Genomic DNA, 53256 nt, shown 5'->3' on the forward strand with positions numbered 1-53256 from the left:
GATGGTTCTTGACGAAAACAGTCGTTGGGACTACCTCTCTTGGCACTCTCGATGTGGGAGTGCTAACTGCGCTGCAGTCATTGAGCGCGTAACCCGGCCGCGTCGCTTTGTAGAAGGGCACGGCCTAAAATGGAGCAATCCATGACGACTTTTCGTCCCCTGCATGACCGCGTTGTGGTCCGTCGCCTGACTGGTGAAGAGAAGACCGCTGGCGGCATCATCATCCCTGACACCGCTAAGGACAAGCCGACCGAAGGCGAAGTCGTTTCCGTAGGCCCAGGCGCCCGGAACGAGCAGGGCCAGATCGTGGCTCTCGACGTCAAGGCTGGTGACAAGGTGCTGTTCGGCAAGTGGTCCGGCACCGAGGTGAAGATCGACGGCGAAGAGCTGCTGATCATGAAAGAGAGCGACATCATGGGTGTGATCGGCTGAACAGCCGTCCCCATTTCCTCTCATTAAAAGACCTCAACAGGAGATAAGAACATGGCTGCCAAGGACGTAAAGTTTGGTGCCGATGCCCGCGACCGTATGCTGCGTGGCGTTGATATTCTTGCAAATGCCGTCAAGGTAACGCTGGGCCCGAAGGGTCGTAACGTTGTTCTCGACAAGAGCTTTGGCGCACCGCGCATCACCAAGGACGGTGTCTCTGTCGCCAAGGAAATCGAACTGGCTGACAAGTTCGAGAACATGGGCGCTCAGATGGTGCGCGAAGTCGCATCCAAGACGAACGACCTCGCCGGTGACGGCACGACGACCTCCACGGTTCTCGCGCAGGCTATCATCCGTGAAGGTGCCAAGGCTGTTGCCGCTGGCATGAACCCGATGGACCTGAAGCGTGGCATCGACAAGGCTGTTGGCGTTGTTGTTGAAGAGCTGAAGAAGAACAGCAAGAAGATGACCTCCCCTGAGGAAATCGCTCAGGTCGGTACGATCTCTTCCAACGGTGAGCGCGAAATCGGTGAGATGATCTCCTCTGCAATGCAGAAGGTCGGCTCCGAGGGCGTCATCACGGTTGAAGAAGCCAAGGGTCTGCACACGGAACTCGACGTTGTCGAGGGTATGCAGTTCGACCGCGGTTACATCTCCCCGTACTTCGTGACGAACCCGGAGAAGATGACGGCCGATCTCGATGCGCCGTACATCCTGATCCACGAAAAGAAGCTTTCCTCGCTTCAGCCGATGCTGCCGCTGCTTGAGAGCGTTGTGCAGTCCGGTCGTCCGCTGATGATCATTGCTGAAGACGTTGATGGCGAAGCCCTTGCCACGCTGGTCGTGAACAAGCTGCGTGGTGGTCTGAAGATCGCTGCCGTCAAGGCTCCGGGCTTCGGTGACCGTCGCAAGGCCATGCTGGAAGACATCGCGATCCTGACGGGTGGCCAGGTCATTTCCGAAGACATCGGGATCAAGCTGGAATCCGTTACCCTCGACATGTTGGGCCGCGCCAAGAAGGTTCACATCGAGAAGGAAAACACCACGATCGTCGAAGGCGCTGGCAACAGCGAAGACATCAAGGGTCGTTGCAACCAGATCCGTGCGCAGGTCGAAGAAACGACGTCTGACTACGACCGTGAGAAGCTCCAGGAGCGTCTGGCCAAGCTGGCTGGTGGCGTTGCCGTCATCCGCGTCGGTGGCAGCACCGAAGTGGAAGTGAAGGAGCGTAAGGATCGCGTTGACGATGCGCTGCACGCAACCCGCGCTGCTGTTGAAGAAGGTATCGTTCCGGGTGGTGGTACGGCTCTTGCTCGCGCCTCTGTCGCTCTGAAGGGTCTGACCTTCGACAACGACGACCAGCGCATTGGTGGTGAGATCGTTCGCAAGGCACTTCAGACGCCGCTGCGTCAGATCGCTGAGAACGCTGGTGAAGACGGCGCCGTGATCGCTGGCAAGGTGCTCGAGAACGACACTTACAACTTCGGTTTTGATGCTCAGAACGCTGAGTACAAGGACCTTGTTGCTGCTGGCATCATCGATCCGACGAAGGTTGTCCGTACGGCTCTACAGGATGCCGCTTCGGTGGGTGGTCTGCTGATCACGACGGAAGCTATGGTTGCCGAACGCCCAGAGAAGAAGGCTCCGGCCGCTCCGGGTGGAATGGGCGGCATGGGCGACATGGATTTCTAATCCGATCGCACTTGATTTTCGCCCCGTTTCATGGGCGGGAATTGCGTCAGAACATTACAGGAAAGGCCGGTCCACGCAGGTGGGGCGGCCTTTTTTGATATGTGCAGGGCGCATATGTGACCCTTATGCAACGCCTGTCACAGAACTATCATGTTACGCCCGTAACCACGGTAACTTGGGGTGACATTTGCGTAACGACCTGTCTAAAGGACTCCACCGCCTTTAGAAGGATTTCGTTTCACTATGATCGTATCGCGTCGCAATACGTTACTTTGCGCATCGGTGCTGGGGATGGGAGCGCTTTCGAGCGTGGCTCATGCTGCAACCGAAAGCACCCATACGTCCTCACATGTGCGCCACAAGACTGTGACCCATAGTCCGGTGCGTTCTGCTGCGACGCCTGCAACAACAGCTCCGGTATCGGTTCGTCCCGTAGCGGCTCCGCAGTTTAATGCCCCTGTAGCGGTCAACCGGAGCCATGCCGTCCGTTCCATTGATTCAGCAACGCAGGAGAGCGTTGTTGTCACGGGTTCGGCTCTGAGCACGTCCAATAACTCCAATGCCAATCCGGTCCAGATCGTGACCAGCAAGCAGATCGAGCAAACGGGTGCCACCACGCTTGGTGATTACCTGCAGCGTCTGCCATCCGTTGGTTCTTCAGGAACAACGAACAGCCAGACAAATGGCACGGCCGGCGTGTCCTGTATTGATCTGCGCAACCTTGGTCAGAAGCGTGTTCTCGTCCTGATTGATGGCAAACGCGCTGCCATGGATGGTTCTGCCAGCTGCTTCGACATGAACACCATCAACGTTCATCAGGTGGCAAGCGTCGAAATCCTCAAGGATGGTGGGTCCGAGCTTTATGGTGCTGACGCTGTATCGGGCGTTATAAACATCAAGCTGAAGCATAACCTGGATGACGCGAACATCACGGTTCGTGGTGGCATCACTGATCGTGGCGATGGCCAAACGGGCATGATTTCCGGCTACAAAGGCTGGAACTTCGATCATGGCAAGGGCAACGTCACGATCTCTGGTTCTTACATGACCCAGAGCGGGATCCGTCAAAATAGCCGTGACTGGGCCAATCCGGTTGTTTCCGGACTGATTGCACCGGGTGGTTCGCCGACTTACGGGTCATCCATTCCAACTGCCGGACGCTTTATTACCGATAGCGCGGATAATGTTCCGAATGGTGATGGCACGTTCCATAATTTCAGTAAGGCTGATCGTTACAATTACGGCAACGATCAGAATCTGACAAACTCCCTTCAGGATGCCACGCTGTCGTTTGACGCACATTATGATGTGAACCGTCACTTCACGCCGTATGGCAACTTCCTGTACTCGCATCGTAATTCAAATGCGGAAATGGCGCCGATTCCGGTGTCAGGCAGCATTTATCCGTCAACGATGCCAGTCGCCATTACCATTCCGGGCAGCGCGCCGTACAATACGCTTGGCGAAGATGCCACGATGTACAAGCGTCTGGGTGAATGGGGAAACCGCGTCAGCCAGACTGCAACCGATACATATACGGCCAAGATTGGTGCTGAGGGTGAGATCACCCACGGCTGGAAATATGACCTCTCCTACACTTACGGGTGGAACCAGGTCATGTCCCAGACATCCGGTGTTGGTAACTACTCCAGGCTTCTCGATACCTATGGCCTCGCCGCTGCCGAACCTGGTAATCCGGACAGTGCGCTGGTTTATAACCCGTCGGTCTGTAATGCAGTCGCTGGTTGCACGCTTTCCAATCCGTTCAACAAGTTGTCTCCGCAGGCTGCCGAGTACTCAAACTACACGTCGCATGATCATTACTACTACCAGCTTCGCGACCTGAACCTGCGTATCAATAACAACCATGTCGTTCACATGCCGTGGAAGAACGGTGGTGACCTTGGTATCGCGCTGGGCATGGAGCATCGTGGTGAGCAGCTGGCATATCATCCTGATGCGATGGTGCAGGCTGGCAACACGCTGACGAACTCCGCGTCCTATACGGGTGGCGGCTTCAACGTTACTGAAGGTTACCTAGAAGGTAAGGCAACGCTGTTGCATAACGCCTTCCTCGCCAAGGACCTGACGATTGACGGTCAGGGCCGTTACTCATCCTACAATACATTTGGTAGCACCAAGAACTGGAAAGCGTCCATTAACTGGGCTCCGGTCCAGGACATCCGCTTCCGTGCGACGTTAGGAACGTCTTACCGTCAGCCGAACGTCTATGAGCTGTTTGGTGGTCAGTCCCTGGGATATGCATCCGCCACGGATCCATGTGACAGCGGACAGGTTGGTACCTACGGTGGTATGACGCCAATTGTTGCTGCAAACTGCGCCAGACAGGGTATTAACAGCAGCAACTTTGTCTCTGCTTCTTCAAGTCAGGTTCCGACACTTTTCGGTGGCAACAGCAAGCTGAGGCCTGAGACCGGTCGGACCTACACGTTTGGTACGACAGTTACTCCACGCTGGATTCCGGGCCTGTCGGCTTCCGTGGAATACTGGCACTACACGCTCAAGAACATGATTTCTTATCTGAGCAGCCAGTACATCATGAACCAGTGCTACACGGGTGCAAACACGTCATACTGCAATGACATTACCCGCGTTGGCAGCACAAACCAGCTGAACTCCGTGACGGCGCTGTATGACAATATTGGTGGCTTGAAGACGAGTGGTATTGATTTCGATCTTGACTACCGTATCCGCGTTACATCCCATGATGTCCTGTCGCTGACCAATAATTTCCAGCAGCTCGTCAGCTATCTCCAGCAGAACGAAGTCGGTGGCAAGTGGTATAACTATGCTGGCCGCATGTTCTACAACAACGGCACAGGCAATCCGCGTGTTCGTGATTATGCGACAGTCGGCTGGCAGCATGGTCCGTTCGGTGTAACGTACATGATGAGCTACATGGGCGGTATGCGCTGGAACGATACGGAAAGCGATGTTGCCCGCTCTGCTTCTGGTCGCACCAAGACCCCTGGCATCTTCTCTCACGACGTGACGGTAACGTATCGTTGGAAGAAGTGGAACTTCCAAGGTGGTGTGCAGAATCTCTTCGACAAGAAGCCACCATTCGTTTCTGGTGGAACGGATAACAGTGCAGCCGCTCTTTACGGCAACCTGTATCAGGGCCGTTACGTCTTCCTTCAGGCAGGCGTGAACTTCTGATCTTCAGGCTCTCTGAAGACACGAAAAAGGCGGTGGAATTTCCACCGCCTTTTTTTATGCTTTGCTTGGTTCTAGTTTTCCGAAGAAACCGAGGAAGGGGAGGTCAAGAACGCTCCAATATCCTTCAATGTCTCCGCAAGACTAAGGCGTCGGACTTCGACGCCTTCGGGGAACGCTGAGAGGAGGCGGGAAGGCATGCGGCGATCCAGCATGACGAAAACGCCTCTGTCATCGCCTCGCCTGATTAATCGGCCGAAAGCCTGTCTGAGGCGCATTCTGGTGATGCGGTCGTCATAATCGCTGGGGCGGCCTTCCGAGAGCAGGCGTCGGCGTTCCCGATGAAGAATGTCAGGGCGAGGCCAAGGCGTTTTTTCAAACACTACCATTCGTAGGGCTTCTCCCGGCACATCGACGCCATCGCGCATGGCGTCTGTTCCAAGCAGGCAGCTATGGGTTTCGGTGCGAAAGACGTCCACCAGGGTTGCGTTGTCCATTGCGTCGACGTGCTGGGCGTAAAGAGGGAAGCCCTGTGTTTCCAGTGGTTCGCTAATGCGTTTGTGGACTTCTCGCAGTCTTCGGATTGCCGTGAAAAGCCCCAGCGCGCCTCCACCCGCAGTCTCGAACAGGGCGCGAAAGGCGTGGGCCAGAGACGCGATTTCAACTGAGACATCTGTAACGACATAAGCGCGCGTCTGCTTTGCGTAGTCGAACGGACTCATGAGCGACGCCCGGATTGGCGGCTTCATGAAATGCGTGGCGCCCAGGCGAAGTTCGGCGGCATGCCAGCTTTCTTCTCCGTCCTCAGGGCCAGTTTGATCCCGAAGCGTGGCGGAGGTTAGCAGAAGGCCATGAGCCGGTGTCTGGATGGTAGATGCGAATGGAATGGTTGGGTCGAGCCAGTGCCGATACAGCCCAACATCGTGGTCACCCTGAGTAGCTCGGGTTCGAGGCAATCGCTCGGTGCGTATGAAGTCGATATGGACGGGTGTGATGTCAGCTTCCGGAGGTGTTTGCAGAGCATCCAGCATCCCTACCCATCCTGTCACGCGACTAATGGCGCGACGATGAAGTGTACGAATGAAGGCTTCTATCCGCTGGCGCGTTGGGGCTTCCATTTCGGGGTCATCTTCGACCTGGGCTTCAAGCCGTTTGGTCAGAAGGATCAGCGGCTCCTGCAAGCGGCGGAGCGCACGGGAAAGATCCTCAGCAGTTTTTTGGACGGCATCATTTGTCGGATGAAGATCGCACTCCGTGGAGATGTATCCGGTTTCATGCTGCGGGTTCTGAGACCTGCGCGCCTTAAGCTGTTGATCCAAGGCCTGAAGGAACAGTTCCGCAGGATTGTCGAGTTCGGGTTCCTCCAGTGGCAGAAGGGATGGAGCGTCCTCTTCGGCAAGAGAAGCGTCCGGACCACTTTTCAGCCGCGTACTCCAGCCGGGAGCCGGAAGAGCGCGTGCAGCTTGCAGGACGGCATGCAGCGGGGCGTCAATAGCAGGGATGCGTTCGACAAGATCATCCAGTCGTCGCAAAAGCCCTCGCGCACGCGATCGGCTACCTTCCGCACCGAGGAGCCATCGTCTCAGTTCGGCAGCTTCTAGGCCTGAGAGAACGGTTGCAAAAGCACTATCGGCAGCTTCTGGAACATGATGGCCTTCGTCAAAAACATAGCGCGTGGGCGCCGCGTCTTCGTCCGGCAGGCCTGGAGGAGCCAGGGAGGCCCAGGCAGCCTGAGACATGACGAGGGCGTGATTGGCTACAACCAGATCGGCCTGTCTTGCCCGGCGGATGCCATGTTCTACGAAGCAGGCCTGATAGTGCGGGCAGGCAGCATGGATACATTCGCCACGTCGATCGGCCACGCCGTAGAGCGTGCCGTGTCCGAAGAGTTCCCCAAACCAGCCCGGAAGATCGCCACCCATCAGATCGCCATCGCGGCTGGCCTCTGCCCAGCGGGCAAGAAGAGCAAGCGGCAGAAGGGCTGCTGCGCCGTCGTTTCCACGGGATGTGGCGGTATTGAGAAGATCCTCCATGTTCAGGAGGCAGAGGTAGTTCTCACGGCCTTTCCGAACGACGACCTTTTGCCGAAGGGTGGTCTCATCGGGATAGAGGCGATGAAGTTCCTGTTCGATCTGTCGCTGAAGATGGCGGGTATAGGTGCTGACCCAGACGGCACCGTCATTCTGCTCGGCCCAGAGGCTTGAGGGCGCAATATAACCCAGTGTCTTGCCTGTTCCGGTTCCGGCTTCTGCTAAAACGACGTTGGGTGAACCCAGCGTTTCCCGAGGCTCAAAAGCGGACGTTGCGACTGATGCAAAATCGGCTTGACCGGGTCGTTCTTCTGCGCCTTCACCTAAAATCTGGCGCAGTCTTTCGCGTGCTGCACGGGGCGAGACGGGTTGACTGCTGGGTGCAGGGCGGGGAGCTGTTTCCTCCCAGCGAGGTAATCGCCTCCAGATGCGGACGGCATCGAAAGGATGCGCACTTCCCGGGTCAGAGGCAGAGCCAATGGCGTCTGCAACTTCGCCACTCCAGATCCAGCCTGCGCGGGTGAGTGGAAGCAGAAGCGCACGAAGGCGCGCGCCTTCGTGGGTGTCCGCTTTGGCGCGCAACCGGCTGAGAAGATTTTCGCATAGAAGAGGAAGAAGATCGGCCGTTACGGTTTCGGGGGGTGTTAGCCCGAGTGCAATGGCCAGTCCTCGTGGGGTGGGTGCCACGGTTGTCGCTGGAAGGACGAACAGGAACAGGTCCAGAAGGTCGAACCAGGGAACCGGCTGTGACAGAGGTGTCAGGTCCAGTGCCCGGAGAGCTGCTGGCCCGTGCACCAGAAGGGGCGGGGGAAGCTGCGATAATTTTTCCCGCGCGTCTTCGGCTGACAGATCCAGAAGTTCTCCGTCTGGCGTCAGAAGAGACGACAGGCCCCGCCGTGCAATCAGGGCGGGAGCATCAAATGGCGACGGAAAAGAGGGAGCTGATGGCATCCCCTTCAGTCTAGCGGGAAGGTGCGGAGGGGGCGAGAGATTTTGGGAACAGATCGTGAAAGGAAAGGCTGGCAGCTAAAGCGGGGTCGTCAAAAACAGACTTTGACATATTTCGTCACCATTTGAGGCATGTCGAGAAACTCTGCTTCTGCTCGTATTGCTTGACCCGGGATACGTGTCTGCCTACTTTTTCCGGTAATCATGCACAATTCCAGTTCACAAACCTTTCCGTCCCTCGCACCGGATGCGCCTCTGCCCAAAGCATGGCCATTCGAAGAAGCGAAAAAAATCGCCGCGCATGTGGGTGAGCGCGATCCGAAAATCCCGGCCCTGCTTGAAACAGGGTACGGGCCATCCGGGCTGCCGCATATCGGCACGTTCGGCGAAGTCGCTCGCACGACATGGGTTCGGCAGGCTTTTGAAGCCTTGACCGGCCGTCCGACCCGTCTTCTGGCGTTTTCGGATGACATGGATGCCCTGCGCAAGGTGCCGACGAACGTACCGCAGCAGGAGATGCTTGCGAAGTATCTTGGCCTGCCGCTGACGCGCATTCCGGATCCTTTTGGCGAGTACGAAAGCTTTGCCGCCCATAACAATGCCCGTTTGCGTCAGTTTTTGGACAGCTTCGGCTTTGATTACGAATTTGCTTCCGCGACCGATTATTATACCGGTGGCACATTCGATGCCGCTCTTCGTCGTATGCTTGAAGTGCATGATGAAGTCGTCGCGACCATTATTCCGACGCTTGGGCCTGAGCGTCGTGCAACATATTCCCCGGTTCTGCCGATCCACCCTGAAACTGGGCAGGTGATGCAGGTTCCGATCATCAAGGTTGATCCGGATGCCGGGACGGTTGTCTGGAAAGACGACACTGGGAAGACGTTTGAAACGTCTGTTCTGGGTGGTCATGCCAAGATGCAGTGGAAGGCCGATTGGGCCATGCGCTGGTATGCTCTGGGTGTCGACTACGAAATGTCCGGCAAGGATCTGATCGACAGTGTGAAGCTGTCTTCGAAGATTTGCCGCATTCTGGGCAAGGAGCCGCCTGCCGGGCTAACCTACGAGCTGTTCCTTGATGCTCAGGGGCAGAAGATCAGCAAGTCCAAGGGTAATGGTCTGTCTGTCGAGGAATGGCTGCGTTACGGTACGCCGGAAAGCCTCGGGCAGTACATGTACCAGCAGCCTACGCGGGCGAAGCGTCTGTTCTTTGATGTCATTCCCCGCGCAACGGATGATTATCTGACGCTGGTTCAGAAGGCTGAAGCGCAGGAACCGATGGACCTGATGGCCAATCCAGTCTGGTTCATTCATGGCGGAACGGTGCGTCCGGAAGAGACTAGCCCTGTGTCCTACACGGCGCTTCTCAACCTCGCGAACGTAGCAAATGCAGACAATCCGGAGACGCTCTGGAAATTCCTGCGCCGGTATGACGAGACGCTGTCGCCGGAAACGCATCCATATGTGGACAAGCTGGTTCGTTGCGCTCTGACCTATTTTCAGGAGCAGGTTTACCCGAACAAGACCTATCGCGATCCGTCTGAGAGAGAGCGCAAGGGTCTTGAGGATCTGGCGACAGAACTGGAAAAACTTCCTGCTCAGACGCCGCCGCTTGAAGTGCAGGACGTGGTTTTCGAAGTGGGTAAGCGTTACTTTGAGAAGTCTGAACTGCGCTCGTGGTTTGGGTGCCTCTACGAGGTTCTGTTGGGGCAGAGCGAGGGGCCACGCTTCGGAATTTTTGCATCGCTCTTCGGTTTGCCGGAGACAGTTGCCCTTATCCGGGGCGCGCTGGCCCGTCCGGTCACCGGGGCCATTCAGGCCTGACGCCGATGTGCCCTCACAGGGAAGACGACTGGCAGGATGACGCTCTCGCCCTCGAAGAAGAGGGTGAGAGCGGATGTGTTAAAAGTCGCTGGCAACTTCTGCTGACGCGTGCCCCCGCTGTTGTCGGGCTCGTGCTTTTGGTGGCGGCTGTCGTGGTGATCTGGCGTGAACTGCGTCATCTCTCTTTGCACGACATCGTCAGAAGTCTGGGCGATATTCCCTCAGGCGCTTTGCTTGCGGGGGCAGGTGCGACAGTTCTGTCGTATTTCATCCTGTCGTTTTACGATCGACTGGCCTGTCTGCATGTGCGTGCGAAGGTTTCCTTCCAGCGCTCTGCATTTGCTGCGTTCTGTTCTTATGTCCTGTCCCACAATCTTGGATGTGCTGCGATTTCCGGCGCGGCTGTCAGGTTCAGGCTTTATCGTAGCTGGGGGGTCGCGCCGGGCGATATTGCTCAGATTATTGCGTTCTGTTCGGCAACGTATCTGCTCGGAACTATGGCTCTGGTCGGGGGTATTCTGACCCTGGAGCCACATGCTATCCCCGTACTGTCTCATTTGCCGTCCTTTCTTTTGAGACTTGCGGGACTAGGGCTATGGGGTGTCTTGGCAGCGTATGTCGTGCTGTCCCGTGTGCGTCGTCATGTCAGGATCTGGCGCTACACGATTGAAATTCCACGGACTGGTATTGCGATTTCCCAGATTGCTGTCAGTGCCGCCGATATGGCGGCAACAGCCTTGATTGCATATGGCGTTCTGCCTCCACTACCACCGGAAGCGCATTTTGGTTTTGGTACATTCCTGGCCATCTATATTGCGTCTTACACGGCTGGCTTGATTGCCAGTGTGCCCGGTGGGTTAGGCGTTTTCGACAGTGCCATGTTGCTGGCGCTGCGCCCTTACCTTCCGGTTCCGGAAATCATGAGCGCCATTCTGGTGTTCCGTCTTTTTTATTACATCATTCCGCTTGTTCTGGCGGGCTTGATGTTTGCAGGACATGAATTGTTTCTGCGTGGCGAACAGGCCCTTATGTCGGCCGGGCAGGCGCCACGTCGTATCCGGCCGAGCCAGGTGGTGCGGGAGTCTGAAGCGGATTTCTCTGTCACTGTTGCGACAAGCGTTCAGGCTGTCGCAGGTATTCTTCTGGTTCTCTATGCTCTGGCGGCTGAGTTGCCGGCCCTGCGCACCTCATTGGGCGCTGCAGTGTCCCAGATTGCGGATCTTTTTCTGACTGTCAGCGGTGTGGCTTTGGTAGGTTTGGCGCTGGGACTGTCTCAGCGCGTGGCACTGGCATGGAAAGTGTCGCTTGGTGTTCTGGGGGCGTCCGTTGTTCTGCTGGTGCTGCGCCATGCACCATGGGAGGCGCCGGTTGCACTTGGGCTGGTAATGCTGCTGATCGCGCCGTTCCGGAACTGCTATTACCGTCGCGCGCAGATCCTAGTCGCGCCCTTGACGCCTACCATGCTGGCCCCGGTGTCGCTTTGGGCACTGGGCTTACTGGGGGTGGGATGGGTAGCGTTGCAACGTCATCTTGGTCCTATCTGGTGGCGTTCAATGATTTACGACGCACACACAGCGACTGGGCGCTGGTTCCTGGGCATTTCTGCGCTGTGTGGGCTTTTCGCGCTCTGGTTTGGAATGCGCCGGACGCGCATCCGTTTTGAGGCGTGGAACTCAGAAAATGAGCAGCGTTATCGCAGCCTTCCGCATGCGTTGCAGGAACTGGGGCGTCGTCGGCCCAGTGGTCTGCTGCATGATGAGGCGGGCCGTGCCGCCATTCCGTTCCTGCGTACGGGCCAGTTTATCATTGGTCTGGGCGATCCGGCTGGTTCGGAGCGGAACTGCATTGCTGCGATCTGGCGATTGAGGGATCTAGCCCTTCAGGAGGGACGCAAACTTGCGTTTGTCCGTGTTGGTCAGTCTCTTATGGCCGTCTATAATGATCTTGGATTGACGGTTTGCCCGGATGGGAAGGCTGGAACCATCTGCTGTTTTTCTGAGGATTATCGCATGATCCGGGCGTTTCTGAGTGGAGAAGAGCGGCAGGCTCGCAAGAAGCGGTCGGCAGAACGCCCCGAAACGGCTTCAGGCACCGTAAGTTCATGACTCTGCCGCCAAGTCTGGGTAATGCGGTCAACAGTTGGTTGATTGCTTTCCCGGCACTGTTCTCGATTATCAATCCGCTGGGTGCCTCCTTGATTTTTGCTCAGGCGACACAAGGGCGGACGCGGAAAGAAGTTATCGAGCTGGCACGGCTTGTGGCTCTTAACTCTCTTGCGATCCTTCTTGTCTCCATCTGGTTCGGAAGCTGGATTCTCAGTTTTTTTGGCATTAGCATGAACGCACTGCGGATAACGGGTGGGCTGGTGGTGGCCTCTCGTGCCTGGGTCATGTTGCAGCAGCCGGAAACAAGTGAGGCCCGTAAAGAGAAGCAGGCTTTGCAGGGCGGCCGGACTGTCGCTGCGCCTGATTTGAAAGAGCGTGCATTCTTTCCGTTGGCCATGCCCTTTACGGTGGGTCCGGGGAGTATTTCAGTCGCGATTGCCCTGAGTTCGTCCTGCCCGCCGCATATGCCGGTGCCGGATTATTTTATGGGTGTCTCTGCGGCAGCAACGGCCATGGGCATTGTTGTCGCGGTAGCTTACGCCTATGCGGAACGCATTGTTTCCATGCTGGGCGTGACGGGGGCTCGGATTGTCAGCCGTCTGGCGGCGCTTATCCTTCTGGCTATCGGCATCCAGATCCTGATTTCCGGTGTTCAGGGCTTTCTGGTCGATACCCTACGGCTTGCTCATCACTGAGAGCCAGAATGACCTGCACCTTTTCGCGAAGGGCAGGAATGACCTCTTCCTGAAACCAGGGTGCTTTCTTTTCCCATACCCCTGTTCTCCACGACGGGTGGGGCAGGGGGAAGTAATTGTCGGGTAGGTAATCCCGAAAATTCCTGACCCGTTCTGTGACCGAACCTTTTCCTAGGACATGGTGTTGTGAGTAGCTGCCGACCAACAGCGTGAGTTGCAGGGCAGGCATCAGCGAGAGAACCCTTTTGCGCCAGATTGGCGCACATTCCGGGCGTGGCGGGCAATCCCCGCCTTTGGGGAGGCGTCCGGGGTAGCAAAGGCCCATTGGGAGAATGGCAACGTGCCGGGTGTCGTAAAAGACATCTTCCGTCAGGCCAAGCCACTGTCTCAGCCGAACGCCTGACGGGTCCATGAAAGACGTATTCTTGAAATGGGCCTTCGTCCCCGGCGCCTGACTGGCGATCAGTAGTCGCGATGTTGCAGAGACATGGATAAGAGGTCTCGCGCCGAGCGGAAGATTATTTTCGCAGACGCGGCAGGCACGGACCTCCTGAACCAGAGCAGTCAATCGGTCTTGTGTAGTGGGATTGGAAATCATTCATCCTCAGGAAGAATTGGCATGTCGGGGTGCCAGGCATATTCGGCGCGGGCAACATAGACATGCTGATCGTACCCACGCAGACTTTCAAAAAGTGTAACGTGGTGAACGGGCATTGGCTCACTTCTGAAAAGATTATGTCTTTGAACCCATCGAGCCGCATCGGCACGTTGTGTCGTCGCGAGGTGGCCGAGGGTTATATGAGGTTGAAAGCGTCGCTTGGCCGGCGGGCAGCCTGCCTTGCGAAGAACGTTTTCAACCTGCGTCTGAAGTGTATTTAGAGCTTCAGATCGTTCGATACCGATGATCAGGCTGTCAGCCGTCATTCCTTCCCGGAGATCTGCTCCTTGGAATGAGACGTCAAACGGTTTCCAGGCCAGCCTGGAAAGGGCGAGATCAATCTCGTCCATGACATAGCGATCTGTAATTTCGCCGATAAAGCGCAAGGTTAAATGATAGTTCTCGGACGGAACCCACTGCACACCAGGCAATGACCCTCTGAGAAGAGCAAGCGCTTCGCGCTGGGCGGGGGAGAGGTCGAGTGCGACAAAAAGTCTCAAGAGGCTCGTTTCCCGGACAAATAGAACACAGATATGAAGGGTCTTCTTGACCGTGCAGTGAAAAGCCCCACATTCAGGGAAAGTACGGGCGAGCTTGCAAGGTTCGTCAAGCGCCCTTTTTGAAAGGGCCTTTTACTGGAAAAGGTATTATGGCTTTCAATTCCAATTTCGGCAGGGCCGGTACGCAGGCAGGGGTCGGCAATCTTGATGCCGGTCTTCGTTCCTACATGTGCCGTGTCTTCAACTGGATGGCGATCGGCCTCGTCGTAACGGGGCTTGTTGCTTATGGCGTCGCAGAAACATCTTTGCGGGCGCTTTTCTTCCATCTGGCAGAAACGCCTAATGGTGCATTCGTTTTGCGGCCGACCTTTCTGGGTGGGATCGCGATCTTTGCCCCTCTGGCATTTGTGATGGTGTTGTCCTTCGGGATCAATCGCCTTTCACGGTCTGCTGTTCAGGCGATCTTCCTGCTGTTCAGCGCAGCGATGGGCGCAAGCATGTCCAGCCTGCTGTTGAGCTATACGGGCGTTTCGGTGGCCAGAACGTTCTTTATCAGTGCTGTCATGTTCGGCGGAATGGCGCTGTGGGGATACACGACGGGAGCGAACCTTCTTCGACTCGGTTCCTTTCTGTTCATGGGCCTGATTGGCATCATGATTGCGATGGTTGTGAACATCTTCCTGCATAGCGCACCGCTGGCTATGCTGGTTTCTCTAATCGGTGTGGCTCTTTTTACTGGCCTCGCAGCCTATGATACGCAGCGCATCAAGATTAACTACCAGCAATATATGTCTTTCGCGTCGCAGGATGATATTGGAAAGCTTAGTATTTACGATGCGCTTTCCATGTATCTCAATTTCGTGAACCTGTTTCAGTTTCTTATTCAGTTCACAGGCGTCCGTTCCAGTAATAGCGACTGATATTACCTTTCAACTATTTTTGATGTTTCTGGGGGAGTGGCAGTCAATGTCGCTCCCTTTCTTGTTTTTGGACTAAAAAGGTCTTGAATTATTTTCGACTTATTCGAATTGGTTTACATTAAAAAACTGTAATTTTCAGACTTAATAAAAGTCGTAATTAGATCAAATGTGGCGAAAAACAGCCATTTATAGGGTTGCCGGGGATATGCCCTATTCCTCACGAAATCCGTGATAAGCCTTGTCTTCCGGTCGATTCAGGCAGAAAAAACCTGAGGAACCGGGACAGTCGTGTCCCATGCTGAATGAATTTCAGGATCGGATCTTTGATCCGGTTCCTGACGTCAGGATACGAACGAGAAAGGCAGCAGACTATGGCAGCGTTCGGCAGCTCTGATGCGGCCCTTATCGTGTCAAACCGTTTCCCGGCGAATACTCCATGCCGGAACGGATGATGAAAGCAGGACCGATGAAAAAACTCTGGCGATATCTCCCAGCGTTGCCGGCGCTGATGCTATCGGGTTGCACGGTTGATCTGCTTCAGCCGCGCGGTCCGATTGCAGAAATGAACCGCGACGTCATGGTGGCTGAATTTGCCATCATGATGGCGATTGTGGTTCCGACCTGTATCGCAACGCTTTACTTTGCTTGGAAGTATCGTGCTTCCAATACCCAGGCCGAATATCTGCCGACCTGGGATCACTCAACGAAAATCGAATGGTTTGTGTGGGGTATTCCGACCCTGATCATCGTCGCTCTCGGCGCGATCAGCTGGTACAGCACCCACGCCTACGACCCGTACCGCCCCCTTCAGACGGCTGACAACGTCAAGCCACTGAATGTTCAGGTGGTCTCTCTCGACTGGAAATGGCTGTTCATCTATCCGGATCTGGGGATCGCAACGATCAACCAGCTGGATGTTCCGACGAATACGCCGCTGAACTTCCAGATCACTTCTGACACTGTCATGACGTCGTTCTTCATCCCGCGTCTGGGATCGATGATCTACTCCATGCCGGGTCAGCAGACGCAGCTGCATCTTCTTGCAGCTGAGTCCGGTGATTATCTGGGTGAAGCCTCCCAGTTCAGTGGTCGCGGTTTCTCTGACATGAAGTTCCGCACCCTCGCCATGGCACCTGAAGAATTCAGCGCCTGGGTTGAGAAGGTGAAGAGCGGCAGCGAAAACCTCGATGACACGACCTATCCGAAATATGCCGCCCCGCAGGAAGCTGCGCCGGTGCAGTATTTCGCGCATGTCCAGCCAGACCTCTTCGACGGCATCGTCGCCAAGTACAACAATGGCATGATGGTTGAGAAGACGACGGGCAAGGTCATGCATATGCAGTCCGCTTCCAGCGCTGCACCGTCCGACACTGGCATGAAGGAATAACCGACAGATGCTCGGAAAACTCTCCCTTTCAGCCATACCCTTTGATGTGCCGATTCTGGTCGGTACATTTCTGGCTGTGGCTGTCATCGGCCTTGCCGTGCTGGGTGCCGTTACTTATTTCGGTAAGTGGGGTTACCTATGGCGCGAATGGTTGACGACAGTCGATCACAAGCGTCTTGCCGTGATGTATATCATCTTGGCAATTGTCATGCTGTTCCGTGGTTTCGCGGACGCCATCATGATGCGTACCCAGCTTGCGCTGGCCTATGCCGGTAACCCCGGTTACCTTCCGCCACACCACTACGACCAGATCTTCTCCGCTCACGGCACGATCATGATTTTCTTCATGGCCATGGCGTTCATGACGGGGCTGCTCAACCTGGTGGTGCCTCTCCAGATCGGTGCGCGCGACGTTGCGTTCCCGTTCCTGAACTCGCTCAGCTTCTACATGACGCTGGTCGGCGCCCTTCTGATCAATATCTCGCTGTTCATCGGTGAGTTTGCTCAGTGCGGCTGGCTGGTTTACCCGCCACTGTCCGAAATGCAGTTCAGCCCGGGCGTTGGCGTTGACTACTACATCTGGGCCGTTCAGATCTCCGGTGTTGGTACGCTTCTGACAGGTGTGAACTTCTTCACGACCATCGTGAAGATGCGCGCTCCTGGCATGGGCTGGATGCAGATGCCGGTCTTTACCTGGACTGCGTTCTGCACGACCGTTCTGATCATGGCTTCGTTCCCGGTTCTGACCGTGACGCTGGCTCTGCTCAGCCTCGACCGTTACCTTGGCATGCACTTCTTCACGAACGATGCCGGCGGTAACGTCATGCTGTATCTGAGCATGATCTGGACCTGGGGCCATCCGGAAGTTTACATTCTGGTTATCCCGGCTTTCGGCGTGTTCTCTGAAGTTACCTCAACTTTCTCCCGCAAGCCGCTCTTCGGCTACAACACGATGGTTTACGCTACGTGCTCCATTATGGTGCTGTCGTTCGTCGTGTGGGTGCATCACTTCTTCACCATGGGCGCAGGCGCCAACGTCAATACCTTCTTCGGTATCATGACGATGGTCATTGCAGTCCCGACTGGCGTGAAGATCTTCAACTGGCTGTTCACCATGTATAAGGGGCGTGTTGAATTCACGGCTCCGATGTACTGGACGATCGGCTTCATGATCACCTTCTCCATCGGTGGTATGACAGGTGTCATGCTGGCTATGCCGGCTGCTGACTGGATCCTTCACAACTCCCTGTTCCTGATCGCCCACTTCCATAACGTCATCATCGGCGGTGTGTACTTTGGCTATATTGCAGGTATGGGCTTCTGGTTCCCGAAAGCTTTCGGTTTCAAGCTGAATGAAGCCTGGGGTAAGCGCGCGTTCTGGTGCTGGTTTATTGGCTTCTATCTGGCCTTTGTCCCGCTCTACATCCTCGGCCTCGAGGGCATGACGCGTCGTATGAACCACTATAACAACCCGGATTGGTATCCGTGGATGCTGGTTGCAGAAGCTGGTGCGATCGTGATCGCTCTGGGTATCGTCTGCCAGCTCACGCAGCTTTACGTTTCCATCCGCGATCGTAACCTGCCGGAAAATCTGGATCTCACGGGCGATCCGTGGGGTGGCCGTACGCTGGAGTGGTCCATTTCTTCTCCGCCGCCGGCTTATAACTTCGCAGTGATCCCGGACATCCATGGTCTGGACACGTTCCACACCGAGAAGCAGCTTGGCCGTCGTGCACATAACAAGCCGCTGGCTCCGATCCACATGCCGAAGAACACGGCTGCGGGTGCCATCATCGGTGCATTCTCGTTCATCCTCGGCTTTGGTGCCATCTGGTACATCTGGTGGATGGCAGGTCTTGGCCTGATCGGTATTGCCGTTACGATGATCATGCGCAGTGCAAACCGCGATGTCGATTACTACGTCCCTGTCAGCGAAATCGAGCACAACGAGGAAGTCTATTCCCGTCGTATCGCCGCTGCGCAGGCAGCAGAGTAAAGGGGGCATAGTTAATGGCTCACGAAGCAACCATGTCGCCTTTGGCACACGCTGACGACCACGGTCACGATCATCATCACGAGACGCCGAATGTTTTCGGCTTCTGGCTCTACCTGATGACGGACTGCATTCTGTTCGGTTCGATCTTTGCTGCGTTCGCAGTCCTCCGGAACCAGTTTGCCGGGGGGCCTTCAGGCAAGGAACTGTTCGACCTGACGAATGTGGGGATCGAAACGGCAATCCTGCTGTTCTCGTCCATCACCTACGGCTTTGCCTCGATCAATGCGATGGCAAAGAACAAGACCATGGTACTGGTCTGGCTGGCCATCACGTTCGTGCTGGGTCTGTCCTTCGTTGGTCTTGAAGTGAGCGAGTTCTCACACATGATCGCTGAAGGTAACGGTCCTGACCGTTCTGCATTCCTTTCCGCGTTCTTTACGCTGGTTGGAACGCACGGTCTGCACGTCACCTGTGGTCTGATCTGGATGGCAGTTCTGATGGTCCAGATGATGGGCCCGCAGGATCTGTCCCAGCGGATGATGGACAAGCTGACCTGCCTCAGCCTGTTCTGGCACTTTCTGGACATCGTCTGGATCTGTGTTTTCTCCTTCGTCTATCTCGCAGGTGTGATGTAATGGCCCAGGCACATACAACCCACGATGGTAGCCACGGCTCCTATCAGTCCTACATCATCGGGTTCGTTCTTGCGGTCGTTCTGACTGTTGCGTCTTTCGCAGCAGTCATGACCCACGCACTTGCTCCCGGTATGGCACTGGCCGCTCTTGGTGTGCTGGCGGTCGTTCAGATCGTTGTGCATCTGGTGTTCTTCCTGCACCTGAACACCAGCCGCGAGCAGAGCTGGAACCTGATGTGCTTCATCTTCGCAGCAGCATCAGTGGTCATCATTATCGGTGGTACGCTGTTCATCATGCATGACACGGCCATCAACATGATGTCCCGCTAAGATCCTTTACGGATCAAAGCTGAAGAAACCGGCAGGAGAAATCCTGCCGGTTTTTTTGTGCCTGCCTGTCTTGTGATTACATCCGCTGCTCAGCCCAAAAACAGGGGGCAGATTTCAGGCGGCTGCTCGGACGTATCTGAGGGATGCTCATAAAAAAAAGCCCGGCACAGTGTGTCGGGCTTTGAGCCTTCCGATGAGAGGAGGGTTCAGTCCTTGTGAGGTGCCTCGGAAAGCATGGCTGCTTTGCCGGGCTTGTCTTTCCATTCTTCCGCATCGGCTGGCTGTTCACCCTTGCGGGTAATGTTCGGCCACTGGGCTGCGAATTTGGAGTTGATCTCAATCCATGGGGTGGCGCGGTTGTCGCTGTCTGGAAAAATGGCTTCAGCCGGGCACTCAGGTTCGCACACGCCGCAGTCAATGCATTCGTCCGGGTTGATGACGAGGAAATTCTCTCCGGCATAGAAGCAGTCTACGGGGCAAACTTCCACGCAGTCCATGAACTTGCACTTGATGCAGTTTTCCGTGACCACATAGCTCATTGGTGTCTCCGATCCTCATTCGGGCCCGGCTGTGCGGCCCATTTTTCAATTGTGCGGGAAGATATGCGAAGGATTGGCTTAGGAAGCAAGCTTCTTAGGCTCTTCTTTAATGATCTCGTATAGCAGGGATGCTTCTTTCGCGGGACCGCGGCGTTCCCCAAGGTCCAGAATACGCCAGACCCGCACGTCTTCACCGGGGTTCGCGGGGGGAAGCGTCAGCACATCTCCCACACGAAGTTTGGCATGAGGCTTGCTGGTTGGTTGCCGGTTTACGCGAATACGCCCCTTACTGACGATCGCTGCGCAAAGGGCGCGGGTTTTGGCGAGCCGGACGTAATAGAGCCACTGGTCCAGGCGCTGATAGTCATCACTCATGGGGTAGATCGTTCTCTTAAAATAGCGAGAGCGGCAAAAGGACTATCCTGTCGGACAGCAGTTGGTCGGCTGGTGCGTTGACCCGAAGCTTTAGGCCTCCTGCGCCCCGCACGGGTACGCCGATCGGAAAGGATCATGAGGGGAGCGGGTGGTCCTGCGTGAGAAGGGCTGGCAGCCGACGGAGGGCGGTGAGCAATCCCGAGAGCCGTCAGAATTCCCGGAACCATGTCTGTTTTTACACCGAACCGTGAGGCCAGACCCGCAGGAGCAGGGTGATCCTGCTTACGGGTCAGATGCTCCAGTTCCGCGATGCTGCGTTCTGCAATATCAAGCCTGATTCCGGTCTGCCCAGCCTGAAGCCAGCCCGGAACGCCTGCGACAAGGTCCCAGGGAAGCGAGACCCGACCTGGAGCCGGTATGGTGAGGGACTCGCCAAGACGAAGTTGTGTCAGGAGCGTCATGAGACCAAGGGGGCGAGGACGCAGAAGGGTAGGGAAGAAAATGGCAAAGCGGCCGACTTCTACGCCGATCTTGCGCAGGGACCGTTTGGCTTGTTGTGGCAACATTCTGTCAGGGGGCAGAAGGCTCGTGATGCCGCCGTCTTCATGGAGACGGTGAACGATACCCCTGAGGTCTGGCTGGTTCGTAACGGCCTGCTCTGCCTTGAAGAGAATGGCCATATCCCGCTCGATCATTGTCCGTACATAACAGAGCAGCCTGTTCTCGACCTGATTGCGCTGATTGGTATCCGCAAATTCTCCAGAGAACAGACGTACGGCCGGTTGAAGGAATGTCTTTCCAGCACTCAGCTTAGCGAGCGCGATACCCTCCCAGGAGAGAAGACCCGTTTCAGTGTCCAGAGAAAGGGCACTGTCAGGTGCCTCCTGAAACAGGCGGACACGGCGGGGGATTTCCTGGAGCAGAGCCTTCCGGCCTGCGCGCATGATAATCTGGTGATCGGGACCGCCTGTTGTATCGGCCTGCAACGCAAAGCCCCGGATTTTTCCGATGCTGTGGCCTTCAACGATCACATCGCCATCTGCTGTGACGGCAGAAAGAATGTTCCGGTCTGTCTCTGCATCAAGGCGGCGAAGCAGGGATGTTGCCCGCCTGTCCACGAAGCGTGCCGTCAGACGCTCGTGAAGGGCGTCTGAGAGAAGATCCTCCACTTCGCGGGCCCGTTGCTGCCAGGTGGCGGAGTGACGGCTCCACTCCGTTCTGGCGGCGACGTAGGAGCAGACGCGCACGCCGGTCAGGCGGTGCATCAGGGTGTCGATGTCTCCGTCAACGCGTGCAAAGCCCTTGATGTGGCCTTCCATCCAGTTGGCCGGGACAGCGCCTTCCTTGAGAATATGCAGGAAAAGGCGCGCGCAGAGGCGGGTGTGGCTATCATCCCCGAGTTTCCGGAAATCGGGGATCTGGCACACCTCCCAGAGCAGGGACGTGGCGCGACGTCCTTTTGCGACCTCGCGGATCTCGGGATCAAGGACGAGGGATTCGAGGGTTGTAACGTCTGATGCCACCCGGCCTGCGGTCAGGCCACGAAACGGCGGCGCCACTGTCAGGCTGGCAAGTAGGGCGCGCGGGTTGGTGAAATCCAGCTCGTGGTTTCGCCAGTAGAGTCTTTGGATTGGATCGAATCGATGCTGCTCCACGGCTTCAATAGTGGCGGCAGACATGGGGGGGCAGTCCGCCGTGGTGCCGAAGGTGCCGTCCTTCATGCCACGGCCAGCACGCCCGGCGATCTGTGCGATCTCTTGGGGAAATAATGGACGCGGGGAAGTACCATCGAATTTTGAGAGCTGAGCGAGGGCCACATGGTCCACATCCATGTTCAGCCCCATGCCGATTGCATCGGTGGCGACGAGGTAATCGACTTCCCGGTTCTGGTAGAGTTCGACCTGTGCGTTGCGGGTGCGAGGGCTCAGCTGCCCCATGATGACGGCACATCCGCCCCGGCGGCGGCGGATGACTTCCGCCAGCGCGTAAACCTCAGCCATGGAGAACGCGACGATCGCGGAGCGGGGGGGCAGGCGCGATAGTTTGGTGGGGCCGGTGCTGACCAGGCTGGACAGACGCGTCCGGGTGTCGATCTCGATGCCCGGAACCAGCTTCTGAAGAAGAGGGCGAATGGTTTCAGCGCCAAGGAAGAGCGTTTCTACCGTGCCGCGGGCGTGCAGGAGTCGGTCCGTGAAGATATGTCCACGGTCCGGATCGGAGGCGAGCTGGATTTCATCGACGGCGACGAACTCGGCTTTCCGGTCCAGCGGCATGGCTTCTACTGTGCAGGCGAACCAGCGGGCCCCGGGAGGAACGATTTTTTCCTCACCGGTAATAAGGGCGACGGAGCGCTCTCCCTTGGCTTTCACCAGCCGCTCATAGTTCTCCCGTGCCAGCAGGCGCAGCGGAAAGCCGATGATGCCGGAGGAATGAGCCATCATGCGCGTGAGGGCATAATGCGTCTTGCCGGTATTGGTTGGACCCAGCGCCGCACGGACGCTTGCCGGCATGATATGATGAGCGGAATGGTTACCGCGGTGAGCACCCTTCATCCCTGAATGGTCGGGTGCCTGCGGAACAAAAGCAAGCGTTCGGGCCTCAAGGTTCGACACTTTTCAGGAAAGAGGTTCATGAGTTTTCATATTCAACTCCCTTTCGTGTCTGTTTCTGATGCTTCGGCACCCCGGACAGTCCATCTGGTGCGCTCTCAGGACACGGAAACGGTTGCTCGTCTGCTGGGAGAGCACGGCGCTTTTCTGAAGGCACAGGGCTTTGCGTCCCGTGATGGAGCCTTCACGCTTCTGCCGGGTGAGAACGGAGCGGGTGCGGCTTTACTTTGTGTGGATGAGGGGCGACTGAATGACCCGACGGCTTTCGGTCTGCTGGGAACAGTTCTTCCTGCCGGTGACTGGCTTGCTGTCCTGCATGGGGTTGAAGACGGCGTTCAGGAGACCGCGCTCCTAGGGTTCGCAATGGGAGCCTATCGCTATCGTGTGGGTCAGAATCAGGACGCTGCGACGCGCATGGTGGTCCCGGATACTATTAAAACAGCAAGTGCCATTGCGAAGGCCACCTGGTTCGGTCGTGACCTTATCAACACGCCTGCCAATCTTCTTGGTCCGAGAGATCTCGCCCAGTCTGCCTACCGGGCTCTGGACGGGCGAGGCGCTGAAGTGCGCATTGTCGAGGGCGATGATTTGAAGGTGGCTTACCCTTGTCTGGCTGAAGTCGGCGAGGGATCTGAGCGCAAGCCTGCTGTTGTCGTTGCACGTTGGAAGGCGCGGGAAGGTGCGCCGCGTCTGTCACTGGTCGGGAAAGGTGTCTGCTTTGATACGGGCGGGTACGATCTGAAGCCTGCGGCCGGAATGCTGCGCATGAAAAAGGATATGGGCGGTGCGGCTCTGATGCTGGCTGTCATGTGTTCGGCGATTGACCTGAAGCTCGATATTGATCTGGAGCTTCGACTGGGCTGCGTCGAGAACAGTGTGTCCGGTCATGCCATGCGTCCAGGGGATGTTCTGAAGACGCGCAGTGGTAAGTTTGTGGAGATCGGGAACACAGATGCGGAAGGGCGTCTGGTGTTGTGTGATCTGATAACGGAAGCCTCTGAAAGTGCTCCGGATTACATTGTGGACGCTGCAACCCTGACCGGCGCTGCACGCGTAGCTCTCGGTCCCGACCTTCCGGCTGTGTTCAGCAACAGTGATGAACTCGCTCAATTACTGCTCGAATCGGGTCTGGATACTGCGGATGCTTTGTGGAGATTGCCACTCTGGCATGGCTATGACGCATGGCTTGATAGTAAAATAGCCGATCTCGGAAATATAACGTCAAAACCAATGGCAGGGGCGATTACGGCTGCTCTGTACCTTCAGCGGTTTGTTCCGGACGGACAAAAGTGGCTCCATATAGACACTTACGCTTGGAATGACGCGAATTCGCCAGGTCGTCCGGAGGGGGGAGAGACCCTCGCGCTTCGTGCGCTTCTTAAAATGATTGAAAGACTGGGCAGGTCTTCGTGAAGTGAACAACCAGACTACGGGACGATCCTTAACGAACCGTAATATGATTGTCTTAAAACTATGGGGTGTAAATCTGCGTCTGATAGGGCATACGGCCTTCCATGTTCGAAAGCTGCTATCCGCAGCATAAATCGTTTTGAAACCCGCATACTTGCGAATGCGTTTCAAAACACCAGATGTAGAAGACCAGAGCTCAAACCCATGCGGGGCTGAGCGATATACACAACCCCGTCGGGTCTGAATGGCTCGACTGTTCTTTCCCCTGTTGCCTGATTGGGTAACAGGGGGGCAGACCGTAAGGAGAGAGAAATGCCTCAGGCTAACAACGACCAGATGCTTCACCTTCTGTGCGACACCGTCGTTTCCATGGTGCGCCGTGACGGTCCGGATCTGTCTGCCCGCCAGCTTGCCGTGTTCCTGACCTGCTATCTGCGTGACGGTGCTCACACCGTTCGTGGCCTGGCAGCGGAACTGAAGGTGTCCAAGCCTGCTATCACACGCGCTCTGGACCGTCTGGGCGAACTCGATCTGGCTCGTCGTAAAGTCGATCCTCTGGACCGTCGCTCTGTGCTGGTTCAGCGCACGCTGAAGGGATCGTCCTTCCTGCGTGAAATGCGCGCCGTCATGGCTGAAGCATCCGGCACGCGCCCTGCACGTGCAGAACGCGCTTCTGCTTCTGTCGAGCGTATCACACGCCGCGCCGGCTAATTACCAGCGATCCTGCACGCGGGCTTTGGCACGCGTGCAGATATATCCTGTCCAGCAAAGCTGGGGCAGAAGAACAAGCAGAACCGTTTCCCAAGGCTGCCTCGCTGTACAGGCCAGCGCTCCCCACACTACAAAACCCCAGTAAATTATTGTAACCAGTGGCATCGGCATTCCGGATCGGACTGCCAGTTGGTAAAGATGACCCCGATGAGCCTGTGCTAGTGGGTCTCCGGCGCGAGCGCGGCGAGCTAAAGTAAAAAATACATCCCACAAAACGCCAGAGAGAAGTGCCAGTGTCAGCAGCCCTGCGAGGCGATGAGGCTGCATGGCACCCCAGGCGATAATCAAGGCGCCAGATTGGCTACCAACATCCCCCATGAAAATTCGCGCTTTGGGAAAATTGCAGGGAAGAAATGCCAGCAGGCAGATCGCGTATAAAACGAAAATGACTGGCTGAATTCCAGATGCTGCCAGAAACAGCGCGGCTAAGGCCATGACGCCGGATGCCAGACCGTTGATTCCATCAATGAAATTCAGCGCATTTGTTATGAAGACTGCGCCAATAATGAACAGGCACGTCATGGGAAGGGACGCGCCGCTTCCGAATGCTGCCAATGCTGCCGCAATGAATTGCGCTGCCAGCTTATACCCCGCAGGAAAAGAATAGAGGTCATCCAGCCAGGAAACCGCTGCCAGCAGAATGACGCCACTTGTTAATCCAAAGAGAGGTCCTGTGAAAAACGGCTGGTGAGTCAGGTAAAGGGCTGGAGCAAGACAGAGCAGAAAGGCTCCAATGATCCCGATACCGCCGCCTTTGGGAATCGGGCGAGTATGAGAGCTGCGATGGACAGGATGATCCATCACCCCGACGCGAATCATAAGCGCAATAAGCACCAGACAGAGAAGCGGGGCCAGGAGGTCGGGGGCCACAACGCCGGAAAGAAGAGATTGTAAAGAAAAGGGCATGGACTGACTTTATGGGAACGGGTGTTTTGACGCTATAAGGTGTGCGTGACAGTCACACCTCCATCCGGCCTCCATTTACCGGCCCAGTCTTCTTCCGTCAGCCGCACTGGTCGTACCACTGTGCAGGCTAGGCGTATTGCCCTCAATGTCCTGCTGGACGGAGTCGTTTCGGCTCTGGCGGCGCCTGTCGCCCGTTGGTTGGCGGATCCCCATGGGGGGTGGCTTCACCCATTGTGGTTTGTCGCAGGAGGCGGAATCACGCTGCTGGTCAGTGGGTTGCCGTTCCGCATGGCACAGCAATACTGGCGGTTTTCCGGTCTCTCGGATCTGTTCAATATTGCCTGTGCCTCGGCGCTGAGTGCGGTTCTGTTCTCAACGTTACTGCATCTGGCAGGGTATCCGCTTCCCAGTTCAACGTTCCCCTTCATTCATGCGCTGGTCTTGCTGACATTTCTTGGGTCCATCCGCATGATCTGGCGATTGAGCGCCCGTCGCCGATTGATGGTGGCTGGCCGAGAGCGTGTTCTCCTGCTCGGCGCGGATCATGAGGCGGATCTTTTCATCCGTGCGATGGAACGCGATCAGGAGGCGGGGCGGCGGGTTGTCGGTTTGCTGACGGGGGGAACACAGCAGGCCGGGAGGCGTATTCACAGTTGCCCTATTCTGGGAACGATTGATGAAACACCGGAAATTCTGAATCAGATGGCCGCAGCCGGGCGACTGCCCGACACGCTGGTCATCACAACATCAGACTTGCGAGGGGCGTCGCTCTCCCGAGTGCTTGAGGTTGCACGCCTTCATCATCTCGATGTTCAGAGAACGCCGTCTCTGACGGATCTGAAGCCTGCGGAAAGTGTCGAGCTTCGGCCTGTGGCGATTGAGGATCTGCTGAATCGTCCTCAGGTGGCCTTGAACTCTCAAGGCATGAGCCGCCTGATTGCAGGGCAGGTTGTCGCGGTGACAGGGGCTGGTGGCAGCATCGGTTCAGAACTGGCCCGGCAGATCGCCTCATTTGGCCCAAAAGCCATTCTGTTGATTGAGAACAATGAATACGCGCTGTGGCAGATCAATCTCGATCTGTCTGAGCGCTATCCCGACGGCAAGCGGTATCAGATCGTTGCCGATGTTCGGGATCGACGCCGGATTGCTGAAATTTTCACTCAATACCGGCCCGCAATCGTTTTTCATGCTGCGGCTCTCAAGCATGTGCCTATCGTCGAATCCAATCCGATCGAAGGTGTCCTGACCAATGTGATCGGGACGCGGATCGTGCTTGATGAAGCCGAGCGCTCCGGTGCTCAGGCCATGGTCATGATTTCAACCGACAAGGCCGTCAATCCCTCCAGTCTGATGGGCGCCAGTAAGCGCTGTGCCGAGGTTTATGGTCAGGCGTTGGATATGCGTGCCCGGGCCGGGAAAGGTGGACTGCGTTGCGTGACTGTTCGGTTCGGAAACGTTCTTGGGTCCACTGGGTCTGTTGTGCCGCTTTTCCGCAGGCAACTTGAGCAGGGTGGTCCACTGACGGTCACGCATCCAGACATGACCCGCTATTTCATGACCATTCCTGAAGCCGTTGGTCTCGTTCTTCAGGCGGCGGTTCGTGGCACACAGGAAGCATCCGGTGAAGACACGACGGATCAGAAGCTGCGTCAGGGTGGCATCTTCGTGCTCGATATGGGTGATCCGGTTCGGATTATGGATCTCGCCTGTCAGATGATCCGCCTGGCGGGTCTGAGGCCTGAGACTGATGTGGAAATCCAGATTACAGGTCTGCGCCCTGGGGAGAAACTGTTTGAAGAGTTGTTCCACGGTCGCGAAGCACCCGTTCCGACGGACGCACCCGGCTTGCGTATGGCATCCCCACGGACAGTCGATTTCGATGTGGCGGCTGAGGCCATGGATGCGCTTGAAGCCGCCTGTCTAGAGGAAGATCTTCCCGCCATCATGGCGATTTTCCAGCGGCTCGTGCCTGAATTCAATCATAACCGGGACGGCAAGACACCGTCTCAAACAGACCATTCCCAGCCCGATGTGGAGACGATTGCATGACTGATCCAATTGCTTTTCTGGATCTTCCGAAACAGCAGGCCCGTCTCAAGGATGCGATCGACCGTCGGGTAAAGACGGTTTTCGAGCATTGCCGCTTCGTTATGGGACCAGAAGTTGAGGAACTGGAACAGCGTCTCGCCGCGTTCGGTGGCGCGAAGTACGCGGTTGGCGTGTCTTCAGGGACGGATGCGCTTCTGATGGTGCTGATGGGTGAAGAAATCGGGCCGGGGGACGCGGTATTCCTTCCTGCCTTTACCTACACGGCGACGGCGGAGGTCGTGCTTCTCCTTGGAGCAACACCCGTTTTTGTGGATGTTGAGCCAGATACATTCCAGATCAGCATGACCTCTCTCGCCGAGCGCCTGGCGGCTGTGCGGACTGGAGAGGAACTGGAGCCACGCGCCGTCATCGGTGTCGACCTGTTTGGTCAGCCTGCACCCTGGGATGAACTGAAGGCGTTTGCTGCTCAGGAAGAGCTGACCCTGATTGCAGACTGCGCCCAGTCTTTTGGGGCCTCCTATCATGGGCGTCGTCTTGGACATGAAGCGCGCGCTACGACGCTTTCGTTTTTCCCATCCAAGCCGCTGGGCGGCTACGGGGACGGCGGTGCAATCCTGACGGATGATGCTGACCTGGCTGCGCTTTACCGGTCGCTCCGCACCCATGGCGAGGGCAAAACCCGTTACGAAGTCGAGCGAATTGGGATCAATGGGCGCCTCGATACCCTTCAGGCGGCTGTTCTGATTGCCAAGCTGGATGCTTTTGAAGATGAGCTGAAGCGCCGGGACGCTATTGCCAATGCCTATGACGCTGCCATGCCAGAAGGGATTCAGGCGCCAGCGCGCGTGGCGGATAGCGAAAGTGCGTGGGCGATTTATAGTGTCCTGCTGTCGGATGCAGTAGCGCGGGATTCATTGCAGGCGCATTTGAAAGAGGCAGGCGTGCCAACAGCGGTTTATTACCCCAAGCCACTGCATCATCAGCCTGCCTATAGCGAGCATCATGACGGTGCTTCACTGCCTGTTTCCGAAGGTCTTGGCGCACGGGTGCTTGCGCTCCCCATTCACCCGGAGCTGACTGATGATGAAGTCAGCCGTATTACGGATGCCCTTAAAAGCTGGGCAGGAGAAAATACATGAGGCGCGAACAGAAGCTGCTTCTAGCTTTTTGTGCACTGGTTTTTATTCCCGTGGGTATCGTCTGGTTCGTCGCCTGGCCATTGATTCACGCATGGAAATTCCCGCCCGTCACGGAGGGTAAAATCGTGGCTCCTGTCAGCCGGGATCTGACGTCCGCGGAAGTGAGTGACGTCAACCTTTGGCTTCAGTCCCATACGACGGGCTGGGGGCCGAGCGGTGAACAGCCGCCACAAAAGGGACAGGTGATTCTGCGGCTGAGCAACGCTGAAAACCACCCCGTCATCATCTCCATCTGGAAGCACAAGCATGAGGCCGATATCGTTGGCGTTCAGCTTGAAGATGATGGTCCTTACCGTATGAATGCCTTTGAAGATGCGTCTCTCAAGGCGCTACAACCCGCTGAGCTGCAGCCTCACGGATGAAAGTATAAACTTCAGGACTGAAAGGCGCCTGCCGCTCGGGCGTCTGCCAGTCCTGCATCTGCTCGTACATGGTTGCAGCTTTGCGCCATAGATCCGGTCCCACGGCATCCTGGAGCGGTTGCTGCAACTCCATCCACTCTTTGACAAGGTTCTGCGCTTCGGGGCTCGAAGGCGCGACCTTGCGACCGATGGCGTCTTCACAGTGGGCGATCAGTTTTACCCATCGAATCTGATAGAATGTCCTTTCGTCTTCGCAGCCGAAATGAGTATCCATCTGCTTTTGCCATTCACGTTGCTCGGAAGGCGTGAAGTACTGCTCGAAAACAGGTCGTGTATTTTCCCATTGAAGAGCAGCTTCTCCTTCACGCAGCAGGAGGCAGAATGCGGCCAGATCAACGGCACCATGACCGATATCGTTTTCTTTTAGCAGATGGCGTGTTGCATGAAGTTGGTTGATCGTACGTTCGAGGGCCGTCTTTCGCACTGAAAGTAACGCCAGTTGAGCGTCGATTATCGCTTCGGGAGCGGTGGGCCTGCGTTCCATCTCTTTGATTTCTGAAAGACTGAAGCCCATACGCTTCAGAAGCAGCACATGAGCAAGGGTGCTTACGGCAGAAAGATCATAAACTCTCCTACCGTTTTCTGCTCGGATGGGCCTGATAAGCCCCATTGCTTCAAAATGTCGAAGGGTTCGGGGTGTGGTGGCGCTTGCTTTGGCCAGTTCCCCGATTGTCAGGGTTTGTGGTGTCATGGATCTTCCTCCTGACGCGCCATGTGTCATGATGACGTTACGTCAGGAGCAAGAGAAAATTTACTCTTTGTGTGCTTCGGTCTCGGAAATCTCTCCAACATCCCGCTTGGTCTGATCTTCGTCTTCAAGCGGGGCAGTCGCTTTGTCTCCCATGGCAAGGAGAGCCGCCGTAATCGGAGATGCGAGAATCAGTCCTGGAATGCCGAGAATTGTGCTGAAAACGGTCTGGGACAGGATGGCCACAGCTGGCGGCATGTGAACAGCACGACGTTGGATCAGGGGGGCCAGAACATTGCCCTCGAAGAACTGGATTACGCTGTAGAGAATGGCAACAAACAGCGCTTCTTTCGTTCCCATGGAGAGGCCTAGCAATATTGCCGGAACTGCTCCCAGAATGGCTCCAATATAAGGGATGAAGTTGCACAGCCCTGCAACAACACCGAGCGCCAGCGCCAGTGGCACTCCGATCAGCGACAGTCCGATGCCTGACAGAATACCGACGACCAGCATGTCCAGAGCCTGTCCGGCCGTCCAAGCCCAGAGTGTGGTGCCCGCAGCCATGAGCAATGTACGGGCTGCATTGCGGTGCTGGGTTGGGAACAGGCGTAGGAAGCCATCAATGTAAATGGCAGGGGAGAGAGCGAAATAGAGACCAGCAATCAGGATGACGGCCAAAGTTCCAAGAACGCCAAAGGCGCTGCTGAGGATGCCGGTCACAGATCCGGCGAGCCCTGATCCTAAGGATCCGAGGCTGCCTGAGGTTGCATCATTGCCACCCACAGCGGTGGGGAGATGATCCAGAACCATCTGACCCAGCGTAGAGCCGGAAAGATGGGATTTGAGGTCTCCGGACTGCTGAACAAGCGCCTGCTTAAGGCGAATGAACTGATCTCCGATCGCTGGGCCGCTACTCCAGACAAGGCCTGCCACGGCCAAAAGGATGATAACGGTCACAAGCGCTACGGCTGCCTGATAAGGGATGAACGTGATGTGACGTCGTACCATGCGGGCGAGACCATGAAGCACCACGGCCATCAAGGCAGAGGCAAAAACAACGGCCAACACGTCTTTCATGAGCCAGACGGCCAGTAGGATTAATGTGACAGCGAGAGCAATGCGGAGCAATCCTGCGATTCGGGATAACTCGCGCGCGCGAGGCTCCTTTTCGTCACGGTCCTTCGGGTCGGAAAACGAAATAGGCATCAGCCGGTCCATCCTGAATCTGTAGGCCAGCATCGGCTTATGGATTTAGAGAGGGCGGGTCAATCGGGCCTTGGAAGAAACCAACGGTCAGCCAGCCCAACGGATCTGTGAAGCAGGCTGGGAAAGACTGTAAGGGCCACCGCCAATAATTTCGAGAGCCAGAGTACTCGGACCTTCCGTATTGAGATGTAAGGCGGCATCTCCATCGGTCCAGCCCTGACCCTGTATCTCGTCTGCCATCCAGCCGGAGGTTGGTTCTGGTGGAACCAGATGATCGGTTACTTTTCGGGTTCTGGACGCATCGAAAAGGAGCACGTCCCGGATCAGGACGCCGAGAGTGCGCCTATCATCAATATAAGGACCCTTCACGTCACAAGGGCGATTTGCGCGGGAAACAAGCCGCAGACTTCTGACCGGGGTTGGCAAAGTAAAGATGACGTATCCACCACTCTGACGGCTCGGATAGAGGCGTGTGCCGTCAGGAAGGATCAGATGCAGGGCGGGGTCTGTTGTTGTGAAGGCTTCAAACCCTTCAATACCAGCTCTGGTAGCGATGGCTTTCCAAGCCGCCTCGGTTTGGGACCGAGATGTCAGGAGTGGGGCAGCCGCATCTTTGTCCCAACTCTTCTGAATGGAACGTAGTGTTGCAATCTGACCTGTTTGCCGAAAAGCACGTCTATCACCAGTATCAAAATAACTTTCAGTAAAAAGTCCATTTGCAGATATGATTGTGTGCGTTTCTGTCTCAATATGAAAATATTCGTAGGAATGAATATTACGATCCCACATAATGGAAACACCATTGACCAGCATTCTTGCTGGAATGAGACCACCATTCATAAAAATACAATGTTCTGCTGTTACAAGGAGATCTGTGTGCGGCAGATGATCAGCGATTGCACCGGCCCGGATACGGATGGGCCAGCCTGCCAGATCATCAGGAAGATTTGGCCGAACACAACAGTGGCTTTTTCCAACCCAGACCAGTTTCTCACTTCGCCCCCCGGCTGTCAGAATTTCGTCGTTAATAACCAGGGTTTCTATGGGTTTTTCACCCTGTGGAGTGGCAATCAGACTGCCAGACAGAAAGCAGGCTTCAGTAAAGTCCTCAATTTTTTGCTTTCTGGAAGCGGGTTTGTGGCCCGTATGCTTTTCATGATGCGACTGTGATTGAGCAGGATTGTGGTGAGGGTGACCTGCAGTAGATTTTCCATGATGGCTGTTGAAGGTTGGATGCGAAAAGAACGACCTGGAGGAAGGTTTGGCGTGTGCCTCATGAGGTGCATGGGAAATTTTCTGAGGCACGCAGGCGTCCTGTCTTCCTTGCAGGCGACTTTGAAAAAGCTAGTCGCCTGATGTTTGAAATTCGGACAGGATTCTACCAATTAAAAGTAAATAAACTCTTTATTGCCTTGGCGCGGGCGCTAGGATTTTGATTTCAGGCAGATGCTTCTTCCAGTTCTGCCTGGACCTCAAGCCATAACTCTTCTGTTTGTTCCTGTGTCGCGTTGAGCGCGGACAAATGTGCATTCAACGATGCAATTTCTCCTGGATTTCCCGACTGATACAATGCCGGATCAGCAAGCTTGGCTTCGATCTTTTCTTTTTCTTTTGTGATCTGGGCAAGTTTCGCTTCTGCATCACGGATTTTCCGTCGGAGAGGAGCCAAAGCGCGCGTCAGTTCCTTACGATCAACCCTTTTCTGGGGCGCGTCCTGAGAAGGCGAACGCGCCGTGCCTTTCGCGCGTTCCGCATTGTCTGCACGGGCTTTGCGGGCCCGCTCGATCAGCCACTCCTTGTATTCAGCCATATCTCCTTCGAAGGGGCTGATCGTTCCATCCTCAACCAGCCAGAACCGATCTGCGACGGACTCAACCAGGTGGCTGTCATGGCTGATCAGAATTACGGCGCCTTCAAATTCTGATAGCGCACGGATGAGGGCATCTCGGGCATCCAGATCCAGATGGTTGGTCGGCTCATCAAGGATAAGAAGGTGAGGGGCTTCCCGCGTGGACAGCGCAAGGAGAAGTCGTGCTTTTTCACCGCCCGAGAGTTCGGATACCCGTGTTTCTGCGCGGTTTACATCCAGTCCAAAACGCGCCAACTGGGATCGTACTGCCACGGGTGTCGCATCCGGCATGGCACGCGCCATGTGGTCGATCGGTGTTTCGGAGAGGACGAGTTCATCGGCCTGATGTTGAGCGAAATACCCGATCCGGAGTTTTGATGAGTGGTTGTAAGAGCCACTCATTGGTTCAAGTCGACCCGCAAGGAGCTTGGCAAAAGTGGATTTACCGCGTCCGTTCTGACCCAGAAGCGCGATTCTGTCTTCCATATCCAGACGCTGGTTCAGACCTTTGAGGACCACGCGTCCATCATAACCAATGCTGACGTTGTTGAGTGTAATCATTGGTGGCGGAAGAGGTTGGGGCTCGGGGAAGGAAAAGCGTGTTGGCGTGTCTTCTACAACACTGTCGATCTGGGGGAGGCGCTCCAGTGCTTTCAATCGGGCCTGAGCCTGTTTGGCTTTGGTGGCTTTGGCACGAAACCGATCCACGAAAGATTGCATATGGGCACGCTGGGTCGCGATGCGCTCTGCCATGCGATTTTGCTGGAGAGCCTGCTCCGTACGGATACGCACAAAATTGTCGTATCCTCCGGGCGTTAGACTCAGTTTCTGATGATCAAGATGGGCAATCGCATCGACGGTATTGTCGAGCAGTGAGCGGTCATGGCTGACGATGATGGCTGCGCCAGGAAATTTAGCCAGCCAGGATTCGAGCCAAAGAGTGGCTTCGATATCCAGATGGTTGGTCGGTTCGTCCAGTAGTAACAGGTCTGGGCTCAGGAACAGTGCTGTGGCAAGGGAAACGCGCATCCTCCAACCGCCAGAGAAGTCTGAAACCGAACGGAGTTGTGCTTCCTGATCAAATCCGAGGCCGGACAGAATAGCGCCGGCGCGAGCAGGGGCGGTGTAGGCATCAATTGCAATCAGGCGTTCATGAATGTCTGCAATCCGCTCCGGATCTGTGGCGGTTTCTGCTTCAGCCAGAAGTTTTGCCCGTTGGATATCGCCTTCCAGAACTGTATCGATCAGGGATGTCTCGCCCGACGGTGTTTCCTGCTTCACGCGCCCCATTGTTGCGCGGTTGGCCAACGTGATCGTACCACCATCAGGAGCAATATCGCCTGCGATGGCTCCAAGGAGCGTTGATTTTCCGGCCCCGTTCTTTCCAATAAGGCCGATTTTCCGACCAGGATCGACAGTCAGCGATGCGCCGTCCAGCAGAGTGCGGTCAGCGATACGGAGTGTCAGGTCAGTGATGGTGAGCAGGCTCACGGGCGCCTCAATCAGTCGGGAAGAGTGAAAAAACCGCGACAGACCTATCAGGAACGACGAATTTGCTCTAGTGGAACGGCGGGATTTACCCCTTTGTCCAACAGGAGAAGAAAGATGGCTCTCGAGCGCACGCTTTCCATCATCAAGCCCGACGCTACGAAGCGTAACCTGACCGGCAAGATCAATGCCGTGTTCGAAGAAGCCGGTCTGCGCATTGTCGCCCAGAAGCGCATCCAGCTGACCGAGAAGCAGGCTGGTGCTTTCTACGCTGTTCACAAGGAACGCCCGTTCTACGGCAGCCTCGTGTCTTCCATGATTGCCGAGCCGGTCGTCGTGCAGGTTCTGCAGGCTGAGAACGCTGTTGCCAAGCATCGCGAAGTCATGGGCGCAACGAACCCGGCTGACGCTGCTGAAGGCACTGTTCGTAAGCTGTACGCAGAAAGCATTGAAGCCAACTCCGTGCACGGCTCTGACAGCCTTGAGAATGCAAAGAACGAAATCGCATTCTTCTTCGCTGAGACAGAAATCCTTCCGTAAGGAAGTTTGGTTCAGGGTCAGAAAAAATGTTTCGACGTTTTTCTGACCCTAACTTTAAAAAATAAAGCTTTATTCTGATGCGGGTTGATATTTTTCAACTAAATAAAGAGGACGGTTTTTAGTTTCATTAAAAATTCGGCCTACATATTCTCCAATTATTCCAATAGTCATTAACTGCACTCCGCCCATAAAAAGAATGACGGCCATCAAGCTTGGATATCCGGCCACGGGGTTCCCAAATAGGAGCGTGCGGGCGACAATCCAAAATCCATATAAAACTGATAATATAGAAATAATCAGCCCCATATACGTGCCAATCTGAAGAGGAAGCACCGAGAAAGAAGTAATACCTTCCAGTGCAAAATTCCATAATGACCAATAGTTGAAGCTGCTTTTGCCTCCAGTTCTGGGGGCTCTATCGTATAGAACTGCGCGTGTTGGAAATCCAACCCAGGCGAACAGCCCTTTCATGAAACGGTGGCGTTCTCTAAGTAGCAGCAAATTATCTACCAACCGACGGCTGACAAGACGGAAGTCCCCTGTGTCAGGCGGAATGACAACTTTGTTCCCCAGTCTTTTGATGAGGCGGTAAAACATCCATGCCGTCAGTTTCTTGAGAGCACTTTCTCCCTCCCGTGTATTGCGTTGAGCGTATACTGTGTCCACGTCTGCGTTCCACGCGGCAACGAGATCAGCGATCACCTCAGGAGGATCCTGAAGGTCGGCATCAATGACAATAACGCCGCGAGTACCACGCGCATGGTCGAGACCGGCAGTAAGAGCGATTTCTTTTCCGAAATTGCGCGATAAATTAACAATACTTACATGTTTGTCGCGGTTCGCAAGGACATTCATTGCAGTTAATGTCTGGTCTCGCGATCCATCATTCACGTAAACAACTTCCCAGGACATGCCGATTTTTTGCATTACGGCAGACAGGCGTTGATGAAAGATAGATAGAACCTCTTCTTCATTATAGCATGGAACAATAACGCTAATATCTTTTTGAGATGAGGTTTCGGTCATATTAGAAAATGTACTTTCTTAAGGACATTAGGCAGCGAAGTTACAAAACCTCCAGACGCTGATTCTCAGAGGCCATCCTTCTTATCCATTATGTTACACCCCGAAACGGAAACAATCTAATCCAACTTTAGCCAGAGATGCGGTCAGAGCAGCGTATCCATGTTCTTGCTGCGGCAGATTAGAAGAAAGATTTTTCAGTGATATGGACAAAAAAGTGTCTGATATTTTCAGGATCAAGAATGAGGCCTTGTAGCCTCCTTTTTTTTTATGCGATGCAGAGCGTCACGCGAAAAAGATACAGAGATAGGTAAAAACATGACTAGAGGTTACAATGTGGGAAACATACTCAGGAGGTATTTTTCAGAAATATTTGCGCTGACAGCGTTCATTTTTTTCTGCGTTGTAAATTTTAAAGGACTGGGACACCTCTCTTTTGGCGACGAAACCGGCCATGTTCTTGGTGCTCGTGCTTTAGCCAAGCATCAAGTTCTGTACCGAGACTATATTGATGCTCATGGACCGTTGATTTTTTCGCTAAGCTGGACGCTTGGCAAAATCGTCGGTTTTAGCCATTTGTATCGTTTTCGCCTATTGTCGACATTGCTGGCATTTATTGCAGCCGCTTCTCTGTATTACTCCCCCCTTTTTCAAATAAGACGTTCCCGTTTCCTGGCATTGGCGATCTGGTTCGGTACTTTGAGTGCTGTGTGGGTGCTTCAAGGGCTGAATATGGATAGTTATTGGCCCTTGGGAGGAGCGTTGACTGTCATTGTTTTAGCAAAATTTGCAATGCCTCTTGCTGCAGGTGCTGAGATATCAGTGCGCGATGCTTTTTATGGTGGTTTCGCAGCGCTTCTTTTACCATTCGCAGCCTATTCTTTTCTTCCTGCGACGGCATGTTTTTTTATTGCCCTGGGATGGGTATTGATTGTTAGTCGGAAGAACAATGTGGTTGCCACTCAATGGCGAGCATTTTTATACGGTGGAATTGCCGCAGTTGCGTTCAACATACTTTGGCTTGCGGTTTATGGTGATCTCATGGGGGCTATAGCCTTCCATTTCGTCTCAAACCAATTTTATTATTCAAAATACACGGCATTGGGTTTTTCAGTTATAATTGATAGCTTGAAAATTTCTTTTGGTCCCAATCGTATTATACAAAGTCTGGCAGTTTACGGATTTTTATTTGGTTCTGTGCTTGTTTGTATTCGTTCTCGATACAGGGTGGCGGCATTTTTAGCTTGTATGGCGGTTTTCTCGCTGGATGCTCGCGGATCTTTCCTGTTTCAGAATGGCGCTTTTCTTATGGCGTCTCTCGGACTGCTATCACTTGCTGTGGCCTGGGTCTTTGAGCAAAAATCACGAACAGCCGATTTTCTAGCCTTGGGATCTGTTGCATTGGCTCAGGTTGTTGGAATTTTTGCCATATCAACGCCTTTCAATGAATCCAGTCACCAAGTCTGGCATTCTGGTTTTCATCCGGAAGTCGCTAGTCAGGACTTAACGTATCAGACGATTAGGAAATACGCGTCACCCGATGAAGGAATCCTTGTAATTCCTTATAACCCGGACGTGTATATTCTTGCTGATCGTCTACCAATGCCAAAATATCATGATTATCTGCCTTGGGAAGCAGATTATGGTCATCATCCTTGGGCAGGTCAGGAGAGAGATCTATGTGTCGATCTTCCAAAATATAAGCCCCCAGTCGTATATTTCGATGACTGGCGCGTGTGGGGTATGTGGTCCCTTTCGGACTATGCGCATTGCGTCACGGAAACGCTGAAGAATGACTATGTGAAGCTGCCTGGGTTCGCAACGTTGTATGTTCAGAAGGATCGCTTTGCTTCCACCCCTTGAGGGGTGGAGCGAATAAAAAGCTTCCGCGACAAAGCAAAAGAGCCAGATTTTTTAGGGCGGCCTATATAATATGGCGTATTTGATGGTTTTTTAAATGTTCTTGGTCGCGAGGTATTTCTGTAATACCTCCGGATACAGTCTGTGCTCTTGCTCAAGAACACGGGCTGCCAAGGTGTCGAAGGTATCATTAGCAAGCACCGGCACGCGGGCCTGCCCAAGAACAGGCCCTTCATCAACGCCAGACGTTACAAGATGAACGGTGCATCCATGTTCCTTGGCTCCTGCGGTCAAGGCAGCTTCATGGGTATGTAGGCCAGGAAAGGCGGGGAGGAGGCTTGGATGAATGTTCAGCATCCGTCCCTCCCAGGTATTGACCAGAAAGGGCGTCAGAACACGCATATACCCTGCGAGACACACAATCTCGGCACCTGAGGCGCGGATTGCTGCATCGACCTTGTGTTCATGCGCCTCCCGATCTTTGCCGAATAACTTATGGTCAATTGCAATCGTCTGAAGGCCCGCTGCTCGCGCGACTTCAAGGCCCGCTGCATCTGGCCGATTGCTAAGAACCAGCGCGATGCGGGCGGGATAATCGGGCCGTTCGCAAGCTTCGATCAGGGCACGCATGTTACTGCCACGGCCGCTGATCAGAATGGCAATCGGCGTTTTCTGAATCATGAAAAGGAAACCGGTGCTGTCAGGGCATAGTTTTTATCCGAGCGAACAACTTCGCCAATCAGGAAGGCACTCTCTCCACGGGCTTCGAGTTCCGTCAGAACGCGTTCTGGTTCGGGCGTGACAAGAACCATACCAATGCCACAGTTGAAGACGCGTAGCATTTCATCGGCCGCGACGTTGCCTACCTTGGCCATCCAGCGGAACACGGCTGGGACAGTCCAGGACGCGCCATCAATGCGAACACCCAGCCCTTCTGGCAGGACGCGCGGCAGGTTCCCCGGGAGTCCACCACCCGTAATATGGGCGCAGCCATGCAGCAGACCCTTGGCGTGAAGATCCAGAACTGTGCGGACGTAGAGGCGCGTCGGTGTAAGCAGGGCTTCTGCGAGTGTATGTCCTTCTGCAAAAGGTGCTGGAGCATTCCAGCCCAGGCCAGAGCGCCGAACGATTTCCCGAACCAGTGAAAAGCCGTTGGAATGAACACCGGAAGAAGGGAGGCCAATCAGTGCATCACCTTCGCGGATACCTGCGGGAAGGAGGCTATTGCGTTCTGCAGCTCCCACACTGAAGCCCGCCAGATCGTAATGTCCTGGAGCGTACATGCCTGGCATTTCTGCGGTTTCACCGCCGACCAGCGCACAGCCTGACTCTGCACATCCGTGTGCGATACCTTTCACGACGGTAGCGGCGTCTTCAACAGACAGCTTGCCGGTCGCGAGATAATCGAGAAAGAAGAGGGGCGTTGCACCCTGCACGACCAGATCGTTCACGCACATGGCGACAAGATCCACACCGACCTCATCATGCTTCCCGGCTTCGATCGCAACCATCAGTTTGGTGCCGACCCCATCTGTACAACTGACAAGAACCGGGTCCGTGAAACCAGCAGCTTTCAGATCAAATAAGGCCCCGAAACCACCAAGACCGCCCATCGTTCCAGGGCGGTTCGTTGCCTTGGCGGCTGGCTTGATGGCATCGACCAAAGCGTCGCCTGCGGCAATGTCCACGCCAGCCTGTGCATAGCTGGCGCCCTGAGGGGTGTCGGGCTGATCGGTCATCGTGAAAGCTTCCCGCTGGTTGACGTGACGCCGTTCTAGAGCATCCTGCGCACGGGCGGAACGCTATTTGAGAGCGGAACGACATGGAAAAAGGGTTTGCATGACAAAACAGGACGGACAGACCGGGCCTTTTGGAGGGGATGGAGGTCTTCAGATGGCCTTTCCTCTGCGCAGACCTGTGGCTTTCACAGCTGATCGTTTCATTACAAGTCCGTCCAATGCCGCTGCAAGAGCATGGCTGTCTCGCAAAGCTTGGCCGGATGGACGGCTATGGCTTTGGGGGCCTGCCGGGACGGGGAAGACGCATCTTCTGTCCGTCTGGGCTCAGGAATATGACGCTACCGTTCTAGATGCGCGCCTGTTTTCGCATTCTTCTTCTGGTGGACGTATCCGTGTGCAGGGGAATCTTGCGATTGATAATGCCGATTCGCCTGGCGACGAGGCCACACTTCTTCATCTTCTCAACGATGCCTTGGCGCAGGGAGATCGCGTTCTGATGGTAGGACGCTTACCCCCGTCACGCAGCCATTTCGCTCTTGCGGATCTGGCCAGTCGTCTCCGCGCCACCGCGACGACGGCGACAGGTGAGCCGGAGGATGACCTGCGAGCCACACTGCTGCTCTCGCTTCTGGCGCATCGGCAGCTTGTGGTGTCGCAATCTGTGACGGATTGGCTGTGGCGACATCTTCCGCGCACGGGAAGTGCTCTTGTCTCTGCTGTTGAACGTCTTGATGACGCGGCGCTGGCGCGGGGGACGGCTATCACACGGGCACTGGCGCGGGAAATGCTTCCCGATCTTCTGATGTCAGAGCATTCTGGCGAGTGACACAAAACCGACGTTTGACACGCTTCTTCCGAGTCCCGATCCTGATGGGGATTTTGGTTCAAGCTTCCCGGAAGAGACCATCGTGACGACTGAAGACAAGAAACCAGCTCCTCGCCGCCGCACATCCCGCCAGCCGCGTGAGGGCAGCATGACTGCGGCCGTAACTCGCGCCAGGCGGAGGCGGATGGTCGTCCCGACGGCCAAGGACTATGCGGATATGCCAACGTCTCCCGAGCGGTTTATCAATCGCGAACTGTCCTGGCTTGATTTCAACCAGCGTGTCATTGAAGAAGCGGAAAGCCCGCGAAATCCGTTGCTGGAACGGGTTCGCTTCCTGTCTATCAGTGCCAGTAACCTTGATGAATTCTATTCCGTCCGTGTAGCGGGTCTGGTCGGGCAGGTTCGGGAAGGGATGGTCGTGCGCAGCCCCGATGGGGCGACACCAGTGCAGCAGCTTGCCGCTGTTCGTCAGAAAGCGCGGTTTCTTCTGGAAGAGCAGCAGCGGGTCTGGCGTCAGCTTGAAGCTGAACTGAAAGAGGCCGGGATCTCCATCCTGCCAACGGAAGGTCTCGATGAGGCTGATCTCGCGCAGCTTGCCACGCTGTTTCAGGAGCGCGTCTTTCCGGTTCTGACGCCACTCGCCGTTGATCCGTCTCATCCATTGCCGTTTATTCCCAATATGGGGCTGGCACTCGTCATGCGTCTGAAAGACCCGGCAACGGCAAAGCATGTCATGGATGGCCTGATCCTGTTGCCAGCACAGGTTCCGCGCTTCCTGCGTCTGCCGTCTAAAGTCGGATCAGGCGGGGATGCGTCCGGTGAAATCCGCTTTGTGCTGCTGGAAGATCTGGTCCAGCTTTTTGCGGATCGCCTTTTCCCTGGTCTGTCCATCGGTGCGGCAGGGGTTCTGCGGATCATCCGTGATACGGATGTGGAATTCGAAGACGAAGCGGAAGATCTAGTTCGCTCCTACGAGACGGCTTTGAAGCAGCGTCGTCGTGGGGTTGGTATTCATCTGGCACTCGACCATAAACTGCCAGAAACACTTGGTCGCGAGATGGGTGAAGAACTGGGTGTCGGCGATGAGGACGTTGTTGTTCTTCCCAGTTTCGTAGGCGTTGTCGATCTCAAGCAACTGATTGTCGATGATCGTCCAGATCTTGTGTTCCCGCCTTACACGCCGCGCTTTCCGGAACGCATTCTGGATTATGACGGGGATTGCTTCGCAGCGATCCGTGCCAAGGATATCGTGGTCCATCATCCGTTTGAGAGTTTCGACGTCGTGGTGCAGTTCCTGCGTCAGGCTGCGCTGGACCCGAATGTTCTGGCCATCAAGCAGACCCTATATCGCACCTCCCGCGACAGCCCCATCGTTCAGGCCCTGATCGAAGCGGCTGAAGCTGGCAAGTCTGTCACGGCCATGGTTGAACTGCGTGCGCGTTTTGATGAGGAAGCCAATATCCGTCTGTCCCGTGCTCTGGAAGCTGCGGGTGTGCAGGTCGTGTTTGGGTTTGCACACCTGAAAACGCATGCAAAGCTAAGCCTTGTGGTGCGTCGGGAAGGTGGAACGCTTCGGTCCTATGCTCACTTCGGAACAGGAAACTACCATCCGATCACTGCGCGGATTTACACGGATCTGTCCTTCTTTACCTGTGACCCAAAGCTGGCGTCCGACTCAGCCAAGCTGTTCAATTATATGACCGGCTATGCCACGCCGGAGAAAATGGATGCCCTCGCATTCTCTCCGATCACGATCCGGCCAACGATTGAGCAACTGATCCGGGATGAAATCGCGCATGCCAAGGCGGGTCGTCCGGCCCGCATCTGGTTGAAGATGAACAGCCTCGTCGATGCGGAACTTATTGATCTGCTTTACGAAGCCTCACAGGCTGGCGTGAAGATCGTCGGGATCATCCGTGGGATCTGCTGTCTCCGTCCGGGCGTTCCTGGGCTTTCGGAAAACATCGACATCAAATCCATCGTCGGGCGTTTTCTGGAGCACGCACGCGTGTTTGCCTTCGGAAATGGCCATCGCATGCCGTCTCACAAGGCAAAAGTTTTCATTTCTTCGGCGGACTGGATGGTGCGGAACATGGATTGGAGGGTAGAAGCAATGGTGCCCATTACCAATCCAACCGTTCATGCCCAGATTCTCGGCCAGATCATGACGATGAACATCAAGGACAACCTCCAAAGCTGGACGCTGTTGAAAGACGGCCGCTGGCATCGGGTGTCTCCGGGTGCGCATCCATTCTCTGCCCATGAATACTTCATGAACAATCCATCCCTGTCCGGCCGGGGTTCGGCCGCGCGGGAGAAAGCTCTTCCGGAGGCCCATCGCCCACGCGAGCGGCCTGACCGGATTCTGGAAGACTGAACCACATGTCATTATCTGCACAGCGTTCCGCCATCGTTGATCTCGGGTCCAATTCAGTCAGGCTCGTGGTTTTTGAAGGCGTTGCGCGCAACCCGCTCCCCATCTTCAATGAGAAAGTTACGCTCAAGTTGGGGCGCGGTCTGGATGCAACGGGACGCCTGAATGACGAAGGCGTTACGCTGGCGATGGACGTGCTGGGACGTTTTCATACGGTAGCCCGTGCCATGGGAGCGGAGCCTTTTGAGGTTCTGGCCACCGCGGCGGTGCGGGATGCGTCCAATGGTCCGGATTTCGTATCGGCCATCCGTGCACGGATGCCGGGTGTGCCCATTCGTGTTCTCGAAGGGACGGAAGAGGCGGATTATGCCGCCCGGGGCGTGCTGTGCGGACTGCCGGAAGCGAACGGTCTCGTAGCGGATATCGGCGGTGGCTCGCTCGAACTGATCCATGTCGCCGATGGTCAGTATTACGAAGCCCTGACGACTAAATTAGGTGTGATCCGTCTTCAGGATCGGGCCAAAGGTAGTATTGAAAGCGCAGCGGAGATTGCATCTGAATTGCTTCGGGAGGTTAACTGGCTCCCGGGTATGACGGGTCGTCCGCTGTATCTGGTGGGTGGGGCTTTCCGTGCGCTGGCCCGGTTGCAGATTGCCCGTACGCAGTATCCGCTCAATCTGGTTCATCTTTTCACGCTGTCCGAAGGAGAAGCGCGGGAGATGTCCGATTGGGTGATCGGTGCTTCCAAGCGGACGCTTGAAAAACTTCCGAATGCGCCTCGCAAACGTCTTGGGGATGCGCCTTTCGCCGCCGTTGTTCTGAAATGCCTGATGGAGCGCGTGCGTCCGTCCAAGGTTGTCTTCAGTGTCGATGGCCTGCGGGAAGGCTGGTACATGAAGCATGTGGCCTCGTCCGTTGCTGGCGATGACCCGATGACGGCTTTGGCCGAGGAGATGGCCGGGCGTCTTGCGCGCAGCGTTACACTGTCCAATGCCCTGACTGGATGGACAGCACCGCTGTTCCGCGACGAAACACCATGGCAGCGTCGTTTGCGTCAGCTTGCCTGTACGTTGTCGGATATCGGATCTTACGATCATCCAGAGTATCGTGCCGAACAGACTTATCAGCGCGTGATGCATTGCCATGGGGTTGGATTTGAACATGCAGCCCGCGCCTTTATCGGACTGACTCTTGCGGTTCGTTATGAAGTGGCGATGGATGCGTCCCTGATCGAACCTTCCCGCCAGCTTCTGTCCCGTTCGGAAATCGACCGGGCTGTGAGGCTGGGTCTGGCTCTCCGTCTGGCCTATACACTCTGCGCCGGGACGACTGTGCTGTTGGAGGAATGTCGCCTGCTGGTGGAAGACCAGCAGCTTGTCCTGATTTTGGGGGCCCGCAGCGTGCGCGCTGCGGGCAGTGCAGTCCGCCGACGTTTTGAAAGACTGGCAGCAGTCATGCAGTTAGAGTGTCAGGTAAGGGAAGAATGAGTTTGAGGATGAAGTTTGGCGCTGGGGCCGCTCTGGGCCTGATGGCAGCCGTTACGATCGGCGGCGGGCTGGTGGCGTGTGGAAAGGTGCCGGGGCATGACCGTAACAAGCTCTGGGAACTGGTAGGCAGTCGATGCGCTAAGGATGCAGAGCATCACCCGTGCGCAGTTTATGACCCTCAGGACGGTTATGCTTTGCTCAAGGATCTGTACGGGCACGGTCAGTATCTTCTGATCCCTACAAAGAAGGTTCCTGGGATTGAGGACGCATCGCTGCTTCAGCCGGAAACACCAAACTACTTCGCAGAAGCCTGGGCCGAACGGCAGCGTGTTCCGGCAGGATATGGTTTTCCAGTCCCGGATGAGCATTTGTCTCTCGCCATCAACTCCCGTGATGGCCGGACGCAGGACCAGCTCCACATTCATATTGATTGCCTGACGCCTTACGTTCGCGCTGAAATCGACAAGAACATGATCGGTGAAGCCTGGACGCCTGTTTCGCTCTATGGCCATCCGTATCGCGCACGGCTGGTACAGACACTTGATCCGTCGCCGTTCCGTCTTGTGGGCGATGCGGGGGATATGGCCGATCACACGATTGTGGTGACGCCGGGACATCACGGTGGTTTCGTTATTCTGGATGACGTCGCTCACGCTCTGGACCGGGCTTCCGGTGAGGAAGTTCAAGACCATAAGTGCAAAATCGATGACCCGAAGCACAAGGCCATGCATATGGACGGCATGGAGCCCGGCATGCACATGAACGGGATGATGTAACACTTCATCTTGTTCTGATGCTCCGGGACTGGCATGGTTCGATGATCCTCGAACCACCTGTTATTTCCGGAGACTGCCCGTGAACTGGCCTTTGCTGGCTCTGGCCGTGGGCGCATTCGCCATCGGTACAACCGAATTTACCCCGATGGGCCTTCTGCCTGTTATCGCGCAGGGCCTTCAGGTTACCGTACCGAAGGCGGGTGGCCTTGTGACGGCCTATGCCGTAGGCGTCATGGTTGGCGCCCCTTTCATTACGCTTCTTCTGGCAAGACTGCGCCGTAAATCTGCCCTGACATTGCTCATGGGGATTTACGTGGCTGGCAACCTGCTCTCCGCAGTCGCTGGAAGCTATGAACTTCTTTTTGCTTCCCGCGTACTCACCAGTCTGGCCCATGGGGCCTTCTTCGGCCTCGGAGCTGTTGAAGCGTCTGCCGTTGTCGCGCCGGAGCGTCGGGCCAGTGCAGTGGCGACCATGTTCATGGGTCTGACGATTGCCAATATCATTGGCGTCCCGGCGGCGACCTGGCTTGGCATGAATTTCGGATGGCACATGGCTTTTGGGGTGACCGCTATTCTCGGTCTTCTAACAATGGTTGCCGTACAGTGGGCGCTTCCAGCGCGTGAGGCAGGGCCCGTTCCAGACGTTGCCAGTGAACTCAAGGCTCTTCTGCGTATCAATGTGCTGTTGGCTCTGACAACAACGGCGATCGGGGCAGGGGCCATGTTTGTGCTTTACACCTATATCGCGCCAATCCTTCAGCACATCACGCATGCCAGCCCTCTGGTGATTACGATTGCTCTGATGCTGACAGGTGTTGGCTTTTCGATCGGTAATGCGATTGGCGGTCGAAGTGCAGATCGCTCGCTGGATGGAAGCCTTCTGATGTTCTTCCCCATTCTGGGAGCCGTCATGCTGCTCTTTCCCTGGGCTGCTCAGACGGTGCCGGGAGCGCTGATTGCCACGCTTGTCTGGGGTGCGGCGACGTTCGCATTAATGCCCGCTCTTCAGATGCGTGTCATGCAGGCTGCTCATGATGCACCTGCTCTGGCCTCTTCGGTAAATATCGGTGCTTTCAATCTTGGAAACGCGATTGGTGCCGCTTTTGGCGGAATCGCGCTCTCCATGGGCTTGGGTTATGCGGGTGTTTCCGTTATCGGAACAGCTCTGGCTCTCGTCGGGGTCGGTCTTGTTCTCTTTTCGCGAAAGGTGGCTCCGCCATGACCCGTTCCTTTCTGCTCGCAACCAGGCTTCTTTTCAGTGCGGCTCTGACGCCACTTGCCGCTTATGCCGAGCAGCCTGCCAATGTCGGTGATGCCATTATGGCGGCCAGCGCCTATCATGACAGCGGCGATTACCAGCATGATTTTGATACGGTGATTGCTCAAGCCCGTCATTGGGTCTTCGAGCGTGCGCCCAAGGTGCACAAGCCTGCGATCGTTCTCGACATTGATGAAACGACCCTGTCCAACTGGGATGAAATCCGGGCGGATAATTTTGGGTATATTGCCAGCGGTCCCTGTGACGCCCTGCCCAAAGGACCATGTGGCGCCATTGCCTGGGAAAAAAGCGGCCGTGCGCCAGCTTTTGCGTCCACGCTGGCTCTGATCAATGAAGCTGAGAAGAACCATGTTGCGGTCTTCTTCATCACGGGCCGTCATGAAGACGAACGTGAGGCGACCGCTCGCAATCTTCATCTGGCTGGGATCAAGCACTGGGACGGACTGGATCTACGTCCCATGACCTCACATGGCTACGCCGCGCATTACAAGGCACCAGCCCGTGCGGCGATTGAAGCCAAGGGTTACACGATTATCGCCAGCATCGGAGATCAGCCTTCCGATCTCGCGGATGGTCATGCCGAGAAGGGCTTTCTGTTGCCGAACCCGTTCTATCGCGTGCCGTAAGACGGTCTTGTTTCTGATATGAAAAAAGGCGCTCAGGGGAATGACCTGAGCGCCTTTTTTGTGGCCTTAGAATGACTTCAGCAGTCGTTCCAGATAATCCAGCTCACTTTGAGGCCGGGTACGGTCTGACGCCCGGCGGCGAAGTTCGCGTTCAATGTCTCTGGCCCGATCCCGCGCATTCCGATCCGGGATGTGCGCGTCGGAATCCTTGCCGTTCTGACCTTCGCCCAGTTTCCGGCCCAGCGGGTCCTGATCCTTGCGGTCTTCATCCCCATCATCATCGTCACCGGCGTCGGGCTGGTCTCCGCCATCGCCCTGCTGCCCGGCTGCACCATGCTGCTGCTGGCCGGAACCGCCGCTTCCCATGGATGGAATGAAGCTCAGGCTTCCGCCTTTGCCCTGACCCGATCCGCCTGATTTCTGGTTCTGTCGCATCTGTTTTCCAGCTTCGGAGAGATCCGCAAGAACCTTTTGCTCTGCTGTCGCAGCTTCATCATCATGACGGTCTGCCAGAGCCTTCCGGGCATCCTGCATGTCTGCCTTGGCTTTTTCAAAGGCCGTCGCAGGTTTGCCGGTCAGATCCTTGACGCGACGATCAAGAATATTATCCACACGGGACAATGCCCGCTGAAGCGCATGGTCGAGACGGCGCTCGGGAGACTGGGACGCAACGGTAGCCGGGTCGGTCGGCGCAGCGGGTTTGGCTGGGGTGGTCTGTTCCATATCTGGCGGAGGCTGCATGCCCAACTGACGCATAAGATCAGCCGTGGACATCTGGCTGATATCCTCATGACCGTCCTGTTGATCGGGGGGGAGGGCGGCCTTGCGAGCAGCGGACAGGCGGGCCTGTGCGTGATCCAGAAGCATCGTTTCCCGATGGACCAGATCATGCAGGGCGGCCCGCTGGGCGCGGGCTTCTTCCTGCGCCTTCATCTGGGCGGCAAGGGCTTTCAGATCTTCCGGCGTGGCCTGACGCATATGCTCGGCCATGTCTTCCATCTGCTGGAGTTTGCGAAGGGCTTCGTCACCATGCCCCTGGGAGGCATCGTTCTGAAGGCGCTGCATCTGGTCAGACCATGGATCGGCCGAACTGGTACCGGACTCAGGCATCATGATGCCGCTTTGTGCCGCCTTCTGGAACAGGAGTTGCATTCGGCGATTCAAGGCGTCCTTGAGATCTTTCGTCCGGCGCTGAAGTTCTTCCTGTTCGACAAGAGAGTGTCCCTTTTCGCCCAGTTCCCGCATGTGATCGAGTTGTTGCTGAACGCTCTGTTGGGCCGCACGCACAGCTGCGGCAGCGTCTGCAATTTCGGGACCATCCCGCCGCAGGTCATCCAGATACAGAGCGAGTGCCCAGAGTTGTCCCGGAACCTGTTCGGCTGAACCTTCCGGCGCATCATGCTGGAGGGATGCGATATCGAGACCCAGCGGGGCCAGAACCGGGTGAACGGTTGTGGTCTGGGTCAGGAGTTTCAGTTCGTCTGCGGCCTGCTGAGGGCGTTCCTGCCCAAGCATCAGGCGACGACGCAGAGACACGATGGCGCGCGCCAGCGGGTCCGTGAACTTGCGTGCGCCAAGATGAAAACGAATAGGATCGCTCAGGCTCTCACGGCCCGAAACGCTCGTAGCATGTAGCCGTCCTTCAACTTCCATTCCTGCAAACGGGTCGGACGACAGGTCTGGTCGTGCCTCACCTTTGGCATCCTTGGGATGACCATCCAGAGGAATGGGAACGCGGAGCACACGGCCCTTCGAAATCCCCGGCAGTCGGATTTCAGCGTCCAGAGACGCGACGCCATAAGACTGCTTCACATGCCACGGAAGGCTGGTCCGCCAGTCGTCCTTCTGTGGCGCTGGCTTTCCGTCCCATGAAACTACGGGCGGAAGGTCAGGCTCGACAGCGACGCGCCAGGAACCAAGCGTCCGGCCTCGCGAGGAGAGTGTGATGGTGCCTGTCTGCTGAAGCGTTGCCTTCTCGCTCCAGCTTTTCTCATCGAGCCGCTCATGGCTGAGAGATGTGGCTCCACGGAGAACAGGGCGTCCATTGGAGCCTGTAATCGTCGCGTTCAGGATTGCGCCTTGCGGCACCGTTACCGGTTTTGCCTGCTGCGTCTGGGAGAGGAAAACGGGTGCGCCGGGTGCGTAGGATGGGCGATCAATCCATGCCTGAACCGATGGCAGGGGAACGCTGTCATCATCCACGCCGGGCACAAAGCCTGAATGCAGGCGGGAAAGGGAGTGAGGCCCGCTCAGCGCCACAGCCGCGGCAAGCGCAACCGTGACAGAGGCAAGACCCAGCTTCTCACCGGTCGTTGTCTCCGGCTTTGGAAATCCGACCTTCAAAGGGCCAAGGGATGCGACAATGCGGTGAACATGCTGCGCCCAAATGGCGGCCTGTTCCCCATTGCCTGCATAGGCCGGGCGGTCAGCAAGTGTTAGAAGTGGCTGATACGCCAGATGGGAATCCCGTTCGATCCGTCGATCAACCTGCGCTTCCGTAGGCTGTGGGATGGATCGCAGTCCCTTGACGCCGAGCCAGAGTGCCGTTCCCAGAACGAGCATTTCAAAGAGGGCATGAAGCCAGTCCGGCAAAGACTGGGGAATACGGGCCAGACTGGCCAGACCATAGAATGCCGCAAGAAGCAGCGACCAGCGCAGGGCTGGCCAGGCACGTTCCCACCACAGAACGCGCCTTGCGCGACGGCGAAGGGAAACGAGGCGGGCTGTTGCGGCAATCGGATCAGCCATGGGCGGGCAGGAGCCAGTCTGGAACAGTTTCTGCGGCAATCAGGTCTTCGACGGTTTGGCGCTGGCGGATGATCTCCCAGCGCCCGTTATCGACCAGAACCTGAGCGGCGAACGGTCGGGAATTATAGGTTGAACTCATGACGGATCCGTAGGCTCCCGTATCCAGAAGGACAACGAGATCCCCGCGCTTCAGGGACGCAGGCAGAATGCGATCCTTCGCGAAGATATCACTGCTTTCGCAGACAGGTCCTACCACATCCCACGGCTTAAGCGCGTCACTGAAGACGGCCGGGGCGACGGGAAGGATACCATGCCAGGAATCATAAAGCGCCGGACGGGCCAGATCGTTCATGGCGGCATCAATCACGACGAAATCCGGATTGCCCGCCTTGGTTTCGATGACGCGGGACAGAAGAACCCCTGTCGGCGCGGAAAGCCAGCGGCCCGGCTCGATGCTGAGAGCAACATCAAGATCACCCAGCGTTTCAGCAATGACGCCAGCCAGCATTTCCGGTGGAGGGGCGACTTCATCCTTGTAGCGGATACCCAAACCACCACCGCAGTCGATGGTTTCGACCGTGTGACCGGCGGCGCGAATTTCACGAACCATATCCGCAAGGCGGCTATAGCCTTGGCGGAAAGGTTCAGCCGTTAGCATCTGGCTTCCAAGGTGCACCGCCAGACCAACAAGCTGCACATGATCGAGCGTGGCTGCTTCGGCATAGAGTTCGACGGCGCGACGATGCTCGATCCCGAACTTGTCGCCAGCGCGGCCAGTGCTGATCTTGTTGTGAGTCTGTGCATCGACGTCCGGGTTCACACGCAGGGCCGCACGGGCCACCTTCCCGCAGGCACGGGCGATCTCGTTCAGGCGATGGAGTTCTTCCACGCTCTCCACATTGATCTGACGGATTTCGCGTTCCACGGCTGCACGAAGTTCCAGATCCGATTTGCCAACACCAGAAAAGACGATTTCATCGGGGGCGATGCCAGCGTGTAATGCACGGGTCATTTCGCCGCCACTGACGATGTCCACGCCGTAGCCGCAGTCCCGCAGAATGGTCAGGGTTGCCTGATGATCCTGGGATTTCATGGCAAAGTGGAAGTGAACCGGCAGGTTGCGGGCTTCGAATGCGGCTTTGAGAGCATTGGCACGACGGCGCAGCGTACCAGCCCCCGTGATCCAGCAGGGCGTACCAGCAACAGCAGCGATGACATGCAGGGGCACGCCTTCAAAAAGAAGGCCGTCGCGCGCATTGACCTCCAGAGGAGGGCGGCTCGTCAGAAGGTCATTGAAGGAGGGGGCAGAAGAGGGAGCGTTCATGATGGTTCTACCGTATCGTGGACGCATGGATGTTCCAAGCCGTTCACACAGGCGCTAATGTCGGAATTATGATGGAAGAACTGATCTGCCGGGCCCTTGATGCCCGTTCCCGTGCTTACGCGCCATATTCCCGCTTTCAGGTGGGGGCGGCTCTGCGATGTGATGGTGTCGTCTATTCGGGCTGTAATGTAGAGAATGCAGCCTATCCGTTGGGAACCTGCGCAGAAGGCGGGGCCATTTCCGCAATGGTTCTTGGTGGCGGTACGCGTATTGAGGAAATTGTGATTGTTGGCGGCGGCGATCAGCCGTGTACACCGTGTGGAGGATGCCGACAGAAACTTCGTGAGTTCGGTCAGCCGGATCTGAAGGTGCATATGATTTCTACAAAAGGCGAAATCCTCTTGACCCGGACACTTGCCGAGTTACTGCCTGATGCGTTCGGGCCGGACAATCTGGGATGAAATTCCGCTCCTGTCTGCTGGCCGGTGTTCTGGAACTTTTCGGGCTGTGCGGGGCGGGTGGCGCGTTTGCGCAGGTGCCGTTAACACTTCCGGGTCTGGGAGACGGAGCGCGGCGGGAGTTGATAGACGTCAATCAGGCGCCATGGCGGATTCTGGCGCGTGTGCAGACAGAGTTGGGCGGTCGCTGTACCGGATTTGCCGTTGCTCCGACTGTTGTGATGACAGCGGCCCACTGCCTCTGGCTACCTGCGACGCATCATTATATTCAGCCCAAGGACATTCATGTTCTCATGGGATACGCCCGTGGTGGGTACCGACAGCACGCACAGGTCAAGCGTTTCGTCATTCCGGCGGGTTATGATCCAGCGAATGAGGCGGCAACAGGCAGCAATGACCGCGCCACGCTGCTTATGGATCATCCGGTCGCTGTTGCCTCCGATCTCCTTCCGGCTGTGGCGGTCAAAGACGGCATGAGTGCCATGCTGGTCGGGTATCCACAGGACAGAAGTGAAGTACCGTTCGGGGATGTGGAGTGTAATATCAACGGCATCACGGTGAGCGGGCTTGTGCATCATAATTGTGAGGCGACCAAAGGTGTGAGTGGCGCGCCCCTGTTGGTCCGCATATCCGACGGCTCATGGGGAATAGGCGGTCTGGCCGTGGGCGCCGATGTCGGTCCCGGGGGGCTTGCTGCCCCTCTTGTTCGGTAGGGCCGAGAGAAGAATTTTCATAATTCTGCAAACATCCTCCAGATCGGACGTTTGAAAGCCTGGGAAACACCTTTTTGGTTTTTCCAACCAATATTTGGTCCAGGAGGGCGCTTCTTTATGTATGTCATGTCAGGGAAAGGAACGACGTCAGTCGGGCAGTCTCACGGCATGCATGCTGGAGGCAATTATCTGACTGAGCGGAAAAATGTTCTTGTTGTCGAGGATCAGGCCCTGCTGAGATTTCTCGCCGCAGATATGCTTGAGGATGCAGGCTACAACCCGATTCTTGCTGCCACTGGCGATGAAGCGATGGATATTCTCTTGAAGGGCGAAACCGTCGATCTGGTTTTTTCTGACGTGAATATGCCCGGACGGATCAACGGCCTTGATCTGGCAGAGACTGTCGTGCAGCGCTGGCCAAATATTGGAATTGTTCTGACATCAGGTGCGTTTCTGAAAGGACAGAGGATCCTTCCGGAAAAAACAGCATTTCTTCCCAAGCCATACGAATGGGAAGACGTCTATCGCGTTCTGGAAGAATTGACGCACTGATTTTCAGGAAAAGCTGTGTGGTGCACCCGAAAGGACTTGAACCTCTAACCCCCAGATTCGTAGTCTGGTGCTCTATCCAGTTGAGCTACGGGTGC

44 protein-coding genes and 1 tRNA gene (1 of these 45 only partly in view) are annotated in these 53256 nt (G+C 56.0%); 28 read left to right on the forward strand and 17 right to left on the reverse strand.

Going from position 1 to position 53256, the window contains the following annotated elements:
• The 4 genes from HKD32_RS03165 to HKD32_RS03180 form a co-directional block, all read left to right on the forward strand.
• Positions 1 to 12, forward strand: the 3' portion of a protein-coding gene (locus HKD32_RS03165; RefSeq protein ID WP_010502817.1) for a DUF4169 family protein. The gene continues 183 nt to the left of window position 1, outside the view; the window shows 12 of its 195 coding nt (coding positions 184-195); its start codon lies off the left edge, out of view; its stop codon occupies positions 10 to 12.
• A 129-nt stretch (positions 13 to 141) separates the two neighbouring features.
• Entirely contained in the window at positions 142 to 432 is a 291-nt protein-coding gene (gene groES / locus HKD32_RS03170; RefSeq protein WP_023945273.1) for a co-chaperone GroES, read from the forward strand.
• A 51-nt stretch (positions 433 to 483) separates the two neighbouring features.
• Positions 484 to 2121 carry a chaperonin GroEL gene (groL, locus tag HKD32_RS03175; protein WP_007282363.1) on the forward strand — a complete coding sequence of 546 codons (1638 nt, stop codon included), beginning with the start codon at positions 484 to 486 and terminating at the stop codon, positions 2119 to 2121.
• A gap of 243 nt (positions 2122 to 2364) precedes the next feature.
• The gene (locus tag HKD32_RS03180; RefSeq protein WP_194257497.1) at positions 2365 to 5301 is read left to right on the forward strand and encodes a TonB-dependent receptor domain-containing protein; all 2937 of its coding nucleotides are present in this window, start codon (positions 2365 to 2367) and stop codon (positions 5299 to 5301) included.
• Between the two features lie 71 nt (positions 5302 to 5372).
• Here HKD32_RS03180 and HKD32_RS03185 read toward each other — a convergent pair whose 3' ends face one another.
• Positions 5373 to 8279 carry an ATP-dependent DNA helicase gene (locus HKD32_RS03185; protein WP_061931638.1) on the reverse strand — a complete coding sequence of 969 codons (2907 nt, stop codon included), beginning with the start codon at positions 8277 to 8279 and terminating at the stop codon, positions 5373 to 5375.
• 201 nt (positions 8280 to 8480) lie between these two features.
• On the opposite strand from HKD32_RS03185, the gene HKD32_RS03190 reads away from it, so the two are divergent.
• From HKD32_RS03190 to HKD32_RS03200, 3 genes are read left to right on the forward strand one after another with little or no spacing between them, the layout of a single operon-like run.
• A complete protein-coding gene (locus HKD32_RS03190) occupies positions 8481 to 10100 on the forward strand; it encodes a lysine--tRNA ligase (protein WP_194257498.1) in 1620 nt (539 codons plus the stop codon).
• Positions 10101 to 10105: 5 nt separating this feature from the next.
• On the forward strand, positions 10106 to 12205 hold the full coding sequence (locus tag HKD32_RS03195; protein ID WP_194257499.1) for a lysylphosphatidylglycerol synthase domain-containing protein: 2100 nt from the start codon (positions 10106 to 10108) through the stop codon (positions 12203 to 12205).
• Positions 12202 to 12900, forward strand: a complete 699-nt coding sequence (locus HKD32_RS03200) for a MarC family protein (protein ID WP_061931641.1) — start codon at positions 12202 to 12204, stop codon at positions 12898 to 12900. Before HKD32_RS03195 ends, HKD32_RS03200 begins: the two co-directional genes overlap by 4 nt.
• On the opposite strand, the gene HKD32_RS03205 is transcribed toward HKD32_RS03200, so the two are convergent.
• Positions 12827 to 13498, reverse strand: a complete 672-nt coding sequence (locus HKD32_RS03205) for a uracil-DNA glycosylase family protein (RefSeq protein ID WP_194257500.1) — start codon at positions 13496 to 13498, stop codon at positions 12827 to 12829. The genes HKD32_RS03200 and HKD32_RS03205 overlap by 74 nt on opposite strands.
• Positions 13495 to 14058 (reverse strand): RNA 2',3'-cyclic phosphodiesterase, encoded by a 564-nt coding sequence (gene thpR, locus HKD32_RS03210; RefSeq protein WP_194257501.1) that lies wholly within the window; start codon positions 14056 to 14058, stop codon positions 13495 to 13497. Before thpR ends, HKD32_RS03205 begins: the two co-directional genes overlap by 4 nt.
• A 149-nt stretch (positions 14059 to 14207) precedes the next feature.
• Here thpR and HKD32_RS03215 point away from each other — a divergent pair, with 149 nt between their 5' ends.
• From HKD32_RS03215 to cyoD, 5 genes are all read left to right on the forward strand, one after another.
• The gene (locus HKD32_RS03215) at positions 14208 to 14978 is read left to right on the forward strand and encodes a Bax inhibitor-1/YccA family protein (protein ID WP_194257502.1); all 771 of its coding nucleotides are present in this window, start codon (positions 14208 to 14210) and stop codon (positions 14976 to 14978) included.
• Positions 14979 to 15426: 448 nt separating this feature from the next.
• On the forward strand, positions 15427 to 16365 hold the full coding sequence (gene cyoA, locus HKD32_RS03220) for a ubiquinol oxidase subunit II (RefSeq protein ID WP_039792271.1): 939 nt from the start codon (positions 15427 to 15429) through the stop codon (positions 16363 to 16365).
• 7 nt (positions 16366 to 16372) lie between these two features.
• Positions 16373 to 18361 carry a cytochrome o ubiquinol oxidase subunit I gene (gene cyoB, locus HKD32_RS03225; RefSeq protein ID WP_010502841.1) on the forward strand — a complete coding sequence of 663 codons (1989 nt, stop codon included), beginning with the start codon at positions 16373 to 16375 and terminating at the stop codon, positions 18359 to 18361.
• A gap of 14 nt (positions 18362 to 18375) precedes the next feature.
• Positions 18376 to 18996 carry a cytochrome o ubiquinol oxidase subunit III gene (cyoC, locus tag HKD32_RS03230; RefSeq protein WP_010502844.1) on the forward strand — a complete coding sequence of 207 codons (621 nt, stop codon included), beginning with the start codon at positions 18376 to 18378 and terminating at the stop codon, positions 18994 to 18996.
• Positions 18996 to 19325, forward strand: coding sequence for a cytochrome o ubiquinol oxidase subunit IV (cyoD, locus tag HKD32_RS03235; RefSeq protein ID WP_010502846.1), 330 nt, complete (start codon positions 18996 to 18998; stop codon positions 19323 to 19325). The genes cyoC and cyoD overlap by 1 nt, the downstream gene beginning before the upstream one ends.
• Before the next feature lie 206 nt (positions 19326 to 19531).
• Here cyoD and fdxA read toward each other — a convergent pair whose 3' ends face one another.
• From fdxA to HKD32_RS03250, 3 genes are all read right to left on the reverse strand, one after another.
• Positions 19532 to 19864, reverse strand: coding sequence for a ferredoxin FdxA (gene fdxA / locus HKD32_RS03240; RefSeq protein WP_010502849.1), 333 nt, complete (start codon positions 19862 to 19864; stop codon positions 19532 to 19534).
• Between the two features lie 78 nt (positions 19865 to 19942).
• Entirely contained in the window at positions 19943 to 20239 is a 297-nt protein-coding gene (locus tag HKD32_RS03245; RefSeq protein ID WP_061931647.1) for an RNA-binding S4 domain-containing protein, read from the reverse strand.
• Positions 20236 to 22851: a helicase-related protein gene (locus HKD32_RS03250; protein WP_082905336.1), complete on the reverse strand. Its 2616-nt coding sequence runs from the start codon at positions 22849 to 22851 to the stop codon at positions 20236 to 20238. Before HKD32_RS03250 ends, HKD32_RS03245 begins: the two co-directional genes overlap by 4 nt.
• Positions 22852 to 22869: 18 nt before the next feature.
• Here HKD32_RS03250 and HKD32_RS03255 point away from each other — a divergent pair, with 18 nt between their 5' ends.
• Entirely contained in the window at positions 22870 to 24261 is a 1392-nt protein-coding gene (locus HKD32_RS03255; RefSeq protein ID WP_061931649.1) for a M17 family metallopeptidase, read from the forward strand.
• 309 nt (positions 24262 to 24570) lie between these two features.
• On the forward strand, positions 24571 to 24969 hold the full coding sequence (locus HKD32_RS03260) for a MarR family transcriptional regulator (protein WP_010502853.1): 399 nt from the start codon (positions 24571 to 24573) through the stop codon (positions 24967 to 24969).
• Here the strand turns inward: HKD32_RS03260 and HKD32_RS03265 are convergent, their stop codons facing one another.
• A complete protein-coding gene (locus HKD32_RS03265) occupies positions 24970 to 25935 on the reverse strand; it encodes an MraY family glycosyltransferase (protein ID WP_194257503.1) in 966 nt (321 codons plus the stop codon). It abuts the gene before it with no gap.
• A 45-nt stretch (positions 25936 to 25980) separates the two neighbouring features.
• On the opposite strand from HKD32_RS03265, the gene HKD32_RS03270 reads away from it, so the two are divergent.
• From HKD32_RS03270 to HKD32_RS03280, 3 genes are read left to right on the forward strand one after another with little or no spacing between them, the layout of a single operon-like run.
• Complete coding sequence (locus HKD32_RS03270; protein ID WP_061931653.1) at positions 25981 to 27984, forward strand: polysaccharide biosynthesis protein; 2004 nt, start codon at positions 25981 to 25983, stop codon at positions 27982 to 27984.
• Positions 27981 to 29123, forward strand: a complete 1143-nt coding sequence (locus HKD32_RS03275) for a DegT/DnrJ/EryC1/StrS family aminotransferase (protein WP_010502857.1) — start codon at positions 27981 to 27983, stop codon at positions 29121 to 29123. The genes HKD32_RS03270 and HKD32_RS03275 overlap by 4 nt, the downstream gene beginning before the upstream one ends.
• Complete coding sequence (locus HKD32_RS03280; protein WP_010502859.1) at positions 29120 to 29545, forward strand: hypothetical protein; 426 nt, start codon at positions 29120 to 29122, stop codon at positions 29543 to 29545. Before HKD32_RS03275 ends, HKD32_RS03280 begins: the two co-directional genes overlap by 4 nt.
• On the opposite strand, the gene HKD32_RS03285 is transcribed toward HKD32_RS03280, so the two are convergent.
• From HKD32_RS03285 to HKD32_RS03300, 4 genes are all read right to left on the reverse strand, one after another.
• A complete protein-coding gene (locus HKD32_RS03285) occupies positions 29505 to 30296 on the reverse strand; it encodes a MerR family transcriptional regulator (protein WP_061931655.1) in 792 nt (263 codons plus the stop codon). The genes HKD32_RS03280 and HKD32_RS03285 overlap by 41 nt on opposite strands.
• Positions 30297 to 30356: 60 nt before the next feature.
• The gene (locus tag HKD32_RS03290) at positions 30357 to 31499 is read right to left on the reverse strand and encodes an AI-2E family transporter (protein ID WP_228118713.1); all 1143 of its coding nucleotides are present in this window, start codon (positions 31497 to 31499) and stop codon (positions 30357 to 30359) included.
• 87 nt (positions 31500 to 31586) lie between these two features.
• On the reverse strand, positions 31587 to 32804 hold the full coding sequence (locus HKD32_RS03295; protein WP_194257504.1) for a Hint domain-containing protein: 1218 nt from the start codon (positions 32802 to 32804) through the stop codon (positions 31587 to 31589).
• Positions 32805 to 32937: 133 nt separating this feature from the next.
• Positions 32938 to 34839 (reverse strand): ABC-F family ATP-binding cassette domain-containing protein, encoded by a 1902-nt coding sequence (locus HKD32_RS03300; protein ID WP_061931661.1) that lies wholly within the window; start codon positions 34837 to 34839, stop codon positions 32938 to 32940.
• Positions 34840 to 34953: 114 nt separating this feature from the next.
• On the opposite strand from HKD32_RS03300, the gene ndk reads away from it, so the two are divergent.
• Positions 34954 to 35376 carry a nucleoside-diphosphate kinase gene (gene ndk / locus HKD32_RS03305; RefSeq protein ID WP_007282334.1) on the forward strand — a complete coding sequence of 141 codons (423 nt, stop codon included), beginning with the start codon at positions 34954 to 34956 and terminating at the stop codon, positions 35374 to 35376.
• Between the two features lie 69 nt (positions 35377 to 35445).
• Here ndk and HKD32_RS03310 read toward each other — a convergent pair whose 3' ends face one another.
• Entirely contained in the window at positions 35446 to 36402 is a 957-nt protein-coding gene (locus HKD32_RS03310) for a glycosyltransferase family 2 protein (protein WP_061931663.1), read from the reverse strand.
• 315 nt (positions 36403 to 36717) lie between these two features.
• Here HKD32_RS03310 and HKD32_RS15150 point away from each other — a divergent pair, with 315 nt between their 5' ends.
• Positions 36718 to 38262 (forward strand): hypothetical protein, encoded by a 1545-nt coding sequence (locus HKD32_RS15150; protein WP_228118714.1) that lies wholly within the window; start codon positions 36718 to 36720, stop codon positions 38260 to 38262.
• 90 nt (positions 38263 to 38352) lie between these two features.
• Here HKD32_RS15150 and purN read toward each other — a convergent pair whose 3' ends face one another.
• Both purN and purM read right to left on the reverse strand, forming a co-directional pair.
• Entirely contained in the window at positions 38353 to 38940 is a 588-nt protein-coding gene (gene purN, locus HKD32_RS03320; RefSeq protein ID WP_061931665.1) for a phosphoribosylglycinamide formyltransferase, read from the reverse strand.
• A complete protein-coding gene (gene purM, locus HKD32_RS03325) occupies positions 38937 to 39998 on the reverse strand; it encodes a phosphoribosylformylglycinamidine cyclo-ligase (RefSeq protein ID WP_194257505.1) in 1062 nt (353 codons plus the stop codon). The genes purN and purM overlap by 4 nt, the downstream gene beginning before the upstream one ends.
• 100 nt (positions 39999 to 40098) lie before the next feature.
• Here purM and HKD32_RS03330 point away from each other — a divergent pair, with 100 nt between their 5' ends.
• The 6 genes from HKD32_RS03330 to HKD32_RS03355 all read left to right on the forward strand — a co-directional run bounded on the left by HKD32_RS03330 (position 40099) and on the right by HKD32_RS03355 (position 47366).
• Positions 40099 to 40824 carry a DnaA/Hda family protein gene (locus tag HKD32_RS03330; RefSeq protein ID WP_010502879.1) on the forward strand — a complete coding sequence of 242 codons (726 nt, stop codon included), beginning with the start codon at positions 40099 to 40101 and terminating at the stop codon, positions 40822 to 40824.
• Positions 40825 to 40972: 148 nt separating this feature from the next.
• On the forward strand, positions 40973 to 43201 hold the full coding sequence (locus tag HKD32_RS03335; RefSeq protein ID WP_382385278.1) for an RNA degradosome polyphosphate kinase: 2229 nt from the start codon (positions 40973 to 40975) through the stop codon (positions 43199 to 43201).
• Positions 43202 to 43206: 5 nt separating this feature from the next.
• Positions 43207 to 44685, forward strand: coding sequence for a Ppx/GppA family phosphatase (locus tag HKD32_RS03340; RefSeq protein ID WP_023945328.1), 1479 nt, complete (start codon positions 43207 to 43209; stop codon positions 44683 to 44685).
• 8 nt (positions 44686 to 44693) lie between these two features.
• Positions 44694 to 45461 (forward strand): CDP-diacylglycerol diphosphatase, encoded by a 768-nt coding sequence (locus HKD32_RS03345; protein WP_061931671.1) that lies wholly within the window; start codon positions 44694 to 44696, stop codon positions 45459 to 45461.
• Between the two features lie 79 nt (positions 45462 to 45540).
• Positions 45541 to 46683: an MFS transporter gene (locus tag HKD32_RS03350; protein WP_061931673.1), complete on the forward strand. Its 1143-nt coding sequence runs from the start codon at positions 45541 to 45543 to the stop codon at positions 46681 to 46683.
• The gene (locus tag HKD32_RS03355) at positions 46680 to 47366 is read left to right on the forward strand and encodes an HAD family acid phosphatase (protein ID WP_061931675.1); all 687 of its coding nucleotides are present in this window, start codon (positions 46680 to 46682) and stop codon (positions 47364 to 47366) included. Before HKD32_RS03350 ends, HKD32_RS03355 begins: the two co-directional genes overlap by 4 nt.
• A gap of 66 nt (positions 47367 to 47432) precedes the next feature.
• On the opposite strand, the gene HKD32_RS03360 is transcribed toward HKD32_RS03355, so the two are convergent.
• The gene (locus tag HKD32_RS03360) at positions 47433 to 50153 is read right to left on the reverse strand and encodes a DUF4175 domain-containing protein (RefSeq protein WP_228118715.1); all 2721 of its coding nucleotides are present in this window, start codon (positions 50151 to 50153) and stop codon (positions 47433 to 47435) included.
• Positions 50107 to 51438 (reverse strand): diaminopimelate decarboxylase, encoded by a 1332-nt coding sequence (gene lysA, locus HKD32_RS03365; RefSeq protein ID WP_194257543.1) that lies wholly within the window; start codon positions 51436 to 51438, stop codon positions 50107 to 50109. Before lysA ends, HKD32_RS03360 begins: the two co-directional genes overlap by 47 nt.
• Positions 51439 to 51506: 68 nt before the next feature.
• Here lysA and HKD32_RS03370 point away from each other — a divergent pair, with 68 nt between their 5' ends.
• From HKD32_RS03370 to HKD32_RS03380, 3 genes are all read left to right on the forward strand, one after another.
• Positions 51507 to 51899 (forward strand): cytidine deaminase, encoded by a 393-nt coding sequence (locus HKD32_RS03370; RefSeq protein ID WP_194257545.1) that lies wholly within the window; start codon positions 51507 to 51509, stop codon positions 51897 to 51899.
• On the forward strand, positions 51896 to 52609 hold the full coding sequence (locus tag HKD32_RS03375; RefSeq protein ID WP_194257506.1) for a trypsin-like serine peptidase: 714 nt from the start codon (positions 51896 to 51898) through the stop codon (positions 52607 to 52609). The genes HKD32_RS03370 and HKD32_RS03375 overlap by 4 nt, the downstream gene beginning before the upstream one ends.
• A gap of 117 nt (positions 52610 to 52726) precedes the next feature.
• Complete coding sequence (locus tag HKD32_RS03380) at positions 52727 to 53161, forward strand: response regulator (protein ID WP_194257507.1); 435 nt, start codon at positions 52727 to 52729, stop codon at positions 53159 to 53161.
• An 18-nt stretch (positions 53162 to 53179) separates the two neighbouring features.
• Here the strand turns inward: HKD32_RS03380 and HKD32_RS03385 are convergent.
• Positions 53180 to 53256 (reverse strand) — tRNA-Arg (locus tag HKD32_RS03385).

The organism is Gluconobacter japonicus (genome assembly GCF_015244665.1).
GTDB classification, from domain to species: Bacteria; Pseudomonadota; Alphaproteobacteria; order Acetobacterales; family Acetobacteraceae; genus Gluconobacter; species Gluconobacter japonicus.

Bases quoted from the DNA above. Each gene is read 5' to 3' on its own strand.
- HKD32_RS03180 (WP_194257497.1), top strand. From the start codon at position 2,365: ATGATCGTATCGCGTCGCAATACGTTACTTTGCGCATCGGTGCTGGGG.
- HKD32_RS03335 (WP_382385278.1), top strand. From the start codon at position 40,973: ATGACTGCGGCCGTAACTCGCGCCAGGCGGAGGCGGATGGTCGTCCCG.
- cyoA (WP_039792271.1), top strand. From the start codon at position 15,427: ATGATGAAAGCAGGACCGATGAAAAAACTCTGGCGATATCTCCCAGCG.
- groES (WP_023945273.1), top strand. From the start codon at position 142: ATGACGACTTTTCGTCCCCTGCATGACCGCGTTGTGGTCCGTCGCCTG.
- fdxA (WP_010502849.1), bottom strand. From the start codon at position 19,864: ATGAGCTATGTGGTCACGGAAAACTGCATCAAGTGCAAGTTCATGGAC.
- HKD32_RS03370 (WP_194257545.1), top strand. From the start codon at position 51,507: ATGATGGAAGAACTGATCTGCCGGGCCCTTGATGCCCGTTCCCGTGCT.
- HKD32_RS03275 (WP_010502857.1), top strand. From the start codon at position 27,981: ATGACTGATCCAATTGCTTTTCTGGATCTTCCGAAACAGCAGGCCCGT.
- lysA (WP_194257543.1), bottom strand. From the start codon at position 51,438: ATGAACGCTCCCTCTTCTGCCCCCTCCTTCAATGACCTTCTGACGAGC.
- purN (WP_061931665.1), bottom strand. From the start codon at position 38,940: ATGATTCAGAAAACGCCGATTGCCATTCTGATCAGCGGCCGTGGCAGT.
- cyoC (WP_010502844.1), top strand. From the start codon at position 18,376: ATGGCTCACGAAGCAACCATGTCGCCTTTGGCACACGCTGACGACCAC.
- purM (WP_194257505.1), bottom strand. From the start codon at position 39,998: ATGACCGATCAGCCCGACACCCCTCAGGGCGCCAGCTATGCACAGGCT.
- HKD32_RS03340 (WP_023945328.1), top strand. From the start codon at position 43,207: ATGTCATTATCTGCACAGCGTTCCGCCATCGTTGATCTCGGGTCCAAT.
- cyoD (WP_010502846.1), top strand. From the start codon at position 18,996: ATGGCCCAGGCACATACAACCCACGATGGTAGCCACGGCTCCTATCAG.
- HKD32_RS03330 (WP_010502879.1), top strand. From the start codon at position 40,099: ATGACAAAACAGGACGGACAGACCGGGCCTTTTGGAGGGGATGGAGGT.
- HKD32_RS03245 (WP_061931647.1), bottom strand. From the start codon at position 20,239: ATGAGTGATGACTATCAGCGCCTGGACCAGTGGCTCTATTACGTCCGG.
- HKD32_RS03375 (WP_194257506.1), top strand. From the start codon at position 51,896: ATGAAATTCCGCTCCTGTCTGCTGGCCGGTGTTCTGGAACTTTTCGGG.
- HKD32_RS03260 (WP_010502853.1), top strand. From the start codon at position 24,571: ATGCCTCAGGCTAACAACGACCAGATGCTTCACCTTCTGTGCGACACC.
- HKD32_RS03185 (WP_061931638.1), bottom strand. From the start codon at position 8,279: ATGCCATCAGCTCCCTCTTTTCCGTCGCCATTTGATGCTCCCGCCCTG.
- HKD32_RS15150 (WP_228118714.1), top strand. From the start codon at position 36,718: ATGACTAGAGGTTACAATGTGGGAAACATACTCAGGAGGTATTTTTCA.
- cyoB (WP_010502841.1), top strand. From the start codon at position 16,373: ATGCTCGGAAAACTCTCCCTTTCAGCCATACCCTTTGATGTGCCGATT.
- HKD32_RS03215 (WP_194257502.1), top strand. From the start codon at position 14,208: ATGGCTTTCAATTCCAATTTCGGCAGGGCCGGTACGCAGGCAGGGGTC.
- HKD32_RS03205 (WP_194257500.1), bottom strand. From the start codon at position 13,498: ATGATTTCCAATCCCACTACACAAGACCGATTGACTGCTCTGGTTCAG.
- ndk (WP_007282334.1), top strand. From the start codon at position 34,954: ATGGCTCTCGAGCGCACGCTTTCCATCATCAAGCCCGACGCTACGAAG.
- HKD32_RS03310 (WP_061931663.1), bottom strand. From the start codon at position 36,402: ATGACCGAAACCTCATCTCAAAAAGATATTAGCGTTATTGTTCCATGC.
- HKD32_RS03280 (WP_010502859.1), top strand. From the start codon at position 29,120: ATGAGGCGCGAACAGAAGCTGCTTCTAGCTTTTTGTGCACTGGTTTTT.
- HKD32_RS03285 (WP_061931655.1), bottom strand. From the start codon at position 30,296: ATGACACCACAAACCCTGACAATCGGGGAACTGGCCAAAGCAAGCGCC.
- HKD32_RS03265 (WP_194257503.1), bottom strand. From the start codon at position 25,935: ATGCCCTTTTCTTTACAATCTCTTCTTTCCGGCGTTGTGGCCCCCGAC.
- HKD32_RS03345 (WP_061931671.1), top strand. From the start codon at position 44,694: ATGAAGTTTGGCGCTGGGGCCGCTCTGGGCCTGATGGCAGCCGTTACG.
- HKD32_RS03355 (WP_061931675.1), top strand. From the start codon at position 46,680: ATGACCCGTTCCTTTCTGCTCGCAACCAGGCTTCTTTTCAGTGCGGCT.
- HKD32_RS03195 (WP_194257499.1), top strand. From the start codon at position 10,106: ATGTGCCCTCACAGGGAAGACGACTGGCAGGATGACGCTCTCGCCCTC.
- HKD32_RS03380 (WP_194257507.1), top strand. From the start codon at position 52,727: ATGTATGTCATGTCAGGGAAAGGAACGACGTCAGTCGGGCAGTCTCAC.
- groL (WP_007282363.1), top strand. From the start codon at position 484: ATGGCTGCCAAGGACGTAAAGTTTGGTGCCGATGCCCGCGACCGTATG.
- HKD32_RS03200 (WP_061931641.1), top strand. From the start codon at position 12,202: ATGACTCTGCCGCCAAGTCTGGGTAATGCGGTCAACAGTTGGTTGATT.
- HKD32_RS03255 (WP_061931649.1), top strand. From the start codon at position 22,870: ATGAGTTTTCATATTCAACTCCCTTTCGTGTCTGTTTCTGATGCTTCG.
- HKD32_RS03290 (WP_228118713.1), bottom strand. From the start codon at position 31,499: ATGCCTATTTCGTTTTCCGACCCGAAGGACCGTGACGAAAAGGAGCCT.
- HKD32_RS03190 (WP_194257498.1), top strand. From the start codon at position 8,481: ATGCACAATTCCAGTTCACAAACCTTTCCGTCCCTCGCACCGGATGCG.